Below are 55,467 nucleotides of genomic sequence, written 5' to 3' on the forward strand. Positions count from 1 at the left end.
GGTCGCGAATGTCGATCACACCCATGCTGTCCAGGGTCGCTACGTCACCGGTGTGCAGCCAGCCCCCGGCCCAGAGCTCGGCGCCCTTTTGCGGTTCGTTGAAATAACCTTCGGTGAGCCACGGCGCACGCAGCACCAGTTCGCCTTGGGTCTCGCCATCGGCGGGCAGGAAGTTGCCGTCGGTATCAACGATCGCCGCTTCCACCAATGGCCCCGGCACACCGGCCTTGATCCGATACGTGGTGCGTTCGTCTTCGGTGCCGGCCATCAGCTCATCGTTGAGGTGCGCGCACGAGATCAGCGGTCCGGTTTCCGACATGCCGTAAGCGGCGGTCAGCTGAATGCCATTGGCCTTGGCGGCTTCGTACAACGTGCGGTTCAACGCACTGCCGCCGATGACGATTTTCCAGCCACCGAAATCCGTGCCTTGCGCCGCTTTGGAATTGAGGACCATTTGCAGGATGGTCGGCACGCAATGGGAAAAGGTGACCTTCTCCTTGCGCCACAGCTCCACCAGATATTCAGGGTCATAGCGACCGGGATAAACCTGCTTGAGCCCGAGCATGGTCGCCACATACGGCAAGCCCCAGGCGTGCACATGGAACATCGGGGTGATCGGCATGTAAACGTCGTTGGTGCCCAGCAACCGCACGCTGTCGATGGCGCCCATGATGGTCGACACGCCCATGGTGTGCAGCACCAGTTGCCGATGGGTGAAGTACACGCCTTTGGGATTACCGGTGGTGCCGGTGGTGTAGAACGTAGTTGCGACCGAGTTTTCGTCGAAATCCTGGAAGTCGTACTGCGTACTCGCCGCCGCCAGCAACTGCTCGTACTCGCCGATGAGGTTCGGCAAGTCGGCGGTTTTTTCCGGCAGGTCAGTCAACAGCAGGGTTTTCTCGACGGTGGTCAGTTGCCCGGCAATCGCGTTGTAAAGCCCCACGAACTCGCTGTTGACCAGCACAAAACGGTCCTCGGCGTGGTTCATGGTGTAGAGGATCTGTTCCGGTGACAGGCGCACGTTAATGGTGTGGATCACCGCGCCAATCATCGGGATGGCGAACATGCATTCCAGATAACGATGGCTGTCCCAGTCCATCACCGCCACGGTATCCCCGGCCTTGACGCCGGCCGCCGTCAGCACGTTGGCCAGCCTTGCGACCCGTTCGATCAGGGTCGGATAGCTGTAGCGCAACTGGTCGCGGTAAATGATCTCGCGGGTTTTTTCATAACGAGCGCCGGACATCAGCAGCCGTTTAATCAGCAGCGGATACTGGTAAGCGCCTTCGGCTGGAGGGATAACGCGAGTCTGCAACATAAGAGTCCCTTTTCTGACTGCACGGTCGTGGCTGAAAGTAAGCACTTTAGTGCTCTTGGACGCCAGCCAAATCAGCCAAAGGGATGATTTGCAGAGCCGGGCATGATGCTAGCTTTGCGCCAGCATCTGCGGATATTTCTTATCCATGACTCGTAGCGCGATCAATGCATCTCGGTAAACGCGAGTTTCACACCGATGGCGATCAATACCGCGCCCATGGTCCGATCGAACCAGTGGCCCATCCGGGCAAAACCTGCGCGCACGCGCTGCTGGCTGAACAGCATCGCCACCAGGCAGAACCACACAGCGGTGGCCACCGCGAGGTAGATGCCGTAGCCCGCCTGTACCGTCAGCGGCGTGTGCGGATTGATCACCACGGTGAACAGCGAAAGGAAGAACAGCGTCGCTTTCGGGTTCAGACCGTTGGTCACGAAACCCGAAGTGAAAGCGCCGCGAGCAGTGCGCTCGCCCGCTTCCTTGTGCAGATCGTCAGCCGCAGGTTGGGCCGGCTGCGCTCGCAAGGCCTTGAAGCCGATGTACAGCAGGTACGCGGCGGCCGCCCATTTCAGGGCATTAAACAACACGATCGACTGGGACACGATCAGGCCAATGCCGAGCAACGAATAGCCGACGTGCAGGAAAATGGCCGTGCCGACACCTAGCGCCGTCCAGGTGCCAGCGCGACGACCATGGGTCACGCTCTCACGCACCACCACGGCAAAGTCCGGGCCTGGGCTGGCCACGGCCAGCAAGTGAATCAGGGCAACGGTCAAAAACTCTGTCCAGTACATGGGGTTTCCTTTTGGCCAAGCGTAACTGTTTGTTTCATCTGGTAGGCTCGGCAGATTACGCCTTCAGTTCATTGCACAAAAGGTACAGTTGATGACGAACACTCACCGCGCCGTTTTCCTCGACCATCCGTCCCTGGACCTGGGCGATCTCGACCTCAGCCCGCTACAAGAGTGTTTCAGCGACTTACAGCTTTTCGCCCAGACCACGCCGGACCAGGTGATCGAACGCCTCAAGGGCGCCACCGTTGCCATCAGCAACAAAATCCTGATCGACGCCGCCGCCATCGCTGCCAGCCCCGAGCTGAAGCTGATCCTGATTACCGCCACCGGCACCAACAACGTTGACCTCGCCGCCGCCCGCGCCCACGGCATTACCGTCTGCAACTGCCAGGGTTACGGCACGCCGTCGGTGGCGCAGCACACGATCATGCTGCTGCTCAATCTGGCAACGCGCCTGGCCGATTATCAAAAGGCTGTCGGCGAAGGTCGCTGGCAGCAGGCGAAACAGTTCTGCCTGCTGGATTACCCGATTGTCGAACTGGAAGGCAAAACCCTCGGCCTGCTCGGTCACGGCGAACTGGGCGGCGCGGTCGCACGACTGGCCGAAGCCTTTGGCATGCGTGTATTGCTCGGTCAGATTCCCGGACGCCCTGCCCGGCCGGATCGTTTGCCACTGGATGAGTTGCTGCCGCAGATCGATGCGCTGACCCTGCACTGCCCGCTCAACGAACACACCCGCCACTTCATCGGAGCCCGTGAGCTGGCCTCGATGAAACCCGGTGCGTTCGTGGTCAACACCGCACGCGGTGGCTTGATCGACGAACAGGCGCTGGCCGATGCCTTGCGCAACGGTCACCTGGGTGGCGCGGCCACCGACGTGTTGAGCGTCGAGCCGCCGACCGCCGGCAATCCGCTGCTGGCCCATGACATTCCCCGGTTGATTGTCACCCCGCACAACGCCTGGGGCAGTCGCGAGGCACGCCAGCGAATCGTGGGCCAGTTGACCGAAAACGCTCAGGGATACTTCAGTGGTAAAGCGCTGCGGGTCGTCAGTTGATAGACTGCGGCACTTTTTTTCACAGGAGCAGAGTATGGATCCGCGCAGTGAAGTACTGCTTCGTCAGGCCGAGTTATTCCAGGGTTCGGTGCTGCTGGCCGGTTTGCCCGCCGACGACCTGCTGGGCCGTCTGCCCGACGCTCATGGCTGGTGCTGGCATGCCGGCGATCAAGCAGCGCTGGACGCCCGCTTCGCCGAGCGCAGCCATTTCGGTGTGACTGTAACGGAGCGCGGGTTCGACACCGCCGTGGTGTTTCTGCCCAAGTCCAAGGACCTGACCGACTACATCCTCAACGCCCTCGCCTCTAAACTGGCCGGTCGTGAACTGTATCTGGTGGGTGAAAAACGCAGCGGCATCGAAGGCGCAGCCAAGCAACTGAACCCCTTTGGCAAACCGCGCAAGCTCGACAGCGCGCGGCATTGCCAGCTGTGGCAGGTTACCGTGGCCACTGCGCCAGAAGCCAAGTCGCTGGAAAGCCTGGCCCAGACTTATGAGTTGCCGCTGGCCGAAGGTCCGTTGAAAGTCATCAGTCTGCCGGGCGTGTTCAGCCACGGTCGGCTGGATCGCGGCAGCGCACTGTTGCTGGAGCATCTGGACAAATTGCCGAGCGGCCATTTGCTGGACTTCGGTTGCGGTGCCGGGGTGTTGGGAGCAGCGGTGAAACGTCGCTATCCACACAACCAGGTCACCTTGCTTGATGTGGATGCGTTTGCGGCTGCCAGTAGTCGCCTGACATTGGCTGCCAACGGTCTGGAAGCTGATGTGATTACCGGTGACGGCATCGACGCCGCACCGATGGGTTTGAGTGCAATTCTGAGCAACCCACCGTTCCATGTCGGGGTTCACACCGATTACTTCGCCACCGAGAACTTGCTGCGAAAAGCAGCCAAACATCTGAAAAACGGTGGCGAACTGCGTTTGGTAGCAAACAGCTTCCTTAAGTATCAGCCGCTGATCGAAGAGCATCTGGGCGTATGTGCGATCAAGGCTGAAGGACAGGGTTTCAGAATCTATCGGGCCAAACGCGGGTAAAAAATTAGTGCTTGCCGAATAGATTCTGCCTAGGCAAAATCCGCTCCGTCCTAGGGGAGTAGTCTCCCACGAGCGCCATGCTCGTCCGGCATACGTCAACATACTTGGTCAACAGACCATGGCGTATGCGACCCAAGCGTCCGCATCAGACGGATCGCAGGGTTTGACAAGACCTATGACACGAACACCTTACCCGGGGCGGGAAGGCTGTACGTGTCATAGCCGTGTCGACCCGCCCCTTAGGAAAACCCTGATGCTGGATTCACTTCTCGTTCCCACCGCAATCGTTGCCTTGGCCGAAATCGGCGACAAGACGCAACTGCTCGCGCTCATTCTCGCCGCTCGCTTTCGCAAGCCCTGGCCGATCATCGCCGGTATCGTCGCTGCAACCCTGGCCAACCACGCGGCCGCCGGCGCGGTAGGTGCCTGGGTCGGTAGTTTCTTCTCGAATGCGACGCTGCACTGGATCCTCGCCGCGAGCTTCACCGCGACCGCATTGTGGACCCTGGTGCCGGACAAGATGGATGACGACGAAGCCAGCACCGCCCGCAAGTTCGGACCGTTCCTGACCACGCTAATCGCATTTTTCCTTGCAGAGATGGGTGACAAGACTCAAGTCGCCACGGTGATGCTCGCTGCGCAATACCCGGAACTGTGGCTGGTGATTATCGGCACTACCGTCGGGATGTTGATTGCCAACGTGCCGGTGGTTTTGGCGGGTAACTTTGCCGCGGATAAATTGCCGTTGACCTTGATCCGTCGCCTGGCGGCGTCGGCGTTCTTCATCCTCGCCATTGTCGCGGTGTACAAGGCGATGCAGAGCAGTGGTTGGGTTTGACGCGGTAGGTCAGTCACACCGCGTCATCGTTCTTCGCGAGCAGGCTCGCTCCCACATTGATCTCCAGTGGACACAAAATTTGCAAACAATGGAGATCCAGTGTGGGAGCGAGCCTGCTCGCGAAGGCGTGAGCAGCCGCGCTACATGACTATCAGGATTTCCTGGCTTTCTCGTACAGCGGCATGACTTTCGGGATCGCCGCCTGCAACGAAGCAATACGACTCGACGACGCCGGGTGAGTGCTCATGAACTCCGGCGACGAACCTTCCGAGGCCTTGGTCATCTTGTTCCACAGGGTGATCGCGGCGTTCGGGTTGTAACCGGCGCGAGCGGCCAGTTCCAGGCCGATCAGGTCCGCCTCGTTTTCATTGGCGCGACTGTTGGGCAAGGTCATGCCGTAGTTGGCCACGGTATCCGCCAACGCCAGGCTGCCCTGACCCAGACCGAACAAGGCACCGGCGCCCTGCTTGGCCATTTCGATGCCGTAAGCCTTGGACATCGCTTCACGACCATGCTCGCGCAGGGCGTGGGCGATTTCGTGGCCCATGATCGCCGCGATCTCATCGTCGGTCAGTTGCAGGCTGTCGATCAGCCCCGTGTAGAAAATGATCTTGCCGCCAGGCCCGCAGTTGGCGTTGAGTTCGTCGCTCTTGATCAGGTTGACTTCCCATTTCCATTGGGCCGAATCCGGACGGAAAACCGGCGCCTGGGCAATCAGCCGGTCGGCAATCGCCTGGACACGTTTGGCCTCGTTACTGGTCTTGTCCAGCACGCCTTTGGTGTTCGCCTCGCCGACAGTCTTTTGATAAGACTGGGCGTACATCTGGTTGACCTCGTCGGTCGACAACATGCTGAACATGTACTGCTTGCGCTCAACGCCCACCGCGCCACCGCTGGTGGTATTGACCGACTGACAACCGGCGAGCAGCAGACCTGCGCTCAGTGCACACACAACCAATGTCTTGTTCATCAAAAATCTCCCTGAAACATGCGGCGTATCCTAGGCGGTGAATTGTATCGGCGCCAGATACAACGGACGTGCAGCACGCACTAATTCATTTACGACATCAAACATTCCAAAACAGCCAATTCGCCAAACTCCGCTCATGGCCATCGACACCCCGCCGATACAGCACCGCAGACGTCCTCTTGCGTGCGGAGCACCCATGAAATTCAAGTCGATCCAGTTTTCCGTGGCGGCCCTCGCCGGCGCCATCGTTCTTAGTGTCGTGGCAGCCCTGGTGCTCTACGCGTTGTTTTCCGGCGCACGGACACAAGACATGGTCCAGCAGCGGACCCAGGCACAATTCGAGCAAGTCATCGAACAACGCCTGACGTCACTGGCGCAAACCCAGGTCAGCCAGATCCAGCGCGAGCTCGAAGCGCCACTGCTGATTGCCGGCGGACTGGTGCGAGTCAACGCATTAATCGGCACACCGGGCGCCGATGGACAGCCGCAGCTGAGCCTCAGTCGTGAGCAGTTAATCAGCCTGATCAAGGAAAACGTCACCAAGAACCCGAAAATTCTCGGTACCTACATCGGCTGGGAAAAAAACGCCCTCGATCACAACGACGCGGCCTACGTCGACACCCAGGTGGTCGGCATCGACGCCAGCAACGGCCGCTTCCTGCCGTGGTGGTTCCGCAACGAAGACGGCAGCCTGGGCCTGGACAAACTGGTGGACGTCGACGACCAGAAAACCCTGTCCACCGGCGTACGCGCCAGCGAGTACTACCTGTGCTCGAAAGAAACCAAAAAATCCTGCGTGATCGATCCGGCGCCCTACAAAGTCGGCGACAAGATCGTCATGCTCGCCTCCTTTATAGAACCGATCATGCTCAACGGGGCCTTCCAGGGCATCGTCGGCGCCGACTTGTCGGTGAACTTCATTCAGGAAATGCTCCTCGGCGCGAATCAGAAGTTGTACAGCGGCGCTGGTGAAATGGCCCTGATTGGCGGCAACAGCCGGATCGTTGCCTACACCAAGGACCCGAGCAAATTCGGCGAGAAGGTCAGCGACATCCTCGACAGCCAGCAGATCGCCAACATGGCCAATCTCAAGCGCGGCGAAGTCACCTACACCGTCGACAAGGTCCAGGGCCGGATCGAGTTGTACCTGCCGTTCGGCATCGGCCAGACCGACGCTCGCTGGACCCTCATGCTGCAACTGCCGCTGAACGCGGTGATGGCCGACCTGCAAAAACTTCAGGGCGATCTGGACGCCCAGCGCAAGTCCGACACCTTCGGCATGGCCATGGTCGGCTTGTTGATTGCCGGTATCGGCTTGCTGGTGATCTGGCTGGTGGGCCACGGCATTGCCCGGCCGCTGAAGCAGATGGTTGCCATGCTCGACGACATCGCTCAGGGCGAAGGTGACCTGACTCGACGCCTGACCAGCGACCGCGCCGACGAATTGGGCTCCATCGCCAAAGGCTTCAACACCTTCCTGGCCAAGTTGCAGGTGATGATCACCCAGGTGGTGACTTCGGTGCAGAGCGTCAGTGATTCGTCGGAACACACCGCCGACATCGCCATCCGCACCAACATCGGCGTGCACAAGCAAATGGCCGAGATTGATCAAGTCGCCACTGCGGTGCATGAAATGACAGCGACCGCTCAGGACGTGGCGCGCAACGCGACTCAGGCTGCGCAAGCCGCCAGCCATGCCGATCAAGCAGCGGCGCAGGGCATGCAAATCGTGCGGGACACGTCGAACTCGATTGGCGTGCTGGCGATAGAAATCGGTAAGGCAGTCAGCGTGGTGCAAACCTTGGCCAAGGACAGCGAGAACATCAATGCGATCCTGACGGCAATTCGCGGAATCGCCGAACAGACCAACCTGCTGGCCTTGAACGCGGCCATCGAAGCGGCCCGCGCCGGCGAACAGGGACGCGGTTTTGCGGTGGTGGCCGATGAAGTGCGCAACCTGGCGCAGAAGACTCAGAAAGCCACTGAAGAAATTCAGACCATGATCCAGCAGTTGCAACAAGGCACCCGCGATGTGGTGCGGGTCATGGAGGACAGTCAGAGCCGCACCGATGAAAGCGTGCAGCATGCGGCGAAAGCAGCCGAGGCGCTGGAGACGATTACTCAGGCGGTGTCAGTGATCAACGACATGAACACCCAGATTGCCAGTGCGGCCGAGGAACAGAGTGCGGTGGCTGACGACATTAATCGGAACGTGATCAACATCGGGCAAGTGGCCAATGAAGTGGCGGGCGGGGCGGATGAGTCGAGTGCGGCGAGTGCGGATCTGACCAAGTTGGCTGAGCAGCAGCGGCGGTTGATCAATCAGTTCAAGGTCTAAAGCGCCCCCTCACCCTAACCCTCTCCCCAGGGGGCGAGGGGACAGACCGAGGTGTTCTTAGAGTTACATCGACCTGAATTACCGAGTCGAACTCAGGTTCTGAAAGCAACCGAGATCGGCTCCCTTTCCCCCTCTCCCCTATGGGGAGAGGGCTGGGGTGAGGGGTGGCTCTTGAATCACACATCGCTCTAACCGGGGGTAAGACACTCCGGCCCATTGAGCTTCGGATCATTCACCAGATTCGCCAACACCCGCTCGCGCAACGCCGCGGGTTCACTGGCGAGCAACGCTTGCAAAGCATGCAACGGAGTCTCTGGATTGAGCCACGCCTCCTGCCCCGCCGCATCGAGAATCAACGGCCGGCGCTGACTCGCCGCCGGCTGCGTGATCACCGCCGTGCTCAGCCACACTTGCTCCTGCACTGGATACGCTTCCCAAATCGCCGCAAAGAACAGCGTCGAGCCCTCCCCCGGTGTCAGCCAATACGGACGCTTGCGGGTTGTGCCGCGCCATTCGTAAAAACCGTTGGCCGGCAGCAAGCAACGGCGCTCGCGCAGGGCTTGGCGAAACATCGGTTGTTCAGCGACGGTTTCGGCCCGGGCATGGGCCGGTGTGCGGGACAGATCGGTCAGCCACGGCGGCGTCAAACCCCATCGCGCTCGGGCCAACTCGCGCTGGCCGTCAACGCCCGCACGCAGCATCAGCACCGAATCGTTGGGAGAAATATTCCACTGGGCCTGCTGATCGGCGGGGAAGCCAGGCAGGGCCGCGAAGGCGGGGTTCCAGCGAAACAGGGCATAACGTCCGCACATGGGGCAACACGACTCTTGATAAAACGAACGTCAGCCTAACAGACCAGCGTGCCAGGAAAACTTTCCGGTTCATCGCCGGGCATCGGCAGCGCGGCATTGTACGCGCTGATTAACTCCCGGGCGTATTCCGCCTGGTCGTTATCCACCGATAATCCCAGCAGACCGAAGATCGGCAATTCGCCGGTGCCACCCAGTAAATCGCGCCCCACCAGATGCGCTTCGATGCCCTCGCTGGCCAGCATGCTTTGCAGCAACTCACCTTCCATGAGGTTTTCCGGCTCGTAGATTCGCTGCATGGGGTGCCCCTTTCATTCGTTTTCGCTGTGAACTTCGAGCAACCATTCCTGACCGTCAGTCTGCAGGACAAACGTGATGGGGCGACAACACACCGGACAGTCTTCGATATAGGTCTGATCGCCACCGGACAAGTCCAGAACGGCCTCAGCCTCTTCACCACAATACGGACATTCGTAGCGCTCGGTTTCCAGCATCGCGGTCTCCCAGGTGACTTGTGCGTATAATCGCCGGTCTATTTGCAGGGCTATTTTTGTCTGGCTAACTTTTCAGACCGTGCCCCGTTGGTTTTCGATCAAAACCTTTACTTACCCTAGCCGTTTCTAACAAGAGAGCATGATGGGCGAATTCGATGCCATCCGACCGTACGACGATAGCGAAGTCCCAGCGGTGCTGGACCGACTGCTCGGCGACAAGGCGTTTCTAGACATCCTCATCCACTTCCGCTTCCCGCGCTTTGCCGGTGCTTTCGGCTGGGCGCTCAAACCTCTTATAGCTCATCGGCTGCGCCGTGAGTTCGCCGGCGTCACCTCCGTGGCCACGCTGCAGGATAAAGTCGAGATGTACGTCGACCACACCATCGAGCGCGCCACGGACGGGGTGACGTACACCGGCGTCGAGCAGTTCAAGTCCGGCAGCGCCTACCTGTTCATCGCCAACCACCGCGACATCGTGATGGACCCGGCCTTCGTCAACTATGCCGTGTACCACGCCGGCCTGCCGACACCGCGCATCGCGATCGGCGACAACCTGCTGCAAAAGCCCTTCGTCAGCGATCTGATGCGCCTGAACAAGAGCTTCATCGTGCACCGTTCGATCACCGGTCGCCGCGAGAAGATGGCGGCGTATCAGCTGCTGTCGGCTTACATCAACCACTCGATCCGCAACGATTGCGCCTCGATCTGGATCGCCCAGGCCGAAGGCCGGGCCAAGGACGGCGACGATCGCACCGAGTCGGCGATCCTGAAAATGTTCCACATGAGCCGCAAGGACGAGCCCTTCGGCGAAGTGATTCAGTCGCTGAACGTCACCCCGGTGTCGATCAGCTACGAATACGACCCGTGCGATCAAGCCAAGGCTCGCGAGCTGTTCATCCGCGCCACCACCGGCAGCTACACCAAAGTCCCGGGCGAGGACGATGTGAGCATTGCCAAGGGCATCACCGGCTACAAGGGCCGCGTGCATGTGAACTTCGCCTCGCCGATCACCGAGCTGTTCGACGACACCAAGCAATTGGCGATCGAGATGGACCGGCAGATCCTTGGCGGCTACCGCCTGTTCCCGGTGCACTACCTGGCTTACGCCCAGTGGAAAGACGCCGACCCGCAATTGCAGGTGCCGAAAGCCGCCGAGGTGTTTGCGGCAGACGAACTGGCCAAGGCTCAGGAGCAATGGCAACAACGTCTGGATGCTTGCCCTGAGGAACATCGTCCGTTCATGGTCGTGCAATACGCGACGCCGGTGCGTAATCAGTACCGTGTGAAAGCAGGTTTGCCGCTGTAAGGTTTTTGGCTGGATACGACAACGGCGCCCTGTGGTGAGGGGGCTTGCCCCCGTTCGGCTGCGCAGCAGTCGTAAAACTGATGAGGTTTATCAGAGATAATGTGGCTGCAGATTTCAGGGTCGCTTCGCAACCCAACGGGGGCAAGCCCCCTCGCCACAAGTATTGTGTTAGAAAGGTCAGACCCGCGTGCTGATCCACGACACCAGCAGCGCCAACCCCAGGCAAGCAAACCCGAATCGATAGAAAAACCGGTTCATGCGCAAGGTCGCCCCATCCAGCATCAACGTCGGTTCATCGATACGACGGCTCTGGCTTTGCGCTTCGAGAATGGCCAACGCGCGCTGTTCGCGGCGACGAGTGGCATGCAGCAACCAGCCGCCCGGAAACGCAAACAACAAGGCCAACAGGTTGATCAATTTGGCGGGATGGTTGGTAAACAGCGAAATCAAATGCAACGACATCACGGACCTCAGCAAAACAGGTGTGGCAGACGCCGAACCGACGACCGCGGCGCGAATTCTACCGAAAGCCTCGCCACCTGCCCTTGCTTTCCGACAAATAACGAATCATTTGACCGATTCCTGTCCTGTGTCACGGCGCCGTCATCTGAATACGCCAGTCTGGCGCCCCTCAAAACCGACACGGAAACCGTCATGTTGCACGCCGAAAACCAGGATCGCCTCTACCTCATTGCTCAAAGCGACGAACAACAAAATCTCGTCGGCAGCCTCGCCTTCAATGTCCAGGACCGCCACTGGCTGGTGTACTGCGCATTGGGTGGGCATCAGCATGCGGATTTGCCGGAGACGGATTTGCTGACGGGCGTGAGTGTTCTGGATTTTTACTCCGAAGCAGCATGACACCGCTGAACCCCGGTGGGCGCAGTCCCACCAAAAATCAGCAAGCATGAAAAAGCCCGGGACCATTGCTGGCACCGGGCTTTTTTGAGTTCAGCGAACGTTTATTCGGCGAGAATCTGACCAATCGTCGGATCCTTGAACAGACGCGTCAACGCATCGCTCAACACATCGCTAACCAGCTTGGTATTGGTTTCCTGATTCGGCGCCATACCAAAACGCTGATCCAGGGACGCACCATAACGACCGCTGTAGCGACGATTGGCATTCTGCACATCGGAGCGGAACGTCGCGCCAATGGTGGCCTCAGTCACATACATGCCCTCTTTAGGCGACTGATACTTCAGCTCGGCCAGGGTCACGGTCAACTGCGGAGCATTCAGCGCATTGGAGGTTGGGGTGAAGCCCAACAACCGCACGGCCGCTTCGGCCTGAGCCTGCAACTTCGGCAAAATCTGTGCGCCCTGCACGGTGATCGCGCTGGTCTCAGGGTACAGGCCACCACGAGTGCCCAGCGTTGGCGACGGACGACCGTCCACCACACGCACCACCACCGGCTGACCATGGCCGACCGGTGCCAGCTGAGTCGTCAGCTTGGGTTCCGGATTCAGTTGTTGCGGGCTGTGGGCGCAGCCGACCAGCGTCAAACTGGTCACAGTGATCAAACCGAACAACAGGCGTTGCAACATGCTCTTCTCTCCAGAATCAGGCACAAACAGGCCGGCAGTATAGCGGTGGGCCACTGCGGGTAACTAGCTCCTCACAGTGAATACTGAAATCTCTGACAAACCCTTCAGACCGCGGTTCCTGTCACAGATATGTCACCACCCATACATTTGCTCGTCACGGCTCGCTGACAACCTTCACAGCAGTCACCCCACAAGGTACTTCGCCATGCGCTATCTCATCTCGCTGTTCAACCCACGCCCTCTGCATCGCTGCTTCGCCCTGCTAGACCGCAACGGCCACTGCCAGGCATTCAAACAGTGCAGCCTCCAGCCGATGGGTGATGGCTGGGTCGAAATCGAAGAAATCCGTCTCAACTGGTTACACCATCCCCTGCCCCCTAGCGCCCGTGTCAGCCAGCGCCAGCCACGTGCGCGGGCTCAGCAACTGTTGACCACCTGACCGAACACCTAATAAAAGTCATTAAACACGACCATTTCCCTGCGTTTCTTCGCTACAATCTCCCCCCGATTATAAGGACGTCTCCTGATCGGGCCTCGCAGCATCGTCAATGCGCTTGTATTGACACCCCGCACCGCCCTACAGAGAGCCGCCCACACAGATCGAGTGAAGCTGGCGCGCTTGCTGTTCCTTGAGCAAAAACCCCACTTTTCGCGAATCTGCAGAGCTGTCATTACGCTCGGTCACTGAGCTGTTTGCCCGTTTTGCCAGTCATGTATCCCATGGCGGCAATCCATCCGGGCACGGTGCCAGGCTGGGGCAGCCCTTTTTTGAGGTTCACGTCTTCAAAAGAGCGTGAAAAAAACGGGTTTTCACAACTTCACAAGAGTGTGGCGAGCAAATGAATAGTTTTGCGTCTGAATATGCACCATTAGCGTCTGAAACAGCCCAACGACACAGGACCGAGTACGCCTCGAACACCGGATCCTGAAGCCTGTCCTCTACGGATTTGGTTGCACAAACGGATGTATCGACCATAAGTCGAATTGCCAGCCGCGCGTTGAAGTGAGTTCATGTAACTCTTTTAGACCCGGCCGGTAGCGTCCGTCGAAGTTGCAAAAAATTGCGAAGATTCGGACATGGCGATACTGCCATGGGTACCTGGGGCATCACTGACACGCCCCTGAACGCCTGGCAGCCATGCCGACAATTTGGTGCTGCAGATTTTGGAGACGCGTTAAATGGCGCATAACGAAGCAGTCGACGTAGTACTGGTTGGGGCCGGCATCATGAGTGCCACCCTCGCTGTACTGCTCAAAGAGCTCGACCCCGCGATCAAGCTGGAAGTCGTCGAGCTGATGGATTCCGGTGCCGCGGAGAGTTCGAACCCGTGGAATAACGCCGGTACCGGTCACGCCGGGCTGTGTGAGCTCAACTACACGCCGCAGGCCGCCGACGGCACCGTCGACATCAAGAAAGCCGTGCACATCAACACCCAGTTCGAGGTGTCGAAGCAGTTCTGGTCCTACCTGACCAAGAAAAGCACCTTCGGCTCGTGCAAGACGTTCATCAGCCCGGTGCCGCACCTGAGCTTCGTCCAGAACGACGATGGCGTTTCCTTCCTCAAGGAACGCTTCAAGACGCTGAGCAAGCACCACGCCTTCTCGGACATGGAATACACCGAAGACAAGGCCACCATGGCCGAGTGGATGCCATTGATGATGCCGGGGCGGCCAGCCGACGAAGTCGTCGCAGCCACCCGCGTCATGAACGGCACCGACGTCAACTTCGGCGCCCTGACCAATCAACTGCTCAAGCACCTGACCAGCGCACCCGATGCCCAGGTCAAGTACTGCAAGCGCGTGACCGGCCTCAAGCGTAACGGTAGTGGCTGGACCGTCAGTATCAAGGACGTCAACAGCGGCAATTCCCGTGACGTCGACGCGAAATTCGTGTTCCTCGGCGCCGGTGGCGCGGCACTGCCGTTGCTGCAAGCTTCGGGCATCGAAGAAAGCAAAGGCTTCGGCGGCTTCCCGATCAGTGGCCAGTGGCTGCGCTGCGACAACCCGGAAGTGGTCAAACACCACCAGGCCAAGGTTTACAGCCAGGCGGCCGTGGGTTCGCCACCGATGTCGGTGCCGCACCTGGACACCCGCGTGGTCGATGGCAAGAAGTCCCTGCTGTTCGGACCTTATGCCGGTTTCACCACCAAGTTCCTCAAGCACGGCTCCTTCATGGACCTGCCGATGTCGGTTCGCGCCGGCAACATCGGCCCGATGCTGGCCGTGGCGAAAAACAACATGGATCTGACCAAGTACCTGGTCAGCGAAGTGATGCAGTCGATGGAGCAGCGTCTGGACTCCCTGCGTCGCTTCTACCCTGAAGCGAAAGCCGAAGACTGGCGCCTGGAAGTGGCCGGCCAACGGGTGCAGATCATCAAGAAAGACCCGAAGAAAGGCGGCGTTCTGCAGTTCGGTACCGAACTGGTCGCGGCCAAGGACGGTTCCCTTGCCGCCCTGCTCGGCGCGTCGCCAGGCGCTTCGGTGACCGTTTCGATCATGCTTGAACTGATCGAAAAATGCTTCCCGAACAAAGCGTCCGGTGAATGGGCTGCCAAACTGGCGGAAATCTTCCCGGCTCGGGAAAAGGTTCTGGAAACCGACGCTGCGCTGTATCGCAAGATCAACGTGCAGAACAACGTCGCGCTGGAACTGGTTGAAGCCAGCAACGAGACCGAAAGCTACGCTTGATTCGGTCGCATAAAAAACGCGCCGTTCTCATTGAGAGCGGGGCGTTTTTTGTGCCGCTTAAAAAATTAACCGCGAGCCTTTTCGATCAACTCGATGTACTCGGCCGCGTTGCGCTGATCCTTGATCAGGGCGACGAAGTCATTGCCGTGTTCATCCTTGCCGTCCAGATCCAGACCGGCTTCGACGAAGAACGTCAGAAAACGCCCGAAGTCATCGATGCGCAGGCCGCGATAGGCCTTGATCAGTTTGTGCAGCGACGGCGACGTGGCGTCGACCGGTTCGAAATCGAGGAACAGCTTGATCTGCTCATCGCCGATCTCGTCACCAATCACTTGCTTCTTATCTTTACGCATTGCCGACTCCAGCTCGCAGACATTTCACGGGCGGGCAGTTTACCCCTCCCCGGGCACAGGGCTCAACGCGGACGAACGCTGCCTGTGTGCAGATCGGCCCAGATATGGCCGTTGGCGTAGCTGAGGAACTGGCAATACACCGTGTCATTGCGCAACAAGTCGATCACCACCCGGTACTGGGCCATCGGGTAAAACAGCGTCAGGGTTTTGCTTTTTTCGTCGTAGATCGGCTTTTTCAGGCTTTTGCTTTCGCCATCGAAATTGACCAGCACCTGGTTGATGGTTGCGCCCTTGTTCAAGGATTTTCCCTTGAGGCGGATCAGCAAAGGGGAAGTGACCGGAATCGGCTGCTGGTTGGACTGGCGCTGGCTGCCGACCACCACCGAGTACTCGGTGATCTGCAACAGCTGTTGCTGCTCGGGCTCTGCATCACGCAGGGTCAGGTCATCCGGAGGCAGGAACTGCGCGTGCATCGGCGCCGGGGCGGCAGCCAGAGGCAGGCTGACGGTCAGCAACAGGGCGGCGCAGCTGCGGATCAAAAGGCTCATGACAGGCTCCCTAGGCGAAGCCGAGCACTCTAGCACGAGGATCAACCGCGCGAATTAGCGATATGGGTCAATACTTCGCAGTACGAGGCTGGCCATACTGGAAGAGCTTTCAGCCGTCGTTCAACGGTGCGCCGTCTACCGTGGAGTGCTCATGTCGTTCTCCGTTCCCCCGTTGTTCGCCGCCTGGCGTCAGACCTGGCGCGCCGGCTACACCCTCAGACGCTTACGCGGCGACATCAGTGCCGGGGTGACCGTAGGGATTATCGCCATCCCGCTGGCCATGGCCCTGGCGATTGCCGTGGGTGTACCGCCCCAGCAAGGGTTGTATACGGTTCTGATCGCCGCGCCCCTGATCGCCCTGACAGGAGGTTCGCGTTTCAATGTCAGTGGGCCGACCGCCGCGTTCGTGGTCATTCTGCTGCCCATCACCCAACAATATGGCCTGGGCGGCCTGCTGCTCTGCACCATGCTTGCCGGCGTCATCCTCATTGCCCTGGGGCTGATTCGAGCCGGGCGGTTAATTCAGTACATTCCGTATCCGGTCACCCTGGGCTTTACCGCCGGGATCGGCGTTGTCATTGCCACCCTGCAATTGAAGGATTTGCTGGGCCTGAACACCGCCGGCCAGGCAGAACACTACATCGAACAGCTGGGCGTACTGATTCTGGCGCTGCCCAGCGCCCGGCTAGGGGACGGAATCATAGGCATCGCATGCCTGGCCGTTCTGATTGTCTGGCCACGGTGGGTGCCGAGGATTCCAGGGCATCTGGTGGCATTGACCATCGGCGCGCTCCTGGGTTTGGCGCTGGAGCACGGCGGGTTGGCGGTGGCGACATTGGGTGAGCGTTTTAGCTATATGGTCGAAGGCGTCAGCCATCCCGGCATTCCGCCTTTCCTGCCAAGCTTCGATTGGCCGTGGAATCTACCCGGTCCCGACGGCCAGCCTCTGCACCTGTCTTACGACTTGATCCGTCAGTTGCTGGCGCCGGCGTTCGCCATTGCCATGCTCGGGGCCATCGAATCCTTGTTGTGTGCGGTGGTGGCGGATGGCATGACCGGCAGCAAACACGACCCCAACGCAGAACTGCTGGGCCAGGGCTTGGGTAACCTGATCGCACCGCTGTTCGGCGGCATTACCGCCACGGCGGCGATTGCCCGTAGTGCCACCAACGTGCGCAGCGGAGCCTTTTCGCCATTGGCGGCCATTATTCACAGCGCGGTGGTGCTGATGGCGATACTGGTCCTCGCACCACTTTTCAGCTACCTGCCGATGGCTGCATTGGCTGCGTTGCTGGTCATGGTGGCGTGGAACATGAGCGAAGCCCGGCACGTGCTGCATACCTTGCGCATCGCGCCCCGCAGCGATGTGTTGGTCTTGCTGACCTGCCTGAGCCTGACGGTGTTGTTCGACATGGTGATGGCCGTCGCCGTCGGCCTGCTGCTCGCCGCCGGGTTATTTATCAAGCGCATGAGCGATCTTACGGACACCGCCGAACTGCCCCGTGCTTACCATCAAGCCTTGCAGGACATGCCGGCGCATGTTCGTTGCTATGCGATACGCGGGCCGCTGTTTTTCGGCGCGGCCGAAAAAGCCTTGGGGGTGCTACGCAAATTCAGTCCGGAGGTCAAAGTGGTGATCGTCGAGATGAGCGCCGTGCCCATGCTGGACATGACGGCGCTCGCGGCCTTCGACAATATCCTGAGGGATTACCGCACGGACGGCATTGGCCTGATTCTGGTGGCGACCGCCCCACGGGTGCGCCTGAAGCTCAGACGCGCGGGCATCCATCGGGAACAGCGTCAGTTGGCCTACGTGAACAACCTGGAACAGGCTCGTCGCAAAAGCGAACGCTGGCTGGCCGGGGGAAATTGAGCGCGCCTCAGGTGAACTGCGCGCGCATCCACGCCTGATATTCAGCCACACCAGGCTCGCCTTCGCGCGGCGCCCAGTGAGCAAGCTCACCTTCACCGACGGGGCGATAAGGGCCGGCCTTGCACTCGAACATCAGGCTGTCCGCTTCCAGTACCACCAGGCCATGGAACACACCGGCTGGCAGGTCCACACCGAGACAGTCGCCACCAGCCTGCAGGATTTGTTTGCTCAACACCCCGCCAGACTCATCGAAGATCAACACACCCAGTCGCCCTTTGAGGACTAACAAGGTTTCAGCCTTGTTTTCCCCCAAGTGCCGGTGAGGCGGGACATAGGTGTCGGGCTGCAAGCCAACCACCATGCGATGGCAGGCGTCTTCCATCTGATGGAAGTTGTGATGCTGACGCCCGCGAGGATTGGCTGCGGCTTTCTCGGCCAATTCAGCGAACAGGGTTTGATCGAGAAAGCTCGGCGCGGTCATGTTCTTACATCCCTTTAACAGCAAAAATCCCGTTGGCGTTGCGCCAGTAACCCTTGTAGTCCATGCCGTAACCGAAGATGTAACGGTCGATGCATGGCAGGCCGACGAAATCGGCTTTCAGGTCCGGGCGAGCCTTGCGGTCGTGGTCCTTGTCGATCAGCACGGCGGTGTGCACAGCGCGGGCGCCGGCGTGTTTGCAGTAGTCGATGATCGCGCCCAGGGTGTGACCTTCATCGAGGATGTCGTCGATGATCAGCACGTCGCGATCGAGGAACGAGACTTCCGGCTTGGCTTTCCAGAACAGGTCGCCGCCGCTGGTTTCGTTGCGATAACGGGTGGCGTGCAGGTAGGACGCTTCCAGCGGGAAGTTCAGATGGGTCAGCAGCTTGCCGGAGAAAATCAGCCCGCCATTCATCACGCAGAACACCACCGGATTGCTTTCAGCCAGCTGGTCGTTGATTTGTGCACCGACGCGGGCGATGGCCGCCTCGACTTCAGCTTCGGTGTACAGGCAGTCAGCCTCTCGCATGATTTGACGGATATGCTCGAGATCAGCAGACATGGCGCTCTCCAGGGGGGGTGACGGAATCGGAAAAGCGGGCAAAGGTACGCATCCCGCACGGCCAGATCAAGCGTTTGTGGACTAACGTACTTTATGTCTATAGGACAACACCCTCGGATAGATTAATCTAGGCCGGTTTTTTTGCCCGCCGCCGGAGCCTTTCCCATGCCCATCCTCGAGATCCGCCATCCGCTGATCCGTCATAAACTTGGCCTTATGCGCCGCGCCGACATCAGCACGAAGAATTTCCGTGAGCTCGCTCAGGAAGTCGGTGCCCTGCTGACCTATGAAGCCACCAAAGACCTGCCGCTGGAAACCTACGATATCCAAGGCTGGGCCGGCACGGTGTCGGTCGAGAAAATTGCCGGCAAGAAAATTACTGTAGTACCGATCCTGCGTGCCGGTATCGGCATGCTCGAAGGCGTGCTGAGCCTGATCCCGGGCGCCAAAGTCAGCGCAGTCGGCGTGGCCCGCAATGAACAAACCCTGCAGGCCCACACCTACCTGGAAAAACTGGTTCCGGAAATCAACGAACGCCTGGCGATGATCATCGACCCGATGCTCGCCACCGGCAGTTCCATGGTCGCTACCATCGACCTGCTGAAAAAAGCCGGTTGCCGGGATATCCGCGCGATGGTGCTGGTGGCTGCTCCCGAAGGCATTGCCGCCGTAGAGAAGGCTCACCCGGACGTGACCATCTACACCGCTTCCATTGACGAGAAACTCAACGAACACGGTTACATCATCCCTGGCCTGGGTGATGCCGGTGACAAGATCTTCGGCACCAAGCAGAAGGACGCTTGAGCATGCAGGATGAGTTCAACGATCCGCTCTGGCGCACGGTGCTGTCGGGTGCGCAGATGCTGTTCGTGGCCTTCGGCGCCCTGGTGTTGATGCCGCTGATTACCGGCCTCGACCCGAACGTGGCGCTGTTCACCGCAGGCCTGGGGACGATTCTGTTCCAGATCGTCACCGGGCGTCAGGTGCCGGTGTTCCTGGCGTCGAGCTTTGCCTTCATCACCCCGATCATTCTCGCCAAGGGCCAGTTCGGCCTCGCGGCGACCATGGGCGGCGTGATGGCGGCCGGTTTCGTCTACACCTTCCTCGGCCTTGCCGTGAAGATCAAAGGCACCGGTTTCATCGACCGCCTACTGCCACCGGTGGTGATTGGTCCGGTGATCATCTCCATCGGCCTGGCCATGGCACCAATCGCCGCCAACATGGCGATGGGCAAGGCCGGCGACGGCACCGAGCTGATTCATTATCAGACGGCGATGCTGATCTCGATGCCAGCGCTGCTGACCACCTTGATCGTCGCGGTGTTCGGTAAGGGCATTTTCCGCCTGGTGCCAATCATCTCCGGCGTGCTGGTGGGCTTTGCGATGGCGTTTTATTTCGGCGTCGTTGATACCGCGAAAATTGCTGCTGCACCGTGGTTTGCGATCCCGCACTTCACCGCGCCGGAATTCAACTGGCAGGCGATTCTGTTCATCGTTCCGGTGGCCCTGGCCCCGGCCATCGAGCACATCGGCGGCGTGATCGCCGTCGGTAGCGTGACCGGTCGCGATTACCTGAAGAAACCCGGCCTGCACCGCACCCTGCTCGGCGATGGCATTGCCACCACCGCAGCCGGCCTGTTTGGCGGTCCACCCAACACCACCTATGCCGAAGTGACGGGCGCGGTGATGCTGACCAAGAACTACAACCCTAAGATCATGACCTGGGCGGCGATTTTCGCCATCAGCCTGGCGTTCGTCGGCAAATTCGGCGCGTTGCTGCAAAGCATTCCGGTGCCGGTGATGGGCGGGATTCTGTGCCTGCTGTTCGGTTCGATCGCGGCGGTTGGCATGAACACACTGATTCGCCACAAGATCGACCTGGGCGAAGCGCGCAATCTGGTGATTGTCTCGGTGACCCTGGTGTTCGGGATCGGCGGTGTACTGGTCGGCACCGGCACAGGGCCGGACGACTTCGGCCTTAAAGGCATCGCGCTGTGCGCGGTGACGGCGATTGCGCTGAACCTGTTGCTGCCGGGTAATGACAGCTGGAAGCACAAGAAGGCGAATGAGTCGTTGTTGTAAGAGGCAACTCAATCCCTGTGGCGAGGGGGCTTGCCCCCGTTTGAGTGCGCAGCACTCACAAAATCTTCATCGACTGCGAGAGTTTTGGGGCCGCTTCGCGACCCAACGGGGGCAAGCCCCCTCGCCACAGTTTTAAAGCGCCAGAGGCGCTCTTTCGCACAAGATGCTCAACGCCCGCGCCCACTGCGGATCATCGTTAAGACACGGCACCAACACCAACTCCTCTCCCCCCGCCTCGCGGAATTGCTCTTTGCCGCGATCACCGATCTCTTCCAGAGTCTCGATGCAATCGGCAACGAACGCCGGGCACATCACCAGCACTTTCTTCACGCCCATTCCAGCCAACTCATCAAGGCGCGCTTCAGTGTAGGGTTCGATCCATTTGGCCCGCCCCAGACGCGACTGGAACGACACCGACCACTTGCCGTCCGGCAGGCCCAGCCGTTTGGCAAACTCGGACGCCGTGCGCAGGCATTGGGCGCGGTAGCAGGTTGCCAGAACTTCTGGTGAAGCGTTCAGACAGCAATTATCGCTTTTGAAGCAATGGTGACCGGTAGGGTCGATCTTGGTCAGGTGCCGCTCCGGCAATCCGTGAAAGCTTAGCAACAGGTGATCGTGCTCCTGCTCCAGATGCGGCTTGGCGCTGGCCACCAGCGCATCGAGGTATTCCGGCTGATCGTAGAACGGCTGGAGAATCGAAAACTGCACATCCAGCTGTTTCTCGCGCACTACGCGCTTGGCCTCCTCGATCACCGTAGTCACAGTGCTGTCGGCGAACTGTGGATAGAGCGGTGCGAGAGTGATCCTCTTGTGACCCTGGGCCGCCAGACGCACCAACATAGATTCAATCGACGGCTCGCCATAACGCATCGCCAGTTCCACCGGACCGTGGGTCCACTGGGCCGTCATGGCCTGTTGCAGGCGACGACTGAGCACCACCAACGGCGAACCCTCCTCCCACCAGATCGAGGCGTAGGCGTGGGCTGACTGCTCCGGGCGCTTGAACAGAATTAGCGACACCAGCAAACGTCGCACCGGCCATGGCAGGTCGATCACATACGGGTCCATCAGAAATTGATTGAGGTAACTGCGCACATCCGCCACCGAGGTGGAAGCCGGTGAGCCCAGATTGACCAGAAGCAATGCGTGATCGGTCATGCAACGTCCTATTTCAAAGGCGGCTGGAAAGGTCGTCCAGAGCCGCGCGCAAATCAGTGAACTGGAAAGTGAAACCCGCTTCCAGCAAGCGAGCCGGGACGGCCTTCTGGCCACCCAGCAACAACAATGATAATTCGCCCAGACACACCTTCAACGCCAAGGCCGGCATGGGCATGAACGTCGGGCGGTGCAGCACGCTGCCCAACGTCTTGGCAAACTCGCGGTTGCGCACCGGCTTGGGTGCGCAGGCATTATAAGGACCACTGGTGTCTTCCTGATGCAGAAGAAAATCAATCAGGGCGATTTGATCGTTGATATGGATCCACGGCATCCACTGCCGGCCATTGCCGATAGGCCCGCCCAGCCCCACTTTGAACGGCAGCAACAGCCGCGACAAAAAGCCGCCCTCGGCCGACAACACCAGCCCGGTACGAATGAAGATCACGCGAAGGCCCAAGCCTTCAGCACGCTGGGCGGTTTCTTCCCAGGCGATGCACAACTGGCTGGCGAAATCATCGATGACCGGTGGAGACTTCTCGGTCAACTCCCTCTCGCCCCCGTCACCGTACCAACCGACCGCAGACCCCGAAATCAACACCTGCGGTTTTTGTTCACGGGTTTCGAGCCAGGCCAGCAGGGTTTCGGTCAGGGTGATGCGGCTGCTCCACAACAGCGCTTTGCGTCTGGTTGTCCAGGGGCGATCGGCAATCGGTGCACCTGCGAGGTTGATAATCGCATCCACCGGTTCCTGGCCGATGTCCTCGAGGCGGGCCACTCCGCGCACTTGGGCACCGCAGATTTTCGCGACTTTTTCAGGCTTGCGACTCCAGACCGTCAGGCGATGACCCTGACTCAACCAGAGGCGGCAGAGTTGACGTCCTATCAAACCAGTACCGCCGGTCAGCAATATGTGCATGACTACTTCCTCGCGTAGCGTTTTACCCTGATCACTAGTCTATTTTTATAAGCAGGGATCTTTGGTATCGGGCAGGCTCTGTGTTTAACAATAGGCCAAGCTGTCAGAACGAGAACGCTAAAAGTTATACCAAAAAACAATATTGTACAGGTTTCAACCACGGCGTAGTCTGTACAGAAAGGTAAACGAGGCCCCTATGACTGTACCTATCGCAATCATCGGCACCGGCATTGCCGGGCTCTCCGCCGCCCAGGCCCTGACAGAGGTCGGGCATGTCGTTCAACTTTTCGATAAAAGCCGCGGCAGTGGCGGACGCATGTCGAGCAAGCGCAGCGATGCGGGTGCTCTGGACATGGGCGCGCAATATTTCACCGCCCGTGATCGCCGCTTCGTCACTGAAGTCCAGCGCTGGCAAGGCAACGGCTGGGTCGCTGAATGGATGCCACAGCTCTACACCTACCACGGCGGCCAGCTCAACCTGTCGCCGGACGAACAGACGCGCTGGGTCGGCACGCCGCACATGAGCGCCATCACCCGCGGCCTGCTCGGCGACCTGGAAGTGCATTTCGCCTGCCGCATTACCGAGGTCTATCGCGGCGAAGAGCACTGGCATCTGCAGGACGCCGAAGGCTTCACCCACGGCCCCTTCAGTCATGTGATTATCGCCACGCCGGCGCCTCAGGCGACTGCACTGCTGGCCTCCGCGCCGAAACTCGCCGGTGCCGCCGCCGGGGTGAAGATGGACCCGACCTGGGCTGTCGCGCTGGCGTTCGAGACACCGCTGGATACACCTATGGAAGGCTGCTTCGTACAGGACAGCCCGCTCGACTGGCTGGCTCGCAACCGCAGCAAACCGGGCCGTGACAACACGCTGGACACTTGGGTCCTGCATGCCACCAGCGCCTGGAGCCGGCAACATATCGACCTGTCCAAGGAAGCGGTGATCGAGCAATTGCACGGCGCATTTGCCGAGCTGCTGCACGACGCCATGCCCGCCCCGACCTTCAGCCTCGCCCACCGCTGGCTCTACGCCCGCCCCGCCAACAGCCATGAGTGGGGAGCCCTGGCCGATGCCGATCTAGGCTTGTATGTGTGTGGTGACTGGTGCTTGTCCGGTCGTGTCGAAGGCGCCTGGCTCAGCGGCCAGGAAGCCGCCCGCCGTTTGCATGCGCATCTGCAGTGAATCGCATCGATCCGGTAGGAGGCCGACGGAAAACCTATACAAACAATTTGACTTGTACACCTTTGAATCTATGATGAAGTTATGTTGTACAGACCGATCAGTTTGTACAGGTTTAGATTCGAGGTGCTCCGATGCCCCACGTCACCGTGAAACCGAAGATCGCCATCAGCGCCTGCCTGATGGGCGCAGAAGTACGTTACAACGGCGGGCACAAGGAATCTCGGCTGTGCAGTCGCACCCTCACTGACTATTTCGATTTCGTCCCGGTCTGTCCGGAAGTCGCCATCGGCCTCGGTATTCCTCGGGAGCCGATCCGTCTGGTGGGTGATCCACAACATCCCGAAGCCGTCGGCACCGTTAACACAGCACTCAATGTCACCCGGCCATTGGCCGAATACGGTCAGAAAATGGCCGCAGAACTGGTCGACCTCTGCGGCTATATCTTCATGCAGAAATCCCCGTCATGCGGCCTGGATCGGGTCAAGGTCTACCACGCCAACGGTGCGCCGGTGGACGGTGGTGGCCGTGGCATCTACGCGCAGGCGTTCTGCGCGCTGCATCCGGATTTACCGGTGGAAGAAGACGGCCGACTCAACGACCCGGTGCTGCGAGAAAACTTCCTGACTCGCGTGTTCGCCTACAGCGCCTGGCAGCAGTTGCTGCGCGAAGGCCTGACACGCCGTGGCCTCACGGACTTTCACTCGCGCTACAAATACCTGCTGATGGCCCACAACCCGGCGCAATACAAAACCCTGGGCAATCTGCTGGGCAACATGGGCCAGACCGACCCGAACGAACTTGGCCCCCGCTACTTCAGCGAGCTGATGGAGGCCCTGAAAAAATGCGCCACACGCCGCACTCATACCAACGTCTTGCAACACATCAGTGGTTATCTCAAACAGACGATCAGCCCTGAAGACAAACAGGAAGTGCAGCACGTCATTGGCCAATACCGCCACGGCATCGTGCCGCTGGTGGTGCCGCTGACGCTGCTCAAACACTACTTTCGCCAACATCCTCATCCGTACATTGCGCAACAGGTGTACCTGCAACCGCATCCGGAAAATCTCAGCCTGCGAAACGCGATCTAATGACAATCCAATGAAAAGCCCACTCGACACCAGCGCCAGCGAAGACCTCGGCGCCGACTTCAAGAAAGCCCTCGACGAAGGCTGGCTGCCGATCCGTGAAGTCGCGCGGCAGACCGGCGTCAACGCCGTCACCCTGCGCGCCTGGGAACGGCGTTATGGCCTGATCGTGCCGCAACGCACACCCAAGGGTCATCGGCTGTTTTCTGCCGAACACGTTCAACGCATCCTGACGATTCTCACCTGGCTCAACCGCGGCGTGGCCGTCAGCCAGGTCAAGCAACTGCTCGACACCCCGCAGGCCTTTACCGAATCCGTCGAAAACGATTGGCAAGTGCTGCGCCATACGTTGCTGCAAGCGGTCACTCAACTGAACGAACGCACCCTCGATGACACTGTCAATCAGGCCATGGCGCTGTATCCACCACGAACCTTGTGCGCACAACTGCTGATGCCGTTGCTGGCTGAACTGGAGCAACGCTGGCAAGGCCAGTTCGGCGCTCAGATGGAGCGAGTGTTTTTTTACTCCTGGTTACGCAGCAAATTTGGCGCACGCATCTACCATAACAACCGTCAGCTACGCACCGCGCCACTGTTGTTGATCAATCAATCGGACCTGCCACTGGAACCTCACCTGTGGCTGACCGCTTGGCTGATCAGCAGCGCCGATTGCCCGGTGGAGGTGTTCGACTGGCCACTTCCTGCCGGCGAACTCGCGCTGGCGGTCGATCATCTGCAAGCCCGCGGCGTACTGCTGTATTCCAGCAAAACCATAAACCTTTCGCAGCTGCCGAAACTTTTGAATGGTGTCAGTTGCCCAAAAATGATTGCCGGACCCACGTTATGCATCCACCACGCCGAGTTGTCCGCACGAACGTTCAAGATTACTGACTTGTTCCTGGCTGAAGATCCGTTAGCGGCACATCAGGGCCTGGTTCAGCGTGGGCTCATTTAATGGCGAATTTTTAATGAATCGTACGGACACCACCCTGCAATTGATCTGGCTGCGCAGCGACTTGCGCCTACAGGACAACACCGCCCTCTCGGCCGCCGCAGCCCGAGGCCCGACGGTGGCGGTGTATCTGCTGAGCCCGGAGCAATGGCTGGAGCACGACGACGCGCCGTGCAAAGTGGATTTCTGGCTGCGCAACCTGAACGAGTTAAGCCGCGCGTTGGGCGAACTGAACATTCCCTTGTTGATCCGTAAGGCATCTCGCTGGGATGAAGCACCCAAGGTGCTGCTCGATCTTTGCCAGCAGCTGAAAATCGACGCGGTCCACGTCAACGAGGAGTACGGCATTCATGAAAGCCGTCGTGACGCAGCCGTGGCCGAAACACTGAAAGCCAATGCCATCGACTTTTACAGCTACCTTGATCAACTGCTGTTAAAACCGGGCACCGTACTGACCAAAACGGGCACTTACTTTCAGGTTTTCAGCCAGTTCCGCAAGGCGTGTTACGACCGCCTGCGCGGGTCGTTTCCGAAGCGGGTCTCAGCACCCGTCGTACAGGTTCCGCTGGCGATCAGCAACGACAAGATCCCATCAAACATTGAAGGCTTCGCAACGCCCAGCGACAGCTTGCGCAGTCTTTGGCCAGCCGGTGAAACCGAAGCCCACCGCCGCCTCGACACCTTCACCGATGCCCAGATCGACGACTACAAAAACGAACGCGATTTCCCTGCCAAACCGGGCACCAGTCAGCTGTCGGCCTATCTCGCCGCCGGGGTGATTTCCCCCCGTCAGTGTCTGCACGCCGCGCTGCAAAGCAATCAGGGCGAGTTCGAAAGTGGCAAGGTCGGCGCCGTCACATGGATCAACGAATTGCTGTGGCGCGAATTCTACAAACACATTCTGGTGGGTTACCCACGGATCTCGCGTCATCGCGCCTTCCGCCCGGAAACCGAAGCCCTCGCCTGGCGCGATGCTCCAGATGAACTCCTGGCCTGGCAAGAGGCCCGTACCGGCCTGCCGATTATCGACGCGGCCATGCGCCAATTGCTTGAAACCGGCTGGATGCACAACCGCCTGCGCATGGTGGTGGCGATGTTCCTGACCAAGAACCTGCTGATCGACTGGCGTGAAGGCGAGCGTTTTTTCATGCGTCATCTGATCGATGGCGACCTGGCGGCGAACAACGGTGGCTGGCAGTGGAGCTCGTCCACTGGCACCGATTCGGCGCCCTACTTCCGGATTTTCAACCCGCTGAGCCAGTCGGAGAAATTCGACAGCGAGGGGCTGTTCATCAAGTACTGGCTGCCGGAACTGGCCGGGCTGAACAAGAAGGATGTGCACAACCCGGCGAACCTCGGCGGCCTGTTCGGTGTGGCGGATTATCCGTCGCCGATCGTCAATTTGAGCAGCTCTCGCCAACGGGCGCTGGCCGCGTTCAAGAACCTGCCATCACGACAAAATGACGGGCGATTGCCTGGTTGAAAAGGAGAATGGGATGAGTTTTACACCTCCACGGCGATACTGGTTGACGGGTGCCAGCAACGGCATTGGCGCCTCGCTGGCCGAAGAAATACTGAAAACCGGCGCTCACCTCGCTGTGAGCTCTCGCTCGGTGGCGCCACTCAAAGTCTTGTCCCAGCGTTATCCGGGGCAAGTGCTGGTGGTGGCCGGTGACCTGACCAACAGCCAGACCGTGCGAGAAATCGGCGAGCAGATTGCTGAAGAGTGGGGAGCTCTGGACACAGTGATCCTCAACGCCGGCACTTGCGAATACGTCGACGTTCAGCAGTTCGATTCGTCAATCGTCGAGCACGTAGTGCGCACCAACCTGCTTGCCAGCACCTATTGCATCCAGGCCGCCTTGCCGCTCTTGCGCGCGGGCACCGCGCCGCATCTGGTGGGCGTCGCCAGCTCGGTAACCTACCTGCCGCTGCCGCGGTCCGAGGCTCATGGCGCCTCAAAGCCCGGGCTGCGTTACCTGTTTGAATCGTCGCGCATTGATCTTGCACCGCAAGGCATCGAAGTCACCGTGGTCAGCCCGGGGTTTGTCGAGACGCCGCTGCCGGCGGAAAACGTCCCCATGCCACTCAGCTGGCCGGTGGACAAGTCCGCACGCTACATCTTCGCCGAACTCAAGAATCGTCCGCTGGAATTAGCTTTTCCGGCGTTGTTCATGGCCGACCTCTGGCCACTGTCGAAAGTACCCAACCGGGGGAAACTGGCGATCGGCAAACGCATGGTGCGCAGCAATCCGCCGATCAAGGACCAGCCGTGAAATCACCATCGCCGGGAGTGGCATCTCGGGGCTGATCGCACCCAGCGACCAAGCGTCCGTCCGGCCTTTCACACAGCACCGGCCCACTGCCTTACACTGGGCGCTATGAAAACCATTCCCCACACGCAAATCGCCGAGCCTGCGGTCACCTGCTCGACCTGCGCAGCTTGTTGCTGCCAGCTCGAAGTCATGCTGATCACGGACACGGGCGTGCCCGAACGTTTTATCGATACCGATGACTGGGGCGGGGAAGTCATGCTGCGTCTGGATGACGGCTGGTGCGCCGCGCTGGATCGCAACACGATGATGTGCACCATCTATGAAAAACGCCCGTTGATCTGCCGGGAGTTCGAGATGGGTGCACCGGAATGCATCGACGAACGCCAAGGGATTACCACGGCGTATCGGTGATCGAGAAAGCACCTTGGTCCCTATGGGAGCGAGCTTGCTCCGGGCGGCGTTCCGACGATAGCAGTGTGTCAGTCGACATCAATGCTGAATGTCAGGCCGCAATCGCGAGCAAGCTCCGCTCCCACAGGTAAAGTGCTTACAACGGCATCGTGTAATGCAGCGCGTAGCTTTCTACACCATTGTTCGGGCTGCTAAGCCCGGCATTTGAATAGTGCGTCGCACGAATCCCGACTTCATGTCCGCCTGCAAAGCGCAGCCCAAAACCGAACCGGTCTTCGAACTGAAAGGCATTGCCGAGGTTGTTGTTTTCGACTTCGGTATTGGCGAACACCGCTACGCCAACCCCCAACTCCAGGTAGGGTTTAACGGTCTGCCCGGCAAACTCGTAAACCAGCACCGGCGCGAACGACAGGCTGTGGTTGCTGGAGGTCTTGTCGCCTTCCCAATAGGTGTAGGCACCGCTCCAGTAACCAGTCAAACGACCGATATCACTCTGCAACCAGCTCTTGTCCCAATCGAATTGCATGCCCAGTCGATAGGTCATGGTCGACTCGCTAGTCTGGCCGACCGCGAACTCCACGCCTGCCGCCTGTGCAGTAAAACTGTGCCCCATCAGTGCGGCCGCAATCGCGGCCAAGCAGAATAGTCGCTTCATTAGAAACATCCTTTTCCGAACGATTTCGTATGGTTTTTTTGTTGCTTGACGCTATAGAAGTCGACGCTTAATCAGAAGTTCACCCCAATTACTCGTTTGCCCCAAGTTTTGTTTACTCCTTGAAGCTTTGCACAACGCCAGCGGTATTCCACAGTATCGGCAAGATATTTCTGAAATGTTCCGGATCGGCACTCGTCCAGAACTGTGCGGCACGAGCAGGCCCTTCGGCGAGCAATTCACGCTCGGCCAACAGACGCTGAAGTTGCCGCGCTACAGCGGCGCCGGTATCAATCAAGCTGATGTCATCGGGGATCATCTGCTTTAGCAACGGCTTTAGGAAGGGATAATGCGTGCAGCCAAGAATTATCGTGTCGCACCCGGCACCGAGCAGCGGTTCGACATACCTGGCCAGCAACTGGCGCAATGCCTCGCTGTGCAGATCACCGTTTTCAATCAGCTCCACCAGGCCGGGGCACGGCTGGGTGATGACTCGCACATCGGTGGCGAATCGGTCGAGCAACGCGGCGAACTTGGCACTTTGCAAGGTGCCGGTGGTGGCGAGCACGCCGACCACACCGCTGCGGGTGGCGGCAGCGGCCGGTTTGACCGCCGGCTCCATGCCGACGATGGGCCACTCGGGATAATCGCGCCGCAAGTCTGCAACCCCAGCGACAGTCGCCGTATTACAGGCCAGCACCAGGGCCTTGGCGCCCTGCTGCTGAAAAAAACCTGCCATCACGCTGCAGCGATGACGGATGAATTCCGGGGTTTTCTCGCCGTAGGGAATATTCCCGCAATCGGCGACGTACAACAGTGACTCGTTGGGCAGCAAACGCTGGATCTCGGCCAGCACCGAAAGCCCACCGACACCGGAGTCGAACACGCCAATCGGCGCTTCACGCATGCTTCGAACCACAGACGCTGCAGCCCGGATCACGCTTGACCCGCAATTCGCGAAAGCGCGAGCCCAAGGCATCGATCAACAACAGGCGCCCCACCAGCGGCTCGCCGAAACCCACCAGCAATTTCATGGCTTCCAGCGCCTGGAGGCTGCCAACCAGCCCAACCAACGGCCCCACGACACCGGCTTCACTGCAGGTCAGTTCGGCTTCGCTGCCGTGACCATATAAACAGTGGTAGCACGGGCTTTCCGGACGGCGCGGGTCAAACACTGACAACTGACCTTCGAGCCGAATCGCTGCGCCGCTGACCAGCGGTTTGCCGGCGGTGACACACGCAGCGTTGACCGCTTCGCGGGTGGAGAAATTGTCGGAGCAATCCAGCACCAGATCCACCGCGGTCACGGCGGCGGCCAGGGAATCTTCGTCCAGCGCGGCGCGATGGGCGATCAACTGAATCTCGGGATTGATTGCAGTCAGTCGGCGGATCGCCGAGTCGACTTTGCTCAGGCCGACGCTGTCAGTGTCGTGAACGATCTGGCGTTGCAGGTTGGTCAAGTCGACGGTGTCGAAATCCGCCAAATGCAACTCGCCGACGCCGGCGGCTGCCAGATACAGCGCAACCGGCGAGCCTAGGCCGCCGAGACCGACGATCAACACGCGGCTTTCTTTCAGTCGCAACTGGCCGTCGATGTCGACGTGTTGCAACAGAATCTGCCGACTGTAGCGCAACAATTCCTGATCATTCAGCACGGCAGGCGCCCCAGGCTGATACGTTCGTGACCGCCCAGATCGGTGCGGCTGTGGACTTCTTCAAAGCCGCGGCTCAGTAGCAAATCGCGTACCGCAGTGGCTTGATCGTAACCGTGTTCAAGCATCAGCCAACCGCCCGACTCCAGATAATCCGGCGACTGGGCGACGATCAGACGCAGATCGTCGAGCCCATCGATGCCGGCCACCAAGGCACTGGCCGGTTCGAAGCGCACATCACCTTCCGCCAGATGCGGATCGGCAGAGGCGATGTAAGGCGGATTGCTGATGATCAGTTGAAAACGCTGACCTTCCAGCGCACTGAACCAATGACTGCTCAGCACGGTGGCGTTGTTCAGGTGAAGTCGCTGGCGATTGCGCTCGGCCAGGGCCACGGCTTCGAGCACGCGATCCACGGCGGTAACCTTCCAGGCCGGACACTCGCTGGCCAGGGCCAACGCAATGGCGCCGCTGCCGGTGCCGAGATCGAGGACCTTCGAAGGTGTGGCTGGCAGGAGTTCAAGCGCCGCTTCCACTAACAGTTCGGTGTCCGGGCGCGGGATCAGCGTATGCGGCGCCACTTCCAGATCAAGCTTCCAGAAACCTTGCTGACCGAGGATGTAAGCCACTGGCTCACCACCACGGCGGCGCTGCAAATACTCGGCAAATTTCAGCGCCGCTTCGCTCGGAACGATGCGCTCGGGCCAGGTGTGCAGAAAACTTCGGGACTTGCCCAACGCAGCGGCCAGCAACAATTCGGCATCCAGGCGCGCGGAGGGCGAGTCCGGCAGGTCGGCGGCGCGCAACAAACTGGTAATGATCGTCATTTACTCACCTATCGCTGCCAATTGGTCGGCCTGGTATTCGGCCAGCAACGGCTCGATCACCGCATCGACGCCACCCGCGAGGATTTCGTCGAGGGAATACAGCGTCAGGTTGACCCGGTGGTCGGTGACCCGGCCCTGGGCAAAGTTATACGTGCGGATCCGCTCCGAACGATCGCCCGACCCGACCAGCAATTTACGCTCGCTAGCGATAGCGTTCGCGGCGGCGCTGGTCTGCTGATCATTGAGCTTGGCCGACAGCCAGGACATCGCCCGGGCGCGGTTCTTGTGCTGGGAACGCTCTTCCTGGCACTCAACGACAATACCGGACGGCAAGTGCGTGATGCGGATCGCCGAGTCCGTTTTGTTGACGTGCTGACCGCCGGCTCCGGAGGATTTGTAGGTATCGATGCGCAAATCCGAGGGGTTGATCTCGATCGCTTCCTGCTCGTCTGGCTCGGGCAACACGGCTACGGTGCAGGCCGAGGTGTGGATGCGACCCTGGGATTCGGTAGCGGGAACCCGTTGTACGCGGTGGGCACCGGATTCGAATTTCAGCTTGCCATAGACGTTGTCGCCTTCGACGCGGGCGATGACTTCTTTAAAGCCGCCGTGCTCACCGATGTTCTCGGAGAGGATTTCCACCCGCCAGCCACGCCGCTCGGCGTAGCGCGAATACATGCGGAACAGGTCGCCGGAGAAAATCGCCGCCTCGTCACCGCCGGTGCCGGCGCGGATTTCGAGGAACACGTTGCGCCCGTCATTCGGATCCTTGGGCAGCAGCATGCGTTGCAGGCTGGCTTCGATGTCGATCAGTTGCTCTTTGGCTTCGCGAACTTCTTCCACGGCCATTTCGCGCATGTCCGGGTCGCTGTCCTTGAGCAGCGCCTGGGCGCCCTCGAGATCGCTTTGTACTTTGAGCAACTGTTTATAGGTTTCGACAATCGGTTCGACTTCCGCGTATTCCTTGGAATATGTGCGGAATTTGTTCTGATCGGAAATGACTTCGCCGTCGCCAAGCAAGGCGGTCAATTCCTCGAAACGGTCCTGGAGGATGTCCAGCTTATTGAGCAGTGACGCTTTCATTGCGGTTTTTTATCCGAAAAGCTATCCGATGAGCCCTCATTCAGGGCAAAGAGTTCCTGGGCCATGGCCAGCGCATCGAGGCGGCCTTCGGCAGAGAGCTTTTTCAACTGCACGCTCGGTGCGTGCAGGAGTTTGTTGGTCAGGCCCCGCGCCAGTTGCACCAGCACGTCTTCGGCGCTGCTGCCGTTGGCCAGCATGCGCTGAGCCTTCTGCAATTCTTCGTCGCGCATGCGCTCGCTTTGTTGGCGATAGGCCTTGAGCACATCCACCGCCGCCAGTTCACGCAGGCGGACCATGAAATCTTCGGCACCGATCGAGACCATCTCTTCCGCCGCCTGGGCTGCGCCCTGGCGACTCTTGAGGTTCTCGGCGACCACTTCGTGGAGATCGTCGACGCTATAAAGGTAAACGTCGTCCAGTTCGCCGACTTCCGGCTCGATATCCCGGGGGACGGCGATGTCTACCATGAAGATCGGCTTGTGCTTGCGCAGTTTCAAGGCGCTTTCCACCGCGCCCTTGCCCAGGATCGGCAACTGGCTGGCGGTGGAACTGATGACGATGTCGCTGCGCACCAGTTCAGCCGGGATTTCCGAGAGCAACACCGCATGGGCGCCGAACTGCTCGGCCAGAATGCTCGCGCGCTCCAGGGTGCGGTTGGCGACCACGATGCGCTTCACACCCAATTCGTGCAGATGGCGGGCGACCAGGGTGATGGTCTCGCCGGCGCCGATCAGCAAGGCCTGGCTGCGTTGCAGATCGCTGAAAATCTGTTTCGCCAGACTGACCGCGGCAAACGCCACGGACACCGGGTTCTCGCCGATGGCAGTGTCGGTGCGCACCTGTTTGGCCGCATTGAACGTGGCCTGGAACAGCCGCCCGAGCAACGGACCGATGGTGCCGGCCTCGCGGGCGACGGCGTAGGCCGATTTCATCTGACCGAGAATCTGCGGTTCGCCCAACACCAGCGAATCGAGCCCGGAGGCCACCCGCATCATGTGACGAACTGCCGCATCATCTTCATGCACATAAGCGCTCGCGCGCAGCTCTTCGAGGCTCAAATGGTGATAATCGGCCAGCCAGCGCAAGATAACGTCAGCCGAAAGGTGATCCTGTTCTATATAGAGCTCACTGCGATTGCAGGTGGAGAGGATCGCAGCTTCGCGGCTGTCGGTGAGTCGGCAGAGCTGCTGTAAGGCCTCCACCAACTGCTCAGGGGTAAAGGCCACGCGCTCGCGGACGTCTACTGAAGCAGTCTTGTGGTTAATACCGAGTGCAAGGAAGGCCATTCAAAGTCGCTGATGGTGACGTGAAGCCGGCAATTGTCCTACTTCGACAGAGCCAGAACAACTACCGCTGACTATTGTCCCAATGACCTGCCTCTATAAAGGCGCCAATTGAGACTCGGTTATGTTTGGCTGAAGGCTTGTGTCATGATGATCCGACCGCAGGTTAGTCGTCCTCTTCCTATATGAATAGATCTTCCGCGTTGCTCCTCGCTTTTGTCTTCCTCAGCGGCTGCCAGGCCTTGGCACCCGTTTCGTCGGACGGTACGCCGCCGGTCGAAGACAGCACTCCGGCCCCTGAAAAGCCCAAGGTTTACAGCTCATTCAGTGAAGAAACCGTCTTCAGTCTGTTGAGCGCCGAACTGGCTGGCCAGCGCAATCGTTTCGACATTGCCCTGGACAACTACGTGACCCAGGCGATCAATACTCAGGATCCGGGCATCTCCGAACGGGCGTTTCGTATCGCCGAGTACCTGGGCGCCGATCAGGCTGCCCTGGACACCGCTTTGATCTGGGCAAGAAACGCCCCGGACGACCTCGAGGCGCAACGGGCAGCTGCCGTGCAACTGGCTCGTGCCGGGCGTTATGACGACTCCATGGTCTATATGGAGAAAGTCCTGCAAGGCAAGGGCGACACGCATTTCGACTTCCTCGCCCTGTCTGCGACCGATACCGACCAGGACACGCGCAACGGCTTGATGAAAAGTTTTGACCGTTTATTGCAGCGCCATCCGAACAACAGTCAGCTGATTTTCGGCAAAGCCTTGCTGCTGCAACAGGACGGTGACGCCAAGGGTGCGCTGGGCCTGCTGGAAGACAATCCGCCGGACGACGGCGAAATAGCACCGATTCTTCTGCGCGCACGCCTGCTGCAGACCCTCAATCGTGGCGATGAAGCGTTGCCGCTGCTGCAAAAAAGCATCAAGAAATACCCGGACGACAAACGCCTGCGCCTGACTTACGCGCGCATGCTGGTTGAGCAGGACCGCATGGACGACGCCAAAGCCGAGTTCTCGAGCCTGGTTCAGCAGTACCCCGAAGACGACGAACTGCGTTATTCCCTGGCGCTGGTCTGCCTGGAGGCCAAGGCCTGGGATGAGGCCAAGGGCTATCTGGAAGACCTGATTGCCCGGGAAAGCCACGTCGATTCGGCTCACTTGAACCTCGGTCGTATCGCTGAAGAGCGCAACGACCCTCAAGGCGCACTGATCGAGTACGCCCAGGTCGGCCCGGGTAACGACTACCTGCCGGCGCAATTGCGTCAGGCCGATATCCTGATGAATAACGGCAAGACCGCCGAAGCCCAAAGCCGGCTGGCTGCGGAGCGCGATGAGCAGCCCGATTACGCGATTCAGTTGTATTTGATCGAAGCCGAAACCTTGTCCGCCAATAAACAGCCCGACAAGGCCTGGAATGTATTGAAGCAAGCCTTGCAGCAATACCCGGACGATCTGAATCTGCTGTACACCCGCGCCATGCAAGCGGAAAAACGCAATGACCTGGCGCAGATGGAAAAAGACCTGCGCCTGATCATCAAGCGCGACCCGGACAACGCGATGGCGTTAAACGCCCTCGGTTACACCCTGTCCGACCGTACGACGCGCTACGCCGAAGCCAAGGCCTTGATCGAACAGGCGCACAAGATCAATCCGGAAGACCCGGCGGTACTCGACAGCCTCGGCTGGGTGAACTTTCGCATGGGCAATCTCGACGAAGCCGAACGCCTGCTGCGCCAGGCGCTGGAGCGCTTCCCCGATCAGGAAGTCGCCGCGCACCTGGGTGAAGTCCTTTGGGCCAATGGCAAACAACGGGAAGCCAAACAAATCTGGAGCAAGTTCCTCAAGGAGCAGCCCGACAGCCCCATCCTGCGCAGCACCATCAAGCGCCTGACCGGATCAGAGACTCTTTAAGATTATGTTTTTGCGCCACCTCATTGTTTTCAGCTTCATCGCCCTGCTCGCCGGTTGCGCGGGCTTCGGTGCCCGCGAATCGGTCCAGGGTCAAGGCAACCCGGCCCAATGGCGCGAGTACAAACAGCAACTCACCAGCCTCGATGGCTGGCAGATCAATGGCAAGATCGGCATTCGCGCCCCGAAAGACTCGGGCAGCGGCACGTTGTTCTGGCTGCAGCGACAGGATTACTACGACATTCGCCTCTCCGGCCCCCTGGGTCGCGGCGCAGCACGCCTGACCGGTCGCCCCGGCAAGGTCTCGCTGGAAGTCGCCAACCAGGGCCGCTATGAAGCGCCGACGCCTGAAGTGCTGGTCGAAGAACAACTGGGCTGGAAGTTACCAGTGTCGAATCTGGCCTGGTGGGTTCGCGGGCTCCCGGCTCCGGACAGCAAAAGCCGTCTGACGCTGGACGCCGACAGCCGCTTGGCCAATCTTGAGCAGGATGGCTGGCAAGTCGAATACCTCAGCTATGCCGAGCAAAATGGCATTTGGCTGCCCGAGCGGATCAAACTGCACGGCACCGACCTTGACGTCACGCTGGTGATCAAGGAATGGCAACCTCGCAAATTGGGGCAGTGAACATGACCGCTCCACGCTTGACGCTGCCCTCCCCGGCCAAACTCAATCTGATGCTGCACATCCTTGGTCGCCGTGAAGACGGTTATCACGAGTTGCAGACTATTTTTCAGTTTCTCGATTACGGCGATGAAATCACGTTCGCCGTTCGTGATGACGGTGTGATTCGACTGCACACCGAATTCGATGGCGTTCCTCACGACAGCAATCTGATTGTTCGAGCTGCCAAAAAACTTCAGGAGCAATCCGGTTGTTCGCTCGGCATCGACATCTGGATCGAAAAAATTCTGCCCATGGGCGGTGGCATCGGTGGCGGCAGCTCAAATGCCGCGACCACTTTGTTGGGCCTCAATCATCTCTGGCAACTGGGTTGGGATGAGGATCGACTGGCCGTCCTAGGCCTGACGCTTGGCGCCGACGTCCCGGTTTTCGTGCGTGGGCACGCGGCTTTTGCCGAAGGCGTGGGGGAGAAACTGACCCCTGTAGACCCCGAAGAACCGTGGTATCTCGTGCTTGTGCCGCAAGTCTCTGTAAGTACAGCAGAAATTTTTTCAGATCCGTTGTTGACACGTAACTCTTCTCCCATTAAAGTGCGCCCCGTTCCCAAGGGAAACAGTCGAAATGACTGCTTACCGGTGGTAGCAAGGCGTTACCCAGATGTACGTAACGCATTGAATTTGTTAGGTAAATTTACCGAAGCAAAACTCACCGGAACTGGAAGTTGTGTGTTTGGGGGCTTCCCAAGCAAAGCTGAAGCTGATAAAGTCTCGGCCCTTCTTACAGAGACCCTTACAGGGTTTGTAGCAAAGGGAAGCAACATTTCGATGTTGCATCGCAAGCTGCAAAGTCTGCTCTAAAAGGAACCGAGTACTGGGTACTCGTTGCAACAGATACAGGGGCGTCGCCAAGCGGTAAGGCAGCAGGTTTTGATCCTGCCATGCGTTGGTTCGAATCCAGCCGCCCCTGCCATTTTCTATACTCATCCAGGTTACCCTCAGCCTCTAGGTACTGCGCGTGTCCAAGATGATGGTCTTTACGGGGAACGCTAACCCCGATCTGGCTCGGCGTGTTGTACGTCAGCTGCATATCCCTCTCGGTGACATCTCTGTCGGTAAGTTCTCCGACGGCGAAATTACTGCCGAGATCAATGAAAACGTCCGCGGTAAAGATGTTTTCATTATTCAGCCGACTTGCGCTCCGACCAACGATAACCTGATGGAACTGGTAGTGATGGCTGATGCCTTCCGCCGCTCCTCGGCTACTCGTATCACTGCTGTTATTCCTTACTTTGGTTATGCCCGTCAGGATCGCCGTCCGCGTTCCGCACGTGTGGCTATCAGCGCGAAGGTCGTTGCTGACATGCTTACCGTAGTCGGCATCGACCGTGTTCTCACGGTTGATCTGCATGCTGACCAAATCCAGGGTTTCTTCGATATTCCGGTAGATAACATCTACGGCTCCCCAGTATTGGTGGATGACATTGAAGATCAGCGCTTCGAAAACCTGATGATCGTGTCCCCGGACATTGGCGGCGTCGTGCGTGCACGTGCTGTTGCCAAATCCCTGGGCGTGGATCTCGGGATCATCGACAAACGCCGTGAGAAAGCCAATCACTCTGAAGTGATGCATATCATCGGTGATGTCGAAGGGCGTACCTGTATTCTGGTCGATGACATGGTCGATACCGCCGGCACTCTGTGCCACGCGGCCAAGGCCTTGAAAGAGCATGGCGCTGCCAAGGTTTTCGCCTACTGCACACACCCTGTGCTGTCCGGTCGGGCGATCGAAAACATCGAAAATTCAATGCTGGACGAACTGGTGGTGACTAACACCATCCCGTTGTCCGCTGCTGCTCAAGCCTGCTCGCGTATCCGTCAACTGGATATCGCGCCGGTAGTTGCCGAAGCGGTTCGCCGCATCAGCAACGAAGAATCGATCAGCGCGATGTTCCGTTAAGGGCCCTGCCCTTCTCGAATATCTCGTTGACGAAAAGCGCCCCGCCCCGGCATTCCTGTCGGGGCGGGGCTTTTTTGCCCATATCGCCTTTAGCGCTGGTCGCAAACGCTGGGGCGAATGTGGTTATTTTGGAGATACAACATGAACGAATTTACTCTGAATGCTGAAGTGCGTTCCGACCTGGGGAAAGGTGCGAGCCGCCGCCTGCGTCGTCTCGCAAGCCTGGTACCTGCTGTAGTTTACGGTGGCGAAAAAGCCCCTGAATCCATCAGCATGCTGGCTAAAGAAGTTGCCAAACTGCTCGAAAACGAAGCGGCTTACAGCCACATCATCGAGCTGAACGTTGGCGGCACCAAGCAAAACGTAATCATCAAAGCTCTGCAGCGTCACCCGGCCAAAGGCCACGTGATGCACGCTGACTTCGTACGCGTTGTAGCTGGCCAGAAACTGACCGCTATCGTGCCTGTACACTTTGTTGGTGAAGAAGCGCCGATCAAGAAAGGCGGCGAAGTTTCGCACGTTGTTGCTGAAATCGAAGTTTCGTGCCTGCCGAAAGACCTGCCTGAGTTCATCGAAGTCGACCTGGCTAACGCCGAAATCGGTTCGATCATTCACCTGTCCGACCTCAAAGCCCCTAAAGGCGTTGAGTTTGTTGCTCTGGCACACGGTGATGACAAGGCTGTTGCCAACGTCCACGCTCCACGTGTTGCTCCAGAAGCTACTGAAGAAGGCGCAGCAGAGTAATTCACTCTGTCATGCCGGAGTGATCAAGTAACATCGCGGACTGGAACGTAGCGAGAAAGCGGGCGAGAACGCGGAGTTTACATAATGGTAAATGAGCACTTGTCGTCCACTTTCGCCGCACACACCTGTCGCGGCGATGTTATCCACCACTCCAAGGAAGGGCCCCTATCGTGACTGCCATCAAACTGATCGTTGGCCTGGGAAATCCAGGCGCTGAATACGAACAGACCCGGCATAACGCAGGGGCCCTTTTTGTTGAGCGCATCGCGAACGCACAAGGCGTAAACCTTGTGGCGGATCGCAAATATTTCGGCCTGACCGGGCGCTATTCGCATCAAGGTCAGGATGTTCGCCTGCTGATTCCCACCACCTACATGAACCGCAGCGGCCAGGCCGTCGCGGCACTTGCCGGCTTCTTCCGCATTACGCCTGAAGAAATCCTGGTGGCGCATGACGAACTCGACCTGCCACCGGGCGTTGCCAAGCTCAAACAGGGCGGCGGCCATGGCGGCCACAACGGGTTGCGCGACATCATCGCGCAACTGGGCAATCAGAATACCTTTCACCGCTTGCGGCTTGGCATTGGCCACCCGGGCGTTGCCAGTATGGTTTCAAATTTCGTCCTGGGTCGTGCGCCACGCGCCGAACAGGAAAAACTCGATGCCAGCATCGACTTTGCCCTCGGCGTGCTGCCGGATATCCTCGCCGGTGAATGGAACCGCGCGATGAAAAACCTGCACAGCCAGAAGGCCTGACTCACTCCTCGGGGAAAACACCATGGGATTCAATTGCGGCATCGTCGGCCTGCCTAACGTCGGCAAGTCCACCCTATTCAACGCCCTGACCAAATCCGGGATCGCGGCCGAGAATTTCCCCTTCTGCACCATCGAGCCGAACACCGGTATCGTGCCGATGCCGGATCCTCGTCTGGAAGCCCTGGCGGCCATCGTCAATCCAAAGCGCATCCTGCCGACCACCATGGAATTCGTCGACATCGCAGGCCTGGTTGCCGGCGCCTCGAAAGGTGAAGGCCTGGGCAACAAGTTCCTCGCCAACATCCGTGAAACCGATGCCATCGCGCACGTAGTCCGCTGCTTCGAAGACGAGAACGTGATTCACGTCTCCAACAGCGTCGACCCGAAACGCGACATCGAAATCATCGACCTGGAACTGATCTTCGCCGACCTCGACAGCTGCGAGAAGCAACTGCAGAAAGTCGCCCGCAACGCCAAGGGTGGTGACAAGGACGCCGTGGTCCAGAAAGGCCTGCTGGAGCAACTGATCGCTCACTTCACCCTCGGCAAGCCTGCGCGTACGCTGATGAAGACCATGGGCGCCGACGACAAAGCGGTGATTCGTGGTTTCCACCTGCTGACCACCAAGCCGGTCATGTACATCGCCAACGTCGCTGAAGACGGTTTCGAGAACAACCCGCTGCTGGACATCGTCAAAGCCATCGCCGAAGAAGAAGGCGCCATGGTGGTTCCGGTCTGCAACAAGATCGAAGCCGAAATCGCCGAGCTGGATGACGGCGAAGAGAAAGACATGTTCCTCGAAGCCCTGGGCCTCGAAGAACCCGGCCTGAACCGCGTGATCCGCGCCGGTTACGAAATGCTGCACCTGCAGACCTACTTCACCGCCGGCGTCGAAGAAGTCCGCGCCTGGACCGTCCGCGTGGGTGCCACCGCACCACAAGCCGCTGGCGTGATCCACACCGACTTCGAAAAAGGCTTCATCCGCGCCGAAGTCATCGCCTACGACGACTTCATCCAGTACAAGGGCGAAGCCGGCACCAAAGAAGCCGGTAAATGGCGTCTGGAAGGCAAGGACTACATCGTTAAAGACGGCGACGTGATGCACTTCCGTTTCAACGTCTAAGTTTTCAGGAAGAAGCACCCGCCCAAGAAAAAGCCGCGTTTAGACGCGGCTTTTTTGTGCCTGAAATAGTTACCCGCCACACCACTAACCTACTGTGGGAGCGAGCTTGCTCGCGATAGCAATTTGTCTGTCACATCAATGTCGGATATGCCGACGTCATCGCGAGCAAGCTCGCTCCCACAGGGGATTTTTGGGGTCAGGCTTTTTTGGTTCTTGGCAGGAAGATCGCCAGCACACCAAACAACGGCAGGAACGAACACAGGAAGTACACGTATTCGATACCGTGAACATCCGCCAGATGCCCAAGCAACGCCGCACCAATCCCGCCGAAACCAAACATCAGCCCGAAGAACACCCCGGCAATCATCCCGACATTACCCGGCACCAACTCCTGGGCATACACCACGATCGCCGAGAACGCTGACGCGAGAATGAAGCCGATCACGACGCTGAGAATGCTGGTCCAGAACAGATCAACGTGAGGCAGCATCAGGGTGAACGGCGCGACGCCGAGGATCGAGAACCATATCACCGCCTTACGCCCGATCTTGTCGCCGATCGGCCCGCCGAAGAAGGTCCCCGCCGCTACGGCTCCGAGAAACAGGAACAGGTGCAACTGTGAACTGGCCACCGACAGGTCGAATTTCTCGATCAGGTAAAAGGTGAAGTAACTGGTGAAGCTGGCCATGTAGAAATACTTGGAGAACACCAGCAGCCCGAGTACCACCAGTGCACTGATCACGCGGTTCTTCGACAAGCCATGCGTCGCCGCCTGGCCTTGCTTGAGTTTGAACAGGCTCAAGTGATTGGCGTACCAGCGGCTGATCCGATAGAGCACGAACAGCGCAAACACCGCGAACAGTCCGAACCAGGCCACATGGCCCTGACCGAACGGAATGATGATCGCCGCAGCCAGCAACGGGCCGAAGGCCGAGCCGGCATTACCGCCGACCTGAAAGGTCGATTGCGCCAGGCCGAAACGCCCACCCGAGGCCAGTCGCGCTACACGAGAAGCTTCCGGGTGAAAGGTCGAGGAGCCGATACCGATCAATCCTGCCGCCAGCAAAATCATCGGAAAACTGCCGACCACCGACATCATCAAAATGCCGATCAATGTGCAAACCGTCCCGGCCGGTAGCAGCCAGGGTTTAGGGTGCCGATCGGTGTAGTAACCGACCCACGGCTGCAACAGCGAAGCCGTCAGCTGGAACGTCAAAGTGATCAAGCCAACCTGGGTGAAGGTCAGGCCATAGTTGGCCTTGAGCATCGGATAGATCGACGGCAGTACCGACTGAATCAAGTCGTTGATCAAATGCGCCAGCGCCACGGCGCCGATGATGCGCATGACCAAAGGGCTGCTTTGTGAAGTCGCGGATGCCGGCTGCGCGCCGGTCTGGACATTGCTGATAGCCATTAGAGTTTCCGTACAACAGATGGGTGCACACAGGCAGGTGCGTCAATGTGCCATTTTTCAGTGCATCAGCGCCATCCCCTTAGCCTGCTAACGACCTCGGTTTTCATCGCTGAAAAGGTGATAGCGCAACGCCATGGTCTGAATCTTGCCTTGGTAATCCGCTTCAACGCGGCCCCTTACAAAGGGGACCGAGAATGGGAAGTTTCACCACAGAGTCAGCCTACAGAGCTGACGAGGGTGAACTTTCGAGGCCTTTTAAAAGGGCACAGGTCGCGACTGCAACGGTCTCGACGCACGCCGATGGTGCGTGGTGTCCAGAGGAGTTTTGGGGCATGCAGGCTTTTTTATCACCGGGGATCGGGTTGCTGGGGCGTTTTGGCTTCGCACGCAAATTTCAGCTGTTGTTTCTGCTGTTTATTTTGCCGTTGACGGGCAGCCTGTGGATGATCGGTCAAGACTATCGCGAAAAATTGAACCTGATCTCCGGCGAACGTGCCGGGGTTCGGCAACTGCTCGCCCTGGATGCTCTGGATAATCTGCTAGCAGCTCAGCGTGACCGCGCGGCTCGCTGGCGCGCCACGGAAACCAATCGCCAGCCAACGCCTGCGACGATTGCGGCGATGGCTGCTTTCGATACGGTTCAGCCAGCCGTCGCCCAAGCCACCTCGGACCTCGGCAATGCACTGCAAACCGAAGGCGCCGAGGGCGAAACCCTGACCCGTTATCAAGCCCTGCAAACTGCCCTCAATGGCCTGGATTCGAAAAGCTTGAGTAGCGTCGGTTGGTGGCCGGACGGCTATGATCGCTTCACCAATGCCTTGAGTGCGCTGCAAGCCTTGCGCGAGCAGATCGCCATGGACAATCGCCTGACGCTGGCGCCGTGGCTGGAGACCTATTTGCTGACGCAGATCTCCACGCAGCACGCGCCAGACCTGATTGAACGAGTCGGCCGTCTCGCCAGCGTTGGCCAGGCCTCTGTGGTGTCCGGGCAGTTCACCCTGCAAAGCCGTCTGCAACTGCGGGACTTGCGCAGCCGCATCGGCGATGCCCGGGAGCAGCTGGTCAAAACCGCAAGCCTGCTGGAAGCGCGGCTACCCAGCGCGTTGCAAGCCTGGGCCGGGCAATACCATGACAGCCTCAAGCACCTGGACGTCGAGTTGAAAGTCCTTGATGACGGCGTGTTCGGCGGCAGCATCAAGCTCAAGCCGGAAGAGTTCGAACGCAGCCTCGACGCCCTGCTCTCTGACCTCGCTTCGCTGCGTCAGCAGTCGTTGGTGTCACTGGATCAGCGTCTGGACTATTACCACGGTTCTGCCATCCGCCAGTTCATCCTGGTAGCGACCATTTTTGGCTGCCTGCTGCTGGCCGCGCTGTACCTGTTCATCTGCTTGCAGGCCTCGATCCGTCGTAGCGCCAGCGGCATCACCCTGCTGGCCGAAGCCTTGCGCGACGGCAATCTGAGCCTGCAAGTACCGGTGGAAGGCCGCGACGAACTGGCCGCCATCAGCACTGCCCTCAACGTCGCGGTGGTACAACTGCGCAACAGTCTGCTGGGGGTCGATCATGAAACCTTGCAGCTGAGCAACGCGGTGCGCACCCTCAACCATCACTCCAGCGGTGCCCTTGGGGAAGTCGAAGCTCAGCAGTTGCAGATCAGCCAGATCGCGGCGGCAGCCACGCAATTGGCCGCGACCTCTCAAGGGGTCGCCCAGAGTTGCGAGCAGGCTTCTGGCAGCGCTCAGCACACTCAGCGCATCGCCGCCGACAGCAGCCGTGACAGCCAGCGCACGACGGCAAGCATTCAGCAACTCAATCAGCGTTTGAACGATACCGCGGCGGCATTGGGCCGGGTCAGTGAGCAAGGGCAGCAAATTCAATTGGTGGTGGACACCATTCGCGGAGTTGCCGAGCAGACGAACCTGTTGGCACTTAATGCCGCCATCGAGGCCGCTCGCGCGGGTGAGCAAGGCCGTGGCTTTGCGGTGGTGGCCGATGAAGTGCGCAGCCTCTCGCAACGCACCCATTCCTCCACCGCTCAGATTGCCGGCACTGTCGACAGCCTGCGCGGCACCGTTAACGAAGCGGTGAGCCTGATGGAAGCCGCTTGCAGCCAGGCTCAGTCCGACGCCCTGGCCGTCACTGGCCTCGGCGAACGCTTGGGGGAAATTGCCAGTGCCGTGCAGGGCGTCACCGACACCCTGGCGCAGATCGCCACAGCAGTCGACGAGCAAGCGACCACCGCCGACGAAGTCAGCGGCAACATCCAGCAAGTCGATCAGGCGGCGGTACGCTTGCTCGAAGGCGCGCGGGCGGTGAACCTGGCGGCGGACACCTTGAGCCAGGGCAGCAAGGCCTTGAGCGCCAATACCGGGAGATTTCAGCTCAGTTGACGCCCTCCCCTGGCCCGTTTTTTCGGGTCAGGCGGATAAGCGGTTGAAAGCGTAGAGAAATATTTTAGATTTACGCTTGACACATCTCTGTTACGAGCCAATAATGCGCGCCACTTGGCTACATAGCTCAGTTGGTTAGAGCATAGCATTCATAATGCTGGGGTCCGGGGTTCAAGTCCCTGTGTAGCCACCAAGTACTAAAAACGGCTTACCGAAAGGTAGGCCGTTTTTTTATGCCTCGAGAAAAGTGCTCCCGGTCCACAGGGCGGTTAATGCCCGCTCTTTGCAGTTCTCTCCTACAGTTAACGCCAAAGCTTAAACGCAGAGAGACCACTCTATGCATTGGGGCCTGGACGAGATCATTCTGTTTTTCATCATGGTCGCCATCTTCTGCGTGGTGCTGGAACTCGCTTTTCGTCTCGGCCGTCATCACCGAACCCACGCCAGTGATTCGACCCGATCCCACCTCAGCGTTTTGCAAACCGCCCTCCTCGGTTTGCTCGCGTTGTTGCTGGGTTTCAACTTCGCCATGGCCACCTCACGTTTCGAAGCGCGCAAAACACTGATTCAAGATGAAGTCACGGTGATCGGCTCAACCTATCTTCGAACGAAGTTACTGCCGTCTGATCTGCGCGGGAAGATGTCGGCGCTGCTCAAGGATTATGTCTCGGCGCGGATTGAATTCATGCGCGCCGGTACGGACGAGAAACTGCTGAAAGCGGCCAGCGAATCGTCCCGGACGATCGAGGACCAGTTATGGAATCTGGCTGCAGCCGCCGAGGCCCAGGGCGAAGCGACAGCCGCCATGAACCTGGTGATCCAGTCGTTGACCGACGTCTACAACGTCAATGAAAAGCGCCGCGCCGCGCAGGACAATCATGTCCCGGCAACCGTCATCAATCTGCTGATCGTCGTGGCCATCGGTGCGTTGGGTTTCATCGCTTACAGCTATGGCCTGGGCCACCGTCGACGGCACGGCTCGACGGCCATCTTCGCGATCCTGATTGCAATGGTCTTCACCATCACCCTCGACCTGGATCAGCCCCGCAGCGGCTTCATCCGCGTCGGCGAAGAAAGCATGCTGCGGTTGCAGGAAGATTTGAACCGCATGAGTTCGGGCAACGAGCGGCCACGTCCCCGTAAATCACGTCAGGAACGAATTGCCGGCAATGCTGACAACGCCCGCTCCCAAATCTGCCAGGTACGCAGCCAGACCATCGCCTGCCAGTCGCTGTCGGCGGGATAGAACTGCTCAAGCAGATTCAGTTTGATCCCGCGCCCCACTGCATCACTCGGATTGCCGTGCAGATGCAGCCAGTGATCATCGCGCAGATGACGATGAACCTCCGCGCCGGGATACGTCCCGCACTCGATCACAAACGGCATCAACCGCACGTGCGGCAACGCATTGATCAACGCCTGCGAGGTGTAGCCCGTGGCGGTGGCTGCAACACCCGTTTCACTCAACATGTCGGCGCCCGTGTGCAAGGTGTAGAGCCAGGGACCATAAATGGCCTGCGCATCTGCAAGTGCTGGATACGCCGATTCGGTAATGGTCAGCAACATCGGATGCCCATACTCCCCGGCGCCGGTGTGCAAGTCGAAACACATCGCCACTTCGGCATGGGAAACATGCTTTTGAATGATCTGATGCAACGTGCGGTTCGACCAGCTCGGTGCCAGTCCGCCGTAAAACAAACCATCGGGATGACGGTGCTGGCCGCCCTCGACAATCGACATGACCGCTGGCCAGCCGTGTTCGCTGATCTGCTCATCGAGCAAGGCATCGGCGCGATCACGCTCCGGGCCCTGCAACTGCGTGCAGGCATAGATTTCATGCAGCGCTGCGTAGGCCTGATTATCTGGCAATGCTTGGTCGAAGTTCAGGTGATTGCGGTTCAAGTCGATGTTGTCTTCGTTGACCCGACGCAGCCACGCAGTGCCCCACGGATTGATCAGGTGGATCATCACCACCGCGACATCGGCCGGCAGTGAACGCTTGCCCAACTCCTGCAACCACTTGATCTGACATCCCGAACCATAGAAGCCTTCGACGCCATGGGTGCCACTCAGCGCAATCAGCAAACGCTTGGCGCCCGGATCACCCAGCACGGCCACATCGGTGCTCAACGACTCACCGAACGGCCCTTTGAGTGGATGCGGGTACTCAGTCAGCGTCGCGCCGGCCGCGGTCGCGACGGCCAGGAATTGATCACGCTGGGTACGGTAACTTGGCTGGGTGGGGAACTCGGTCTGCATGTCTGCCTCTTGTTAATCTTCTGGCCAGTCTGTTGCCCTCGACCCTACAGAAAATCCGTAGAGTCATGAAGGACAAAAGCATCTTTGCTGTAGGCCTTGGTTTGCGTCACTCCCTTTCGGCCGATAAAGTCCCCTGATCTTTTCCCACGGACGGAGTGCCCTCACGTGTTCTCAGCCTTTCACTTGAGCCGATATCGCCTGTCAGCCCTTTCGCTGATCGCTGCTGCTTTAACCCTCGCAGCCTGTAGTGCCCCGACCTCTTCGACGTTACCTGTCGCGCCAGAAGTCGCGTCGGGTTATCGCGCTGACCTACAGACCCAACACGCCTCAAAACACATGGCGGCCGCGGCCAATCCGCTGGCGGCCGAGGCCGGGCGGGAGATGTTGCGTCAGGGCGGTTCGGCAATCGATGCCGCGATTACGATGCAGGCCGTGCTGACCCTGGTCGAACCGCAATCCTCGGGCATTGGCGGTGGCGCGTTGATCGTGCTGTGGGATGGCAAGGCTGTGCGCACTTATGACGGTCGCGAAACCGCTCCTGCCGGCGCCAACGAGAAGCTGTTCCTGCAAGCCGACGGCAAACCGATGCCGTTCACCCAGGCGCAGATTGGCGGTCGTTCGGTGGGGACACCGGGCGTGTTGCGGGCGCTTGAGTTGGCCCATCAGAAACACGGTCGTCTGCCGTGGGCGCAGCTGTTCGAACCGGCGATCAAACTCGCGGAGCAAGGCTTCGCCATCTCGCCACGCCTTCACCGGTTGATCGCCTCGGACTCGTCCATTCGACGCTCGCCGGACATGGCCACCTACTTCCTGAATGCCGATGGCAGCCCGAAAGCCGCAGGCACGCCACTGAAAAACCCGGCGCTGGCCGCCGTGTTCAAACGCATCGCCAAGGAAGGACCGGATGCGTTGTACAAAGGCCCCATCGCACAAGAGATCGTCGCCAAGGTTCAGGGCCACGCCAACCCCGGCAGCCTGTCGCTGAACGACCTCAACGGCTACAGCGCCAAGGAGCGCGCGCCGCTGTGCACCGACTACAAACGCTGGCAGGTCTGCGGCATGCCACCACCGTCGTCCGGCGGAATCGCCGTGGCGCAGATTCTCGGCACCTTGCAGGCCCTGGAAACCCGCGACCCGCGTTTTGCCCTGGCGTCGCTCAAACCGGTCAAGACCAGCCAACCTGCGGGCGTTGAGCCGGCGCCTGAAGCCGTGCATCTGATCTCCGAAGCCGAGCGCCTGGCCTACGCCGACCGCGCGCTGTACGTGGCCGACGCAGATTTCGTGCCCGTCCCCGTCAAAGGTCTGGTGGACCCTGCGTATCTGGCCGGCCGCGCATCCCTGATCGGCGATCGCAGCATGGGCACCGCCAAACCCGGCACCCCGCCGGGCATTCAGGTCGCCTACGCACCGGACCGTTCGCCGCTGCGCATCTCCACCTCGCAAGTGGTGGCGGTGGATGACGAAGGCGGCGCCGTGTCCATGACCACCACCGTGGAGTCCGCGTTTGGCTCGCACCTGATGGTTCAGGGTTTCCTGCTGAACAACCAGATGACCGACTTCTCGTTCATCCCCGAAGAGAATGGCCAGAAGGTTGCCAACCGGGTCGAACCCGGCAAACGCCCACGCTCGTCCATGGCACCGACCCTGATTTTCGACCGTCAGAGCGGCGAATTCCTCGCCACCATCGGCTCCCCCGGCGGCTCGCAGATCATCGAATACGTCGCCAAATCCACCATCGGCCTGCTCGACTGGAACCTCGACCCACAAGCCGCCATCAGCCTGCCCAACTTTGGCAGCCGCAACGGCCCGACGGAACTGGAACAGGGGCAGTTCAGCCCGGCGCTGATTCAGGCGTTGAAAGACAAAGGGCACAGCGTGAACGAGATCGACATGACCAGCGGGACCCAGGCGATTGTTCGGGTGAAGGATGCGCAAGGGAAAACGTCGTTGGCGGGTGGTGCTGATCCGCGGCGCGAGGGGGCAGCGTTGGGGGATTGAGTCGTACGCGTGAATGAGCAAGGGCTTACCGGGAGGTAGGCCCTTTTTTATAGGTAACCTGAAATCAAGCCGGCACACCCAAAATGATATGCGACGCCTTGATCAACGCCGTCGCACTCACGCCCGGCGCCAAGCCCAGTTGAGCCACAGCCTGGCGTGTCACGATCGAATAGACTTCGGTGCCGCCGTCGAGCTGGATGACGACTTCGGCGTTCGCGGCGCCATCGATGACACTGGTGACCTTGCCTTCGAAGCAATTGCACGCCGAGAGGCGAATGTCGCTGGCCTAGCGAGAGATCTTCAACGCCTGTCGCGCCTGATGCTTCTCCAGCGCCAGCTCGATCAAACGGCTGACCAGTTCGCCGTAAGTCATACCGGTGGCCTGCCATAGCTTGGGGTACATGCTGATACGGGTGAAGCCGGGCAACGAGTTGATCTCATTGATCAGCACTTCGCCACTCTCGGTCAGGAACACGTCGACCCGCGCCAGCCCGGAACAACCCAACACCTGGAACGCCTCGACGGCGAGGGCACGAATGCGTTCGCTGGCCTCGATGCTTATGTTAGCGGGCACCACCACTTCAGCCGCTTGAGCATCGATGTATTTGCTGTCGTAGGAATAAAACCCGCTGCGCACCACGATCTCGCCACAACCGCTGGCGATGGCGTCTTCATTGCCGAGCACCGCGCATTCAATCTCACGGCCGCTGACGGCGGACTCGACCAAGACTTTCTCATCGAAACCCAGGGCCAGTTCTACTGCTGCCGCGTACTCGGCTTCGTCATTCACCTTGCTTACGCCCACGGAAGATCCCTGGTTTGCCGGTTTGACGAACAGTGGCAAGCCGAGTTTGCCTTGCACCTCGGCGAACCCGGTGCGCGCCGCGGTAGCGCGGGTCAGGGTGACGAACGGCGTAACCGCCAACCCGGCGTCACGCAGCAAGCGCTTGCTGATGTCCTTGTCCATGCAGACGGCCGAACCGAGCACATCGGAGCCGACAAACGGCAGATCGGCCATACGCAGCAAGCCTTGCAGGCAACCGTCTTCGCCCAGGGTGCCGTGGACGATCGGGAAGATCACATCGACGTGCCCCAGCATTTCCTGACTGGAGGTTTCCACCAATTGTTGACTGACCTTGCCCGGCACGACGGCCAGTTCTCGGTTGGATTGGTTAAGGGCAATCAGCGCCGGGTTTTCCTGGTTGAGCAGGAAGTTTGAAGGGTCGTTCAGATGCCAGTGGCCTTGCTTGTCGATGCCGATCAGCACCGGTTCGAAGCGCGAACGGTCCAGCGCATCGACGATGTTTTTCGCCGATTGCAGCGACACTTCGTGTTCAGCCGAACGGCCGCCAAAAATAATGCCTACCCGCAGTTTGCTCATTCAGAACTCCTCAACGATTGGCCACCAGATGCGCGCCGAACAGTCGCTAGCCGCTGCCAGCAACACACCGCCGAGGCGTTAAAATGTGGACGCAGCACAACAAGCAGGCGCAATGGAGCGCTTACTTTTACTCGACGTCAGGCACATGGATCAACAGGTCACCCGGCTGACAATTCAAATATTTGCAAATCGCGTCCAGCGTCGCCAGGCGCAGCCCCTTAACCTTGCCCTGCTTCAACAGCGACAGGTTCGCCTCGGTAATGCCGATAGCGGCGGCGAGGTCTTTGGATTTGACTTTGCGCAGTGCGAGCATCACGTCCAGCTGAATGACAATTGACATAAAAATCTCAAACAAAGGTGCGGTATTCAGAATCCACTTCACTGGCCTGCCCGAGAATACGCGCAATGATCAATATGCACGCAGCCAGGAACAACGCGACAAAAGTGGGAGCCGTGACACTGAAGGTAATCAGCCGCTCACCGATCGGCGCATTCATCGTCACCCAGAAACTGAGCACTGGCTCGCACAGGAAATCGAGCAATACCCAGAGCGCCACGGCTCTTCCAACCCGACCTAAATGAACAGCCGAGTCACTGGAGAAATACTCACCGCGCGAATAGTTCTGGAACAGTCGACGCAAATTTCCCAACCCGTATGCCAGCGCCAGCAATGGCACGCTCGACAACAGAATACCGCCTAGTATTTGCCACCACGGGAACAACATTGCTTTATCGGTGATATGCGAAAGTTGGCGATCGGTAAGCGCAAAACCGAGCCCCCATCCATCCTTCGCAGCCAGGAAAGGAAAGAGCCAAAGCACAACATTGATCGCCAGCATTGCGACGATAAGAAAAAGAGTCACAGCAGCCATGCGTTGGCTCAGTTGAGCGAGACGATTGGAAGTCACGGCAATACCTCACAGGGAATGAATGTGAGCAAAAGCCAAACTAAAAATTATCGCTAAACAATAATTTATTACTGCAATACATATATAGAAACGCTTCCGTACACATTAAATCCCCCTTAGGGTAATGTTCCACTCACCGCTTCAATGCACTCGAGCATCCACGGATGGGCAAAAAAATCATTCACCACGACTGGTTCCACCGCGCGCCCGACGTCGGCGGGCTTCAGCGTTTCGAGGCGTTTTTTGCAGGACACGGCTACGACCTTCATCGCCACGACACCTACGCCATCGGCCATACCCTGGCCGGTGTGCAGAGCTTTCAGTACCGCGGCGGCTGGCGTCACAGCCTGCCGGGCGGGACCATGGTGCTGCACCCGGACGAAGTTCACGATGGCGAAGCCGGCACCGAGACCGGGTTCCAATACCGAATGATGTACATCGAGCCGGCACTGATCCAGCAGATGCTCGGCGGCCAGTCGTTGCCGTTTATCAAGACCGGCCTGTCCTCCGATCCACGGTTGTTCGCCGCCACCGCCGTGCTGCTGCGAAGCCTCGATTGCCCCCTTGAGCCTCTGGAAGAGCAGGATGCGCTGTTCGACCTGGCCCAAGCCTTGAACAACGTTTCCGGAGTGCCCGCTACCCGCCAGAGCTTCGATTACGTGGCCGCCGAACGCGCGCGGGAATTCATTCACAGTGCGCTGGATCGCACCGTGACGCTGGAAGAACTGGCGCAACACAGCGGTCGCGATCGCTGGAGTCTGTCGCGGGATTTTCGCCTGTTGTTCGGTACCAGCCCTTATCGATACCTGACCATGCGCCGCCTGGACCTGGTCCGCTCGCTGCTGATCCAGGGCCAGCCATTGGTCAGCGCTGCGCTGATCGCCGGCTTCACCGATCAGAGCCACATGACCCGGCAGTTCAGCAAAACCTACGGCCTGTCGCCGGCCCGCTGGATGAAAATGCACCGCCGCTGAGCCACGCACAATCGTTCAAGAAGCACGCCGATGCGCCGGCTATCGTGGATGCACGATCAACCACGAGAGCTGCTTCATGAAAGCTTACGAAAGCCTGAATTTCGCTGAAAAAATCGCCAGGATCGGCCCGTACTGGACGCCTCGGGTCATCGCCGAGATGAACGACTACCAGTTCAAGGTAGTGAAACTGCTGGGGGATTTCATCTGGCACGATCACCTTGATACCGACGAAACCTTCATCGTCCTCGAAGGGCAACTGCGCATCGACTTTCGCGATGGCCACGTGCTGGTGAACGCCGGCGAAATGTATGTGGTGTCAAAAGGTGTCGAGCACAAACCGTTCGCCGAGCAGGAGGTGAAACTCCTGCTTATCGAACCCAAAGGTGTGCTGAACACGGGCAACGAAGGTGGCGAGCGCACTGCGCAGAATGACGTCTGGGTGTGAAAGGCCGGCTGCTTACGGCTGCAAGGTTTTGCCGTCCACTGGATCGCCAATTTTCAGGAAATGCCCGCCCGCCACATGGTGCAAGGTGCGCAACGCGTCTTGCCCCTCGAAGTGCCAGCGTCCTTCACTGAACACGCGCTCGTCTGCCTGTGCGGCAATCACTTCGGCCAGGAACAGATCGTACTGCTGGTGATTGCCTGGCTCCGGCAGCAGTCGGCATTCCAGCCAGGCAACGCAGCCTTCGAGCATCGGCGCATCGATCAATTCAGCGCTGAAGGTCGCCAAGCCATAGACCTGGAACTTGTCCCGGCCTTGGTCCCGGGTCAATTCCAGGCCGGACGTCGAACCCACGGTCTGGACGATATCGGCCTGGGCGGCGCAGGGAACATTGAGCACAAACGTACCCGAAGCCTCCAGCAATTGCCGTGTCCAGGTGGACTTGTCCAGCACCACGGCAATTTTCGGCGGCTCGAAATCCAGCGGCATGGCCCAGGCCGCCGCCATGATGTTGCGCTGGCCGTCATGGGCCGCGCTGACCAACACGGTCGGGCCGTGATTGAGCAGACGATACGCCTTGGCCAAGGGAACCGGGCGGCGGTGAGAAACGCTCATGATGGCTGCTCCTGGAGAAAACGCCGATTGTAGCGATTTACGCCGCGATGGCAGGCATCAAGTCGCCAACTGATTGGCAAACTGCCCGACCGCGTTCACCACTTTCTGTGCCCCGTCCTGAATCTCGACAATCACCGTCCCCGCCTCAGCCGCCAGCGCCAGCCCCTGTTCAGCCTGGAGTTTACCCTCGGTCATCAGCGCCACGGCGTTGCGCGCCATGTCCTGGTTCTGCCGCACAACGCCGACGATCTCATCGGTTGCCTGGCTGGTGCGCGAAGCCAATTGCCGGACCTCATCCGCCACCACCGCGAAACCACGCCCCTGTTCCCCGGCCCGAGCCGCTTCGATGGCGGCGTTGAGCGCCAGCAGGTTGGTCTGTTCGGCAATTCCGCTGATGGTTTTGACAATGGTGCCGATCACCAGCGACTGCTCGTTCAGCGCTTCGATGCCTTCACCGGCGGTCTGCATGTGCGTGGCAAGGTCACGCATCACGTTGACCGCCTGAGTCACCACAGCGTTACCGCGCTGCGCGCTGCTGTCGGTTTGCTGCGAGGTGCTATAGGCAATGTTGGCCGCTTCGGCGACGGCTTGCTCCTGATTGACCTGATCGGTAATCACCGTGGCGAACTTCACCACTTTGTAGAGTTTGTTGTTGGCGTCAACCACCGGGTTGTAGGAAGCCTCCAGCCAGACCACGCGCCCGTGGCTGTCGACGCGTTTGAAACGCTCGGCGACGAACTCGCCTGCATTCAAGCGGCGCCAGAAGTCCTGGTACGCGGCGCTGTTGTATTCTTCCGGTTCGCAGAAGGTGCGGTGATGTTTGCCCTTGATCTGCGCCAGGCTGTAACCCATGCCGCTGAGGAACCGTTCGTTGGCCGCCAGCACATTGCCATTGAGGTCGAACTCGATCACTGCCGTGGAGCGCACGAGCGCGCCGATCAGGTTCTCATGCTCACGAGACGCCTCGATGGTGCGGGTCAGGTCACTGGAGTAAATCGAAAAGTGTTTGATCCGGCCGTCCGCGGACCGAACCGGCTGCACAATCGAACGCAGCCAGGCTTCCTGGCCATTACCGCGCAACAAACGCACCGCGCCGGCAAAGTGCTCGCCACGGGTCAGCGCGGCTTTGAAGCGGTGGTGGAATTCGTCCGACTTCACATGGGTCGGGACGATGTCTTCGATGTGTCGCCCTATCAGGTCGCTGCTTTTGTAGAGCATCTCACCGATGAAGTTCTGGTTGACCGATTGAATCCGCCCATCGGTATCGAGGGTCAGAACCAGCATCTCGCTTTCCAGACTTTCCTTCACTTGCTGGAGGCTGGAGAGTTCTTCGCGAAGAGCCGACAGCTCCTGCTTCAAGCGTTTGTTGAACATGGGGATACACCGATGGACAGGGATAGAAAGCGGTATG

At 59.3% G+C, this 55,467-nt stretch carries 56 protein-coding genes, 2 tRNA genes, 2 pseudogenes and 1 riboswitch (1 of these 61 cut by a window edge); of the genes and pseudogenes, 31 read left to right on the plus strand and 29 right to left on the minus strand.

Features of this window, described 5'->3' with window-relative positions; all coding sequences use genetic code 11:
• Both ACA056_RS23950 and ACA056_RS23955 read right to left on the minus strand, forming a co-directional pair.
• Nucleotides 1–1,318, minus strand: the 5' portion of a protein-coding gene (locus tag ACA056_RS23950; RefSeq protein WP_497268254.1) for a fatty acid--CoA ligase. 365 nt of this gene lie to the left of the window's left edge; only the first 1,318 of its 1,683 coding nucleotides appear in the window; it begins with the start codon at nt 1,316–1,318; its stop codon lies beyond the left edge, outside the window.
• Nucleotides 1,319–1,479: 161 nt separating this feature from the next.
• Complete coding sequence (locus ACA056_RS23955; protein ID WP_134102683.1) at nt 1,480–2,109, minus strand: LysE family transporter; 630 nt, start codon at nt 2,107–2,109, stop codon at nt 1,480–1,482.
• A gap of 91 nt (nt 2,110–2,200) precedes the next feature.
• Between ACA056_RS23955 and ACA056_RS23960 the strand changes: the two genes are divergently transcribed.
• From ACA056_RS23960 to ACA056_RS23970, 3 genes are all read left to right on the plus strand, one after another.
• On the plus strand, nt 2,201–3,166 hold the full coding sequence (locus ACA056_RS23960; protein WP_415759174.1) for a 2-hydroxyacid dehydrogenase: 966 nt from the start codon (nt 2,201–2,203) through the stop codon (nt 3,164–3,166).
• Nucleotides 3,167–3,200: 34 nt separating this feature from the next.
• Nucleotides 3,201–4,199 carry a methyltransferase gene (locus tag ACA056_RS23965; protein WP_497268257.1) on the plus strand — a complete coding sequence of 333 codons (999 nt, stop codon included), beginning with the start codon at nt 3,201–3,203 and terminating at the stop codon, nt 4,197–4,199.
• 40 nt (nt 4,200–4,239) lie between these two features.
• Nucleotides 4,240–4,364, plus strand: a riboswitch (yybP-ykoY riboswitch).
• Nucleotides 4,365–4,452: 88 nt separating this feature from the next.
• On the plus strand, nt 4,453–5,037 hold the full coding sequence (locus tag ACA056_RS23970; protein WP_102615272.1) for a TMEM165/GDT1 family protein: 585 nt from the start codon (nt 4,453–4,455) through the stop codon (nt 5,035–5,037).
• A 151-nt stretch (nt 5,038–5,188) separates the two neighbouring features.
• On the opposite strand, the gene ACA056_RS23975 is transcribed toward ACA056_RS23970, so the two are convergent.
• Nucleotides 5,189–6,007 (minus strand): M48 family metallopeptidase, encoded by an 819-nt coding sequence (locus ACA056_RS23975; RefSeq protein ID WP_497268259.1) that lies wholly within the window; start codon nt 6,005–6,007, stop codon nt 5,189–5,191.
• Between the two features lie 196 nt (nt 6,008–6,203).
• Between ACA056_RS23975 and ACA056_RS23980 the strand changes: the two genes are divergently transcribed.
• Nucleotides 6,204–8,345 carry a methyl-accepting chemotaxis protein gene (locus ACA056_RS23980; RefSeq protein WP_497268261.1) on the plus strand — a complete coding sequence of 714 codons (2,142 nt, stop codon included), beginning with the start codon at nt 6,204–6,206 and terminating at the stop codon, nt 8,343–8,345.
• A gap of 188 nt (nt 8,346–8,533) precedes the next feature.
• On the opposite strand, the gene ACA056_RS23985 is transcribed toward ACA056_RS23980, so the two are convergent.
• From ACA056_RS23985 to ACA056_RS23995, 3 genes are read right to left on the minus strand one after another with little or no spacing between them, the layout of a single operon-like run.
• Nucleotides 8,534–9,157: an SOS response-associated peptidase gene (locus ACA056_RS23985; RefSeq protein ID WP_046048287.1), complete on the minus strand. Its 624-nt coding sequence runs from the start codon at nt 9,155–9,157 to the stop codon at nt 8,534–8,536.
• A gap of 35 nt (nt 9,158–9,192) precedes the next feature.
• Complete coding sequence (locus ACA056_RS23990) at nt 9,193–9,453, minus strand: putative signal transducing protein (protein ID WP_497268263.1); 261 nt, start codon at nt 9,451–9,453, stop codon at nt 9,193–9,195.
• 12 nt (nt 9,454–9,465) lie between these two features.
• Nucleotides 9,466–9,648: a CPXCG motif-containing cysteine-rich protein gene (locus ACA056_RS23995; RefSeq protein WP_008153387.1), complete on the minus strand. Its 183-nt coding sequence runs from the start codon at nt 9,646–9,648 to the stop codon at nt 9,466–9,468.
• Nucleotides 9,649–9,790: 142 nt separating this feature from the next.
• Between ACA056_RS23995 and ACA056_RS24000 the strand changes: the two genes are divergently transcribed.
• The gene (locus ACA056_RS24000) at nt 9,791–10,954 is read left to right on the plus strand and encodes a 1-acyl-sn-glycerol-3-phosphate acyltransferase (protein WP_497268266.1); all 1,164 of its coding nucleotides are present in this window, start codon (nt 9,791–9,793) and stop codon (nt 10,952–10,954) included.
• A 177-nt stretch (nt 10,955–11,131) separates the two neighbouring features.
• On the opposite strand, the gene ACA056_RS24005 is transcribed toward ACA056_RS24000, so the two are convergent.
• A complete protein-coding gene (locus ACA056_RS24005; protein ID WP_347803325.1) occupies nt 11,132–11,416 on the minus strand; it encodes a hypothetical protein in 285 nt (94 codons plus the stop codon).
• A 192-nt stretch (nt 11,417–11,608) separates the two neighbouring features.
• On the opposite strand from ACA056_RS24005, the gene ACA056_RS24010 reads away from it, so the two are divergent.
• A complete protein-coding gene (locus ACA056_RS24010) occupies nt 11,609–11,815 on the plus strand; it encodes a hypothetical protein (protein WP_054045634.1) in 207 nt (68 codons plus the stop codon).
• A gap of 101 nt (nt 11,816–11,916) precedes the next feature.
• Here ACA056_RS24010 and ACA056_RS24015 read toward each other — a convergent pair whose 3' ends face one another.
• Nucleotides 11,917–12,501, minus strand: a complete 585-nt coding sequence (locus ACA056_RS24015; RefSeq protein WP_497268269.1) for a YajG family lipoprotein — start codon at nt 12,499–12,501, stop codon at nt 11,917–11,919.
• A 205-nt stretch (nt 12,502–12,706) separates the two neighbouring features.
• Here ACA056_RS24015 and ACA056_RS24020 point away from each other — a divergent pair, with 205 nt between their 5' ends.
• Both ACA056_RS24020 and mqo read left to right on the plus strand, forming a co-directional pair.
• The gene (locus ACA056_RS24020) at nt 12,707–12,940 is read left to right on the plus strand and encodes a hypothetical protein (protein WP_497268271.1); all 234 of its coding nucleotides are present in this window, start codon (nt 12,707–12,709) and stop codon (nt 12,938–12,940) included.
• Between the two features lie 740 nt (nt 12,941–13,680).
• On the plus strand, nt 13,681–15,189 hold the full coding sequence (mqo, locus tag ACA056_RS24025) for a malate dehydrogenase (quinone) (RefSeq protein ID WP_497268273.1): 1,509 nt from the start codon (nt 13,681–13,683) through the stop codon (nt 15,187–15,189).
• Nucleotides 15,190–15,254: 65 nt separating this feature from the next.
• Here the strand turns inward: mqo and ACA056_RS24030 are convergent, their stop codons facing one another.
• Together ACA056_RS24030 and ACA056_RS24035 are read right to left on the minus strand one after the other, a co-directional pair.
• A complete protein-coding gene (locus ACA056_RS24030; protein ID WP_008153397.1) occupies nt 15,255–15,542 on the minus strand; it encodes a PA4642 family protein in 288 nt (95 codons plus the stop codon).
• Between the two features lie 62 nt (nt 15,543–15,604).
• The gene (locus ACA056_RS24035) at nt 15,605–16,090 is read right to left on the minus strand and encodes a hypothetical protein (RefSeq protein WP_497268275.1); all 486 of its coding nucleotides are present in this window, start codon (nt 16,088–16,090) and stop codon (nt 15,605–15,607) included.
• 151 nt (nt 16,091–16,241) lie between these two features.
• Between ACA056_RS24035 and dauA the strand changes: the two genes are divergently transcribed.
• Entirely contained in the window at nt 16,242–17,963 is a 1,722-nt protein-coding gene (gene dauA / locus ACA056_RS24040; protein ID WP_497268277.1) for a C4-dicarboxylic acid transporter DauA, read from the plus strand.
• A 7-nt stretch (nt 17,964–17,970) separates the two neighbouring features.
• Here the strand turns inward: dauA and ACA056_RS24045 are convergent, their stop codons facing one another.
• Together ACA056_RS24045 and ACA056_RS24050 are read right to left on the minus strand one after the other, a co-directional pair.
• Entirely contained in the window at nt 17,971–18,444 is a 474-nt protein-coding gene (locus ACA056_RS24045; RefSeq protein WP_497268279.1) for a WbuC family cupin fold metalloprotein, read from the minus strand.
• 4 nt (nt 18,445–18,448) lie between these two features.
• Nucleotides 18,449–19,006 (minus strand): hypoxanthine-guanine phosphoribosyltransferase, encoded by a 558-nt coding sequence (locus ACA056_RS24050; RefSeq protein WP_008153401.1) that lies wholly within the window; start codon nt 19,004–19,006, stop codon nt 18,449–18,451.
• A 165-nt stretch (nt 19,007–19,171) separates the two neighbouring features.
• Between ACA056_RS24050 and upp the strand changes: the two genes are divergently transcribed.
• Nucleotides 19,172–19,810, plus strand: coding sequence for a uracil phosphoribosyltransferase (gene upp, locus ACA056_RS24055; protein WP_033061273.1), 639 nt, complete (start codon nt 19,172–19,174; stop codon nt 19,808–19,810).
• Nucleotides 19,811–19,812: 2 nt separating this feature from the next.
• Nucleotides 19,813–21,087, plus strand: coding sequence for a uracil-xanthine permease family protein (locus ACA056_RS24060; RefSeq protein ID WP_347803319.1), 1,275 nt, complete (start codon nt 19,813–19,815; stop codon nt 21,085–21,087).
• 132 nt (nt 21,088–21,219) lie between these two features.
• Here ACA056_RS24060 and hemH read toward each other — a convergent pair whose 3' ends face one another.
• Complete coding sequence (gene hemH, locus ACA056_RS24065) at nt 21,220–22,245, minus strand: ferrochelatase (protein ID WP_497268282.1); 1,026 nt, start codon at nt 22,243–22,245, stop codon at nt 21,220–21,222.
• A 13-nt stretch (nt 22,246–22,258) separates the two neighbouring features.
• Nucleotides 22,259–23,161 carry a TIGR01777 family oxidoreductase gene (locus ACA056_RS24070; protein WP_497268284.1) on the minus strand — a complete coding sequence of 301 codons (903 nt, stop codon included), beginning with the start codon at nt 23,159–23,161 and terminating at the stop codon, nt 22,259–22,261.
• A 196-nt stretch (nt 23,162–23,357) separates the two neighbouring features.
• Between ACA056_RS24070 and ACA056_RS24075 the strand changes: the two genes are divergently transcribed.
• From ACA056_RS24075 to ACA056_RS24100, 6 genes are all read left to right on the plus strand, one after another.
• The gene (locus ACA056_RS24075; protein ID WP_497268286.1) at nt 23,358–24,344 is read left to right on the plus strand and encodes an NAD(P)/FAD-dependent oxidoreductase; all 987 of its coding nucleotides are present in this window, start codon (nt 23,358–23,360) and stop codon (nt 24,342–24,344) included.
• A 131-nt stretch (nt 24,345–24,475) separates the two neighbouring features.
• Nucleotides 24,476–25,435 (plus strand): YbgA family protein, encoded by a 960-nt coding sequence (locus ACA056_RS24080; protein WP_497268288.1) that lies wholly within the window; start codon nt 24,476–24,478, stop codon nt 25,433–25,435.
• A 10-nt stretch (nt 25,436–25,445) separates the two neighbouring features.
• Nucleotides 25,446–26,387 (plus strand): MerR family transcriptional regulator, encoded by a 942-nt coding sequence (locus ACA056_RS24085; protein WP_497268290.1) that lies wholly within the window; start codon nt 25,446–25,448, stop codon nt 26,385–26,387.
• A gap of 34 nt (nt 26,388–26,421) precedes the next feature.
• Nucleotides 26,422–27,867, plus strand: coding sequence for a deoxyribodipyrimidine photo-lyase (gene phrB, locus ACA056_RS24090; protein WP_497273592.1), 1,446 nt, complete (start codon nt 26,422–26,424; stop codon nt 27,865–27,867).
• Between the two features lie 13 nt (nt 27,868–27,880).
• The gene (locus ACA056_RS24095) at nt 27,881–28,660 is read left to right on the plus strand and encodes an SDR family NAD(P)-dependent oxidoreductase (protein WP_497268292.1); all 780 of its coding nucleotides are present in this window, start codon (nt 27,881–27,883) and stop codon (nt 28,658–28,660) included.
• Nucleotides 28,661–28,765: 105 nt separating this feature from the next.
• Nucleotides 28,766–29,071 (plus strand): YkgJ family cysteine cluster protein, encoded by a 306-nt coding sequence (locus tag ACA056_RS24100; RefSeq protein ID WP_008153413.1) that lies wholly within the window; start codon nt 28,766–28,768, stop codon nt 29,069–29,071.
• Nucleotides 29,072–29,207: 136 nt separating this feature from the next.
• On the opposite strand, the gene ACA056_RS24105 is transcribed toward ACA056_RS24100, so the two are convergent.
• The 6 genes from ACA056_RS24105 to hemA all read right to left on the minus strand — a co-directional run bounded on the left by ACA056_RS24105 (nt 29,208) and on the right by hemA (nt 34,571).
• The gene (locus ACA056_RS24105) at nt 29,208–29,726 is read right to left on the minus strand and encodes an acyloxyacyl hydrolase (protein WP_497268294.1); all 519 of its coding nucleotides are present in this window, start codon (nt 29,724–29,726) and stop codon (nt 29,208–29,210) included.
• A 112-nt stretch (nt 29,727–29,838) separates the two neighbouring features.
• Entirely contained in the window at nt 29,839–30,630 is a 792-nt protein-coding gene (murI, locus tag ACA056_RS24110) for a glutamate racemase (protein WP_497268296.1), read from the minus strand.
• Nucleotides 30,623–31,378 carry a molybdopterin-synthase adenylyltransferase MoeB gene (locus ACA056_RS24115; protein ID WP_497268298.1) on the minus strand — a complete coding sequence of 252 codons (756 nt, stop codon included), beginning with the start codon at nt 31,376–31,378 and terminating at the stop codon, nt 30,623–30,625. Before ACA056_RS24115 ends, murI begins: the two co-directional genes overlap by 8 nt.
• A complete protein-coding gene (gene prmC, locus ACA056_RS24120) occupies nt 31,372–32,202 on the minus strand; it encodes a peptide chain release factor N(5)-glutamine methyltransferase (RefSeq protein ID WP_497268300.1) in 831 nt (276 codons plus the stop codon). The genes ACA056_RS24115 and prmC overlap by 7 nt, the downstream gene beginning before the upstream one ends.
• Complete coding sequence (gene prfA / locus ACA056_RS24125; protein ID WP_046048306.1) at nt 32,203–33,285, minus strand: peptide chain release factor 1; 1,083 nt, start codon at nt 33,283–33,285, stop codon at nt 32,203–32,205.
• Complete coding sequence (hemA, locus tag ACA056_RS24130; protein ID WP_282481460.1) at nt 33,282–34,571, minus strand: glutamyl-tRNA reductase; 1,290 nt, start codon at nt 34,569–34,571, stop codon at nt 33,282–33,284. Before hemA ends, prfA begins: the two co-directional genes overlap by 4 nt.
• 182 nt (nt 34,572–34,753) lie before the next feature.
• Between hemA and ACA056_RS24135 the strand changes: the two genes are divergently transcribed.
• The 8 genes from ACA056_RS24135 (at nt 34,754) to ychF (ending at nt 41,675) form a co-directional block, all read left to right on the plus strand.
• Nucleotides 34,754–36,478, plus strand: coding sequence for a tetratricopeptide repeat protein (locus ACA056_RS24135; protein WP_497268303.1), 1,725 nt, complete (start codon nt 34,754–34,756; stop codon nt 36,476–36,478).
• Nucleotides 36,479–36,482: 4 nt separating this feature from the next.
• A complete protein-coding gene (gene lolB / locus ACA056_RS24140) occupies nt 36,483–37,100 on the plus strand; it encodes a lipoprotein insertase outer membrane protein LolB (protein ID WP_309674175.1) in 618 nt (205 codons plus the stop codon).
• 2 nt (nt 37,101–37,102) lie between these two features.
• Nucleotides 37,103–37,954 carry a 4-(cytidine 5'-diphospho)-2-C-methyl-D-erythritol kinase gene (gene ispE, locus ACA056_RS24145; RefSeq protein ID WP_123365634.1) on the plus strand — a complete coding sequence of 284 codons (852 nt, stop codon included), beginning with the start codon at nt 37,103–37,105 and terminating at the stop codon, nt 37,952–37,954.
• A 37-nt stretch (nt 37,955–37,991) separates the two neighbouring features.
• A tRNA-Gln gene (locus ACA056_RS24150) sits at nt 37,992–38,066 on the plus strand.
• Between the two features lie 45 nt (nt 38,067–38,111).
• Nucleotides 38,112–39,053 (plus strand): ribose-phosphate pyrophosphokinase, encoded by a 942-nt coding sequence (locus ACA056_RS24155; RefSeq protein ID WP_003208392.1) that lies wholly within the window; start codon nt 38,112–38,114, stop codon nt 39,051–39,053.
• A gap of 141 nt (nt 39,054–39,194) precedes the next feature.
• Nucleotides 39,195–39,797 carry a 50S ribosomal protein L25/general stress protein Ctc gene (locus tag ACA056_RS24160; RefSeq protein WP_017340759.1) on the plus strand — a complete coding sequence of 201 codons (603 nt, stop codon included), beginning with the start codon at nt 39,195–39,197 and terminating at the stop codon, nt 39,795–39,797.
• Between the two features lie 170 nt (nt 39,798–39,967).
• Nucleotides 39,968–40,552 (plus strand): aminoacyl-tRNA hydrolase, encoded by a 585-nt coding sequence (gene pth / locus ACA056_RS24165; RefSeq protein ID WP_008153430.1) that lies wholly within the window; start codon nt 39,968–39,970, stop codon nt 40,550–40,552.
• A 22-nt stretch (nt 40,553–40,574) separates the two neighbouring features.
• Nucleotides 40,575–41,675, plus strand: coding sequence for a redox-regulated ATPase YchF (gene ychF / locus ACA056_RS24170; RefSeq protein WP_064675906.1), 1,101 nt, complete (start codon nt 40,575–40,577; stop codon nt 41,673–41,675).
• Nucleotides 41,676–41,871: 196 nt separating this feature from the next.
• Here the strand turns inward: ychF and ACA056_RS24175 are convergent, their stop codons facing one another.
• A complete protein-coding gene (locus ACA056_RS24175) occupies nt 41,872–43,089 on the minus strand; it encodes an MFS transporter (protein WP_497268307.1) in 1,218 nt (405 codons plus the stop codon).
• A gap of 332 nt (nt 43,090–43,421) precedes the next feature.
• Here ACA056_RS24175 and ACA056_RS24180 point away from each other — a divergent pair, with 332 nt between their 5' ends.
• From ACA056_RS24180 to ACA056_RS24190, 3 genes are all read left to right on the plus strand, one after another.
• Complete coding sequence (locus ACA056_RS24180; protein WP_497268309.1) at nt 43,422–45,479, plus strand: methyl-accepting chemotaxis protein; 2,058 nt, start codon at nt 43,422–43,424, stop codon at nt 45,477–45,479.
• A gap of 116 nt (nt 45,480–45,595) precedes the next feature.
• Nucleotides 45,596–45,672, plus strand: a tRNA-Met gene (locus tag ACA056_RS24185).
• Between the two features lie 144 nt (nt 45,673–45,816).
• Nucleotides 45,817–46,725 (plus strand): bestrophin-like domain, encoded by a 909-nt coding sequence (locus ACA056_RS24190; protein ID WP_497268311.1) that lies wholly within the window; start codon nt 45,817–45,819, stop codon nt 46,723–46,725.
• Here ACA056_RS24190 and ACA056_RS24195 read toward each other — a convergent pair.
• Nucleotides 46,629–47,738: a DUF2817 domain-containing protein gene (locus ACA056_RS24195; protein ID WP_497268313.1), complete on the minus strand. Its 1,110-nt coding sequence runs from the start codon at nt 47,736–47,738 to the stop codon at nt 46,629–46,631. The two genes, ACA056_RS24190 and ACA056_RS24195, sit on opposite strands and share 97 nt — an antisense overlap.
• A gap of 165 nt (nt 47,739–47,903) precedes the next feature.
• Between ACA056_RS24195 and ggt the strand changes: the two genes are divergently transcribed.
• Entirely contained in the window at nt 47,904–49,736 is a 1,833-nt protein-coding gene (gene ggt, locus ACA056_RS24200; RefSeq protein ID WP_497268315.1) for a gamma-glutamyltransferase, read from the plus strand.
• Nucleotides 49,737–49,800: 64 nt separating this feature from the next.
• Here ggt and ACA056_RS24205 read toward each other — a convergent pair.
• The 4 genes and pseudogenes from ACA056_RS24205 to ACA056_RS24220 all read right to left on the minus strand — a co-directional run.
• A pseudogene (locus tag ACA056_RS24205) lies at nt 49,801–50,022 on the minus strand (TOBE domain-containing protein); the annotation flags it as partial.
• The gene (ddlA, locus tag ACA056_RS24210) at nt 50,023–51,117 is read right to left on the minus strand and encodes a D-alanine--D-alanine ligase (RefSeq protein ID WP_497268317.1); all 1,095 of its coding nucleotides are present in this window, start codon (nt 51,115–51,117) and stop codon (nt 50,023–50,025) included.
• 127 nt (nt 51,118–51,244) lie between these two features.
• The gene (locus ACA056_RS24215; RefSeq protein ID WP_497268319.1) at nt 51,245–51,457 is read right to left on the minus strand and encodes a helix-turn-helix domain-containing protein; all 213 of its coding nucleotides are present in this window, start codon (nt 51,455–51,457) and stop codon (nt 51,245–51,247) included.
• 7 nt (nt 51,458–51,464) lie between these two features.
• Nucleotides 51,465–52,025: a DUF2975 domain-containing protein gene (locus tag ACA056_RS24220; protein WP_497268321.1), complete on the minus strand. Its 561-nt coding sequence runs from the start codon at nt 52,023–52,025 to the stop codon at nt 51,465–51,467.
• Nucleotides 52,026–52,189: 164 nt separating this feature from the next.
• On the opposite strand from ACA056_RS24220, the gene ACA056_RS24225 reads away from it, so the two are divergent.
• Nucleotides 52,190–52,999 carry an AraC family transcriptional regulator gene (locus ACA056_RS24225; protein ID WP_497268323.1) on the plus strand — a complete coding sequence of 270 codons (810 nt, stop codon included), beginning with the start codon at nt 52,190–52,192 and terminating at the stop codon, nt 52,997–52,999.
• A gap of 76 nt (nt 53,000–53,075) precedes the next feature.
• Complete coding sequence (locus ACA056_RS24230; RefSeq protein WP_111451254.1) at nt 53,076–53,444, plus strand: cupin domain-containing protein; 369 nt, start codon at nt 53,076–53,078, stop codon at nt 53,442–53,444.
• Nucleotides 53,445–53,456: 12 nt separating this feature from the next.
• Here ACA056_RS24230 and ACA056_RS24235 read toward each other — a convergent pair whose 3' ends face one another.
• The 3 genes and pseudogenes from ACA056_RS24235 to ACA056_RS24245 form a co-directional block, all read right to left on the minus strand.
• Nucleotides 53,457–54,056 carry a flavin reductase family protein gene (locus tag ACA056_RS24235; protein WP_497268325.1) on the minus strand — a complete coding sequence of 200 codons (600 nt, stop codon included), beginning with the start codon at nt 54,054–54,056 and terminating at the stop codon, nt 53,457–53,459.
• A gap of 57 nt (nt 54,057–54,113) precedes the next feature.
• On the minus strand, nt 54,114–54,722 hold the full coding sequence (locus tag ACA056_RS24240) for a methyl-accepting chemotaxis protein (RefSeq protein ID WP_489268970.1): 609 nt from the start codon (nt 54,720–54,722) through the stop codon (nt 54,114–54,116).
• Nucleotides 54,702–55,430: pseudogene (locus tag ACA056_RS24245) on the minus strand (PAS domain-containing protein); the annotation flags it as partial. The pseudogene ACA056_RS24245 and the gene ACA056_RS24240, both read right to left, overlap by 21 nt.
• Between the last annotated feature and the right edge of the window lie 37 nt (nt 55,431–55,467).

The sequence above is a fragment of the Pseudomonas sp. LBUM1666 genome (assembly GCF_059695775.1).

What these genes read in the sequence shown, in the direction of transcription:
- ACA056_RS23955 (WP_134102683.1), bottom strand. Translation starts at nt 2,109, where the DNA reads ATGTACTGGACAGAGTTTTTGACCGTTGCCCTGATTCACTTGCTGGCC.
- ACA056_RS23960 (WP_415759174.1), top strand. Translation starts at nt 2,201, where the DNA reads ATGACGAACACTCACCGCGCCGTTTTCCTCGACCATCCGTCCCTGGAC.
- ACA056_RS23965 (WP_497268257.1), top strand. Translation starts at nt 3,201, where the DNA reads ATGGATCCGCGCAGTGAAGTACTGCTTCGTCAGGCCGAGTTATTCCAG.
- ACA056_RS23970 (WP_102615272.1), top strand. Translation starts at nt 4,453, where the DNA reads ATGCTGGATTCACTTCTCGTTCCCACCGCAATCGTTGCCTTGGCCGAA.
- ACA056_RS23975 (WP_497268259.1), bottom strand. Translation starts at nt 6,007, where the DNA reads ATGAACAAGACATTGGTTGTGTGTGCACTGAGCGCAGGTCTGCTGCTC.
- ACA056_RS23980 (WP_497268261.1), top strand. Translation starts at nt 6,204, where the DNA reads ATGAAATTCAAGTCGATCCAGTTTTCCGTGGCGGCCCTCGCCGGCGCC.
- ACA056_RS23985 (WP_046048287.1), bottom strand. Translation starts at nt 9,157, where the DNA reads ATGTGCGGACGTTATGCCCTGTTTCGCTGGAACCCCGCCTTCGCGGCC.
- ACA056_RS23990 (WP_497268263.1), bottom strand. Translation starts at nt 9,453, where the DNA reads ATGCAGCGAATCTACGAGCCGGAAAACCTCATGGAAGGTGAGTTGCTG.
- ACA056_RS23995 (WP_008153387.1), bottom strand. Translation starts at nt 9,648, where the DNA reads ATGCTGGAAACCGAGCGCTACGAATGTCCGTATTGTGGTGAAGAGGCT.
- ACA056_RS24000 (WP_497268266.1), top strand. Translation starts at nt 9,791, where the DNA reads ATGGGCGAATTCGATGCCATCCGACCGTACGACGATAGCGAAGTCCCA.
- ACA056_RS24005 (WP_347803325.1), bottom strand. Translation starts at nt 11,416, where the DNA reads ATGTCGTTGCATTTGATTTCGCTGTTTACCAACCATCCCGCCAAATTG.
- ACA056_RS24010 (WP_054045634.1), top strand. Translation starts at nt 11,609, where the DNA reads ATGTTGCACGCCGAAAACCAGGATCGCCTCTACCTCATTGCTCAAAGC.
- ACA056_RS24015 (WP_497268269.1), bottom strand. Translation starts at nt 12,501, where the DNA reads ATGTTGCAACGCCTGTTGTTCGGTTTGATCACTGTGACCAGTTTGACG.
- ACA056_RS24020 (WP_497268271.1), top strand. Translation starts at nt 12,707, where the DNA reads ATGCGCTATCTCATCTCGCTGTTCAACCCACGCCCTCTGCATCGCTGC.
- mqo (WP_497268273.1), top strand. Translation starts at nt 13,681, where the DNA reads ATGGCGCATAACGAAGCAGTCGACGTAGTACTGGTTGGGGCCGGCATC.
- ACA056_RS24030 (WP_008153397.1), bottom strand. Translation starts at nt 15,542, where the DNA reads ATGCGTAAAGATAAGAAGCAAGTGATTGGTGACGAGATCGGCGATGAG.
- ACA056_RS24035 (WP_497268275.1), bottom strand. Translation starts at nt 16,090, where the DNA reads ATGAGCCTTTTGATCCGCAGCTGCGCCGCCCTGTTGCTGACCGTCAGC.
- dauA (WP_497268277.1), top strand. Translation starts at nt 16,242, where the DNA reads ATGTCGTTCTCCGTTCCCCCGTTGTTCGCCGCCTGGCGTCAGACCTGG.
- ACA056_RS24045 (WP_497268279.1), bottom strand. Translation starts at nt 18,444, where the DNA reads ATGACCGCGCCGAGCTTTCTCGATCAAACCCTGTTCGCTGAATTGGCC.
- ACA056_RS24050 (WP_008153401.1), bottom strand. Translation starts at nt 19,006, where the DNA reads ATGTCTGCTGATCTCGAGCATATCCGTCAAATCATGCGAGAGGCTGAC.
- upp (WP_033061273.1), top strand. Translation starts at nt 19,172, where the DNA reads ATGCCCATCCTCGAGATCCGCCATCCGCTGATCCGTCATAAACTTGGC.
- ACA056_RS24060 (WP_347803319.1), top strand. Translation starts at nt 19,813, where the DNA reads ATGCAGGATGAGTTCAACGATCCGCTCTGGCGCACGGTGCTGTCGGGT.
- hemH (WP_497268282.1), bottom strand. Translation starts at nt 22,245, where the DNA reads ATGACCGATCACGCATTGCTTCTGGTCAATCTGGGCTCACCGGCTTCC.
- ACA056_RS24070 (WP_497268284.1), bottom strand. Translation starts at nt 23,161, where the DNA reads ATGCACATATTGCTGACCGGCGGTACTGGTTTGATAGGACGTCAACTC.
- ACA056_RS24075 (WP_497268286.1), top strand. Translation starts at nt 23,358, where the DNA reads ATGACTGTACCTATCGCAATCATCGGCACCGGCATTGCCGGGCTCTCC.
- ACA056_RS24080 (WP_497268288.1), top strand. Translation starts at nt 24,476, where the DNA reads ATGCCCCACGTCACCGTGAAACCGAAGATCGCCATCAGCGCCTGCCTG.
- ACA056_RS24085 (WP_497268290.1), top strand. Translation starts at nt 25,446, where the DNA reads ATGAAAAGCCCACTCGACACCAGCGCCAGCGAAGACCTCGGCGCCGAC.
- ACA056_RS24095 (WP_497268292.1), top strand. Translation starts at nt 27,881, where the DNA reads ATGAGTTTTACACCTCCACGGCGATACTGGTTGACGGGTGCCAGCAAC.
- ACA056_RS24100 (WP_008153413.1), top strand. Translation starts at nt 28,766, where the DNA reads ATGAAAACCATTCCCCACACGCAAATCGCCGAGCCTGCGGTCACCTGC.
- ACA056_RS24105 (WP_497268294.1), bottom strand. Translation starts at nt 29,726, where the DNA reads ATGAAGCGACTATTCTGCTTGGCCGCGATTGCGGCCGCACTGATGGGG.
- murI (WP_497268296.1), bottom strand. Translation starts at nt 30,630, where the DNA reads ATGCGTGAAGCGCCGATTGGCGTGTTCGACTCCGGTGTCGGTGGGCTT.
- prmC (WP_497268300.1), bottom strand. Translation starts at nt 32,202, where the DNA reads ATGACGATCATTACCAGTTTGTTGCGCGCCGCCGACCTGCCGGACTCG.
- prfA (WP_046048306.1), bottom strand. Translation starts at nt 33,285, where the DNA reads ATGAAAGCGTCACTGCTCAATAAGCTGGACATCCTCCAGGACCGTTTC.
- hemA (WP_282481460.1), bottom strand. Translation starts at nt 34,571, where the DNA reads ATGGCCTTCCTTGCACTCGGTATTAACCACAAGACTGCTTCAGTAGAC.
- ACA056_RS24135 (WP_497268303.1), top strand. Translation starts at nt 34,754, where the DNA reads ATGAATAGATCTTCCGCGTTGCTCCTCGCTTTTGTCTTCCTCAGCGGC.
- lolB (WP_309674175.1), top strand. Translation starts at nt 36,483, where the DNA reads ATGTTTTTGCGCCACCTCATTGTTTTCAGCTTCATCGCCCTGCTCGCC.
- ispE (WP_123365634.1), top strand. Translation starts at nt 37,103, where the DNA reads ATGACCGCTCCACGCTTGACGCTGCCCTCCCCGGCCAAACTCAATCTG.
- ACA056_RS24160 (WP_017340759.1), top strand. Translation starts at nt 39,195, where the DNA reads ATGAACGAATTTACTCTGAATGCTGAAGTGCGTTCCGACCTGGGGAAA.
- ychF (WP_064675906.1), top strand. Translation starts at nt 40,575, where the DNA reads ATGGGATTCAATTGCGGCATCGTCGGCCTGCCTAACGTCGGCAAGTCC.
- ACA056_RS24175 (WP_497268307.1), bottom strand. Translation starts at nt 43,089, where the DNA reads ATGGCTATCAGCAATGTCCAGACCGGCGCGCAGCCGGCATCCGCGACT.
- ACA056_RS24180 (WP_497268309.1), top strand. Translation starts at nt 43,422, where the DNA reads ATGCAGGCTTTTTTATCACCGGGGATCGGGTTGCTGGGGCGTTTTGGC.
- ACA056_RS24190 (WP_497268311.1), top strand. Translation starts at nt 45,817, where the DNA reads ATGCATTGGGGCCTGGACGAGATCATTCTGTTTTTCATCATGGTCGCC.
- ACA056_RS24195 (WP_497268313.1), bottom strand. Translation starts at nt 47,738, where the DNA reads ATGCAGACCGAGTTCCCCACCCAGCCAAGTTACCGTACCCAGCGTGAT.
- ddlA (WP_497268317.1), bottom strand. Translation starts at nt 51,117, where the DNA reads ATGAGCAAACTGCGGGTAGGCATTATTTTTGGCGGCCGTTCGGCTGAA.
- ACA056_RS24215 (WP_497268319.1), bottom strand. Translation starts at nt 51,457, where the DNA reads ATGTCAATTGTCATTCAGCTGGACGTGATGCTCGCACTGCGCAAAGTC.
- ACA056_RS24225 (WP_497268323.1), top strand. Translation starts at nt 52,190, where the DNA reads ATGGGCAAAAAAATCATTCACCACGACTGGTTCCACCGCGCGCCCGAC.
- ACA056_RS24230 (WP_111451254.1), top strand. Translation starts at nt 53,076, where the DNA reads ATGAAAGCTTACGAAAGCCTGAATTTCGCTGAAAAAATCGCCAGGATC.
- ACA056_RS24235 (WP_497268325.1), bottom strand. Translation starts at nt 54,056, where the DNA reads ATGAGCGTTTCTCACCGCCGCCCGGTTCCCTTGGCCAAGGCGTATCGT.